This is a genomic window from Ensifer adhaerens (genome assembly GCF_001270265.1).
GTDB lineage: Bacteria > Pseudomonadota > Alphaproteobacteria > Rhizobiales > Rhizobiaceae > Ensifer > Ensifer adhaerens_B.
Genome location: NZ_LGAP01000045.1, coordinates 1 through 41,486 on the forward strand (window position 1 = coordinate 1; position 41,486 = coordinate 41,486).

The following is a 41,486-nucleotide window of genomic DNA, read 5'->3' on the forward strand; positions in this document are numbered from 1 at the left end:
ACGACCACAGAGGTTCGTCGGAAAAAAATAATGCGGAGCAAAGCCGTCAGTCGGCACCAAAAACACGCGGATTTTCTGTCTCCACACCGCGTTCCTTCGCATTTTGAGCACCTGACGATTATTGAAGTAATGGCCACCTCTCCATTACTTCAAAAAAGGCTTCACGTAATGCGGGGCGATCAACTTCACCTCATGGCCATACCTGCTCATCTCGCGGGCCCAGTAATGCGCGCTGCCACAGGCTTCCATCACGATCACCGCTGGAGGCTGCTCGGCCATGAATTTGGCAAAACTCCCCCGTGATAGTTTCTTCCGGAACTTCAGCTCCCCCGTCATCGACGCCCCATGGAGCTGAAAAACCGTCTTTGCCAAATCCACTCCAATCATTGTATCTTTCGTCACGGTTGCCGTCCTTTCCGCTCAGTGGCTGTAAACACCACTATCCTGGCACATTGCGATGCCGTCTGGGGAGGGCGGCAACCACTCCATCTTTCAAAGAAACGTCGAGCCCTATATATTGGTCCATGGTTGCCTCCATTTGATGTTTGGGCCCGGTGCCAATCGTGAGCCCGTATCTCCATCTTATCGGGGCAACCAACCTCACCAGCAATCAGCTTGTGAAATGGCCTGGGACGATCGCGCCCGCGATTACCCCATGTTTGCTGATGCGGCTCCGCCGAAGCCTCAGATCCAGCCGATGGAATTACCGGCAATCCTCAACAGACGATCCTGCGGGATGGCAGCGGAAGCCGCCTCATCTTCGTCCATCTCGCCAAAAAGCTTGAACAGCGCACGGATGACGCCGCCGTGGCTGACGCAGACCGTCGGCTTGTTCACGTCCTTGAGCCATGCGGCAACCCGCCAGGACAGGATCTCGTAGCTTTCGGCATCATCGCCGGGCGGGATGAAATCCCATTTCACCTTGCGTCGCTCGGCGATGCGCTCCGGTACGGATCGCTTCAGCTCCGGCAGCGTGAAGCCTTCCCAATCGCCGAAGGAGACTTCCTTCAGCCGGTCATCGGTGCGGTAGGCGGTGGGATCAAGATCCATGGCCCGGCGAAGGCGTTCCATGGTTTCACGGGTGCGACCGAGCGGGCTGGCGACAAAGTCGAACTGCGTGGCGTCGGCACCGAGGATGGCGCCAAGCGCAATCCCGTTTCCGGTCGCCTGCTGGCGACCGGTGTCGTTGAGGGGGATGTCCTTCTGCCCCTGGAGGCGGCTTTCCGCATTCCAGTCCGTTTGTCCGTGACGGATCAAATAGATCAGCACAACATTTCGCTCCGGGCAGGAAGCCGTTCGGGCCGGTCGGCGCCGCCGATCAATCCTTGATGACGGAGATATCCGGAGCGTCGACAGCCTTCATACCGACGACATGGTAGCCGCTGTCGGCGTGGTGGACTTCACCCGTGACCGAGCGCGACAGGTCGGACAGCATGTAGAGGCCGACATCGCCCACTTCCTCGATGGTGACGGTGCGACGCAGCGGTGCGTTGTACTCGTTCCACTTCAGGATGTAGCGGAAATCGCCGATACCGGAGGCAGCCAGCGTCTTGATCGGACCGGCAGAGATCGCGTTGACGCGAATGTTCTTCGGACCGAGATCGACCGCCAGATACTTGACGCTCGCTTCGAGCGCAGCCTTGGCGACACCCATGACGTTGTAGTTCGGCATAACCTTCTCGGCGCCGTAATAAGTCAGCGTCAGCATCGAGCCACCGTCCGTCATCAGCTTTTCAGCGCGACGGGCAACCGAAGTGAAGGAATAGACCGAGATCTGCATCGTCTTGGCGAAGTTTTCCGGCGACGTGTCGACGTAGCGTCCGGTCAATTCGTCCTTGTCGGAGAAGCCGATCGCGTGAACGACGAAGTCGATCTTGCCCCAGTGCTTTTCAAGCGTTGAGAAAACCTCATCGATGGTGGCTTCGTCGCTGACGTCGCAGTGGCCCGCCATGAAGCCGTCGATTTCCGCCAACAGGGGCTCGACGCGCTTCTTCAGTGCATCGCCCTGATAGGTAAGCGCAACTTCGCCGCCTTGGGCATGGATGGCCTTTGCTATCCCCCATGCGATCGAACGGTTATTCGCGACGCCCATGATGACGCCACGCTTGCCCTTCATCAAACCCGATGCCTGAGCCATGCATTGTCCCCAATACTGTCTGCCGGCATCGACGACGGCCGACGCCAGACTTCACAAAATTCAAAAACGCCAGACCAGCGCTGTCGGCGCACGTGCGGCAAATTGTCGAGAATTGCCTATGGCATAGCCGCTCCGGTGGTTCAAGCGCGGCCGAGATCAGGAACTGTTAGTCCCCGTAATATTGGTTCAGCGTGTCAGCAATCCGTCACAAATAAAGGCCGTCGCGCAGCGATTTCATCAGGTCGGTGACCTTGTCGTCCGGCGTGTCCTGCAAGACGAGCCGCAATTCGACCAGCAGATCGCCGCGCGCGCCATAGGCACCCGGCAGCCCGAAGCCTTCGATGCGGATGACCTTGTCGGAGCCGGACCAGGCCGGGACCACGACCGTCACCTCGCCGATCAGCGTGGCGATGACATGCTCGCAGCCGAGGACCGCGCTCTGCAGGTCAACGGACAATGTCGTCAACAGGTCCAGTCCGTCGGTGCGGAAAGCACCACTCTGGTCGACCCGCAGGGTGACGACGACATCGCCGCGCGTCATGCCGGTGACGCGATACCCCTGCTCTGCCAGGCGGACGGTCTGTCCGTCGACGGCACCCGGCGGTATCTGGACCTTGACGGTTTCACCGTCGGGCAGCTCCAGCGACAGGCGCTGGCGATCGATCAGATCCTGGATGGTAACAGTCAGATCGATCGCAAGATCTGGAACCTTGTCGGTGGTCTTGGCCGCCCGGCCACGAATACGCCTGACGATGGCGGCGACAAGTTCCGCGGCCGGTGCTGCGGCGCGCTGCATCAGCGGCGGCTCCGTCTTGGCGACGGCCTCCTGCTTCGGCTCGCTGGCGGGTTCGGGCTTCGGCTCGGGGGTCGCACCGGGTTTTTCCGGCGCCTTGGCAGCAGCCGGCTTCGGCGCGGGCCTGGCGGCGCTGGCACGGGTCTCCGTGCCGAAGATCCGCGAGACCGCCTCCTCGGCGGTTTCCGCGTCGACCGGCTGCTCCTCCGGCTCGGGGCCGCGCATCTTCGCCTTCATAGCCTCCATGCGGCGCAGCTCGGCTTCGCGCCGGGCATAGTCGTAGCGGCTTCTCAGCTTCGGGTCGCGCAGCAGTTCATAGGCCTTGCCGGCCTCGGCGAAGCGCTCGGCGGCCGTCGGGTCGTCCTGATTGTGGTCGGGATGGATCGCCTTGGCGACCGAGCGCCAGGCCGCCTTGATTTCGTCCTGACCGGCCGTGCGCCGGACGCCGAGGATTGCATAGGGATCACGCATGGTTTGCTACCATTTTCTCTGATCGGCGGCCTCTCCCGGATGCCCGCCTTATGCCTCAAAACCGGGGACCAATCGCAACGATGGCATGTCCCGTTCACGGGTGAGGATGGGCAGAACTTGCTAAATATCGGTTAGCCGGGAGGAACGGCGGACCTGTTCAAAACGCAGATCGAACCGTTCCTGCTGTGGTTTGCCGAAATGTGGTTAACACAGGATTTCAGGCACGCGGGCCGAAGCTGGTGAGATACCACGCTCCATCGCCGAGCTTGCAGGTGCTGCCGTCGAACTTGGCGATGCCCTCATAGGAATGGCGAGTCGTGGTGAAACGGCGGCAAAGCATGCCGCTGGCGTTGTCTTCCTGAATGCTGCTGATCACACCGGCGCTGCCGGAAGTCGAGTTCGCCCAGGGAATGGGGTTGAGCGACCCCTGCCCGAGTTCGGCTGAGGTGACGGCGTTGCGAACCAGGACCGCATCGGAAAGACCATCGGAGGTTTTGGCGACGGGAACGGTACCCGTCGAAACCGTGCGATCGACGCCGCCGCCGAACATGTCGAGGCCGGCCCCCATGCAACCAGACAGGATGAGCACTGGCAGGCAAATTGCCGCGCCACGCATCACTGAGAAGGAATACCCCTTCTTGCCATCGATCCACTTTGCTATGTCTTGCACGGCAATCCTGTCAGACTCGCAAGAGCCGCACGTTTCCCGAGGAAGTCAACAAGCAGGCTCTGACATTTTCGATGCGGAAACACCGATCGGGCTCATCCCGAAGCGTTTCCGCGCCAGACATCACGGCGTTAGAAGGCAATATGGCGGTGAATGAGTTAACAAGCGGTGACTTCACGGAAGCAAGTGAGCCCTTTTCCCTTTTCGGCACATGGCTGAAAGACGCGGAAGGCAGCGAGATCAACGACCCGAACGCCGTGGCTCTGGCGACCGTCGACCCCGATGGACTGCCGAATGTGCGCATGGTTCTGCTCAAGGATTTCGACGAACGTGGATTCGTCTTCTACACCAATTTCGAGAGCCAGAAGGGCCGCGAAATTCTCAGTGCCCGCAAGGCGGCCATGTGCTTCCACTGGAAATCGCTCCGGCGCCAGGTGCGGGTGCGCGGCCCCGTCGAAATCGTCTCGGAGGCGGAGGCGGACGAGTATTTCAAGTCGCGCCCACGCGGCAGCCGCATCGGCGCCTGGGCGTCGAAACAGTCCCGCCCGCTCGAAAGCCGCTTCGCCCTGGAAAAGGCGGTTGCCGAATATACCGCCCGCCATGCGCTCGGCGAAATCCCCCGCCCGGAATACTGGTCCGGCTTTCGCATCCGTCCGACCTCGATCGAATTCTGGCACGACCGGCCGTTCCGGCTGCACGACCGCCTGGAGTTTCGCCGCGATGTACCCGAAGGCGGCTGGGAAAAGGTGCGGATGTACCCCTGACGGGCGATACCCCGCTGGCTAAAGCGCGTCGCGATCTCCAGGATTCGCTTGTTGCGCTTTAAGCTCTTGTTCTTGCGCATGTCGTTATCGCAAAACCACAGCACACTTTTGCGCGACATGCTTTAACTGCGGGCGAGCCGAAACGGAATGCCCGAGGCGAGCGCCGAGACATAACGGGGGCGCTGGAAGTGGCCGTTGAGCGAAATGCGCGGCAAGGCGTGCAACGGCGTGGCCGCCGCTACCGTGCCCGGCATGGTGGTGACGGCGACCGTAAAACCCAGATCGGCGACAAGCCTGTGATCGCGCGGCGAGACCGCCGGGCGATCCCCATAGGGATAGGCAAAGCTGCGCGGTCTCTTGCCCGCAATCGCTTCGATGCGGGCGGCGGATGCCTCGATCTCTTGGGCTGCATGATCTTCGCTGAGCCGCGCGATCGCGCGATGACTGATCGTGTGCGCCCCGAGGCTGGCAAACGGGCTTTCAATAAGGCGACGGAGCCCAGCTCCATCAAGCGTCAGCGCTTTGGCTATCGCCGCAGCATCGATCCCGTGCTCCAGCGCCGTCGCGTCGAGCGCGGCGACGGCAGAGCTTTCATCGCGGCTGTGGATGTAGCCGGCCATACGGCCAAATACCGCCTGCTTGTCCGCGGCGCTTTTAGCCTCCAGTACCTCTACGCCGCTACCGAAATTGAACTGGAACCGGCTTGTTGCTGACAGCAGATCGGCCAGCGTTTCCCACCAGAGCGTATGTGTACGGTCGACGAACCCGCCGGTCACGAAAACGGTGAACGGGACGCCGTGCCGCTCGAAAACTGGCAAGGCGTGGTCGAGATTGTTGCGGTAACCGTCGTCGAGGGTGAAGCAGGCGAAGGGCGCACCGTCCTTGCCGGCAAGTGCTGCCGGCAGTTCGTCGAGCGCGATGAAGCGATAACCGTCCCGCTTCAATCGGGCGATGGCCGCATCGAGAAACTCCGGGGTGATTTCGAGATGGGCGTTCGGCTCGAAAGCCCGGGCAACCCGCGGCCGGACGTGATGCAGGGTGAAGAGGGCGCCGCGCCCGCCCCCCCCCCCCATCGGGCGGGCGCGGTTAGGCCCCTTGCCCACCCGCGCCCGCCGGCGACCGCCGCGCGTCGCGCCCTCGTGTTGGTGCCGGCGGTGATCCCGCCCGCCATATCAGTCCATTCAATCCAGGCCTATCGGCTGCTGCACAAGTCTCTTGATCAACATTGCTTCAAGGGAAAGGTGTTGCAGCGTCCTTTGCGCGTCAGATCTGGCGCACCACCATGGAGGTTAACGGCGCGAGCGTTAAACCTTGCTGAAGGACGGTGGCGTTAATTTTTGGTTTACCACCCCGACGAAAGTCGCAGGGAAAAATCGCATTCTGCCTCAAAGTTGCAGCAAAGACACGGCCTTGTCACAAAACGAAACAGCTGCGCGCCTGCCCGACGGCGCATTTCGATGGGGACCGACATGAAAACTATCCGCCGCCTCCTGCTGGCGATGTGCGCTCTCGCCTTGGGGTCTGCGACGGCGTTTGCCGGCAGCGCTTCGTTGGTGCTCGATGCACGCACGGGCAAGGTCCTGTCGTCGGAGAATGCGGATACGCTGAACCATCCGGCATCGCTTACCAAGATGATGACGCTTTATCTCACCTTCGAAGCGCTTCGGCGCGGCGACATCAGCTGGGACAGCAAGATCAAGGTGTCGAAGGCAGCGGCCGCCAAGCCGCCGATGAAGCTGGGGCTGAAACCGGGCAGCACGATCACCGTGCGCGAGGCGGTCTATGCCATGATCGTTCGTTCGGCCAACGACGCAGCCGCGGCGATGAGTGAAAAGCTCGGCGGTTCGGAATCAAATTTCGCCAGGAAGATGACCGCCAAGGCGCGCCAGCTGGGCATGCGCCGCACGGTGTTCATCAACGCATCCGGTCTGCCCGCAAGCAAGCAGGTGACGACCGCACGCGATATGTCGACGCTGGCCGTTGCGCTGATGCGCGACTACCCCAGGGAGTATCGGCTGTTTTCCACCCCGAGCTTCACGTTTCGCGGCCGCAAGATCCGCGGCCACAACAACCTGATGTACCGCTATGACGGCATGGACGGCATCAAGACCGGCTACACCAATGCCTCCGGGTTCAATCTCGTCAGTGCCGTCAGAGACGGCAACCGCCGCGTCATCGGCGTCGTCATGGGCGGACGCACGGCGCGCAGCCGCGACGACAAGATGGCGGCATTGCTCAACCGCCACGTCGGCAAGGCGTCCAATGGCCGCCAGCTCGTGGCCGCTGCCAAGACCCGCAGCACGACTGCAGTCGAGCTCGCGTCCACCGCTACGATGTCGGACGTGCCGCTGCCCTATACGGCTCCGCATCGCGCCAAAGGCGACAACGTTGCGGCATTGATTACAGCGTCATCCGCAGCGATCGTCCCGGCCGAACGGCCGACAGCCATGGTCGAAGTCGAAACCACCGCTGCCGTTCCAGCCGCCGGCCGCTGGCAAATCCAGATCTCGGCCGCACCTTCGGCCGAGGCCGCCCGTGCGCTGCTCGCGCAGGCGCAAATGGTCGGCGGCGACATGCTGGCGGAGGCGTCTCCCTATACGGAAGCGGTCGGCAAGGGCGCCGGTACCATCTATCGCGCCCGCTTCGTCGGCTTCAGCAGCCGCGACGCAGCTGCCTCCGCCTGCGACACGCTGAAGAAGCGCTCCTATGACTGCATGCTGCTGCCGTCGCGCGGTTAATGGAGCCCCGCGCAGAGAAAGTCACGTCGACTGTCGTCAAGCAAGGGCTGCGGGCAAACCGCCCTGACGGTCCTGGCCAACCCGTTCTTTTCCCAGAAGCGCCCCTCGGCGCGAAGTGGTAGCAAAGCGGCGGATACCGACCTGGCTCATCGATGTCCGCCTGCTTCGTCCGATCTACCGCGCATGTCTCTTGCGAAAGCGATTGACGATCCACCAATCGCACTGCTCCTCGCTGTAGCCGAGCAGCAGACCTTCTTCCCGCTCATCGGCCTCCGTCCACGGACGCCATTCATGAAATAGCTCAAGGCGCGCCTGCCTGAACCGGTCGAACCGCCACTCCTCGCCATTCAAGGCGTAGGCGACATAGATGGTTCGCAACTCCCTTTGCCCGCCGCTGGTCGTCGGGCACATTTGCGTCAATTCCAGGACGTCCCGCTGAATTCGGCCGGAGGCGACGTGCGGAGCGAACGTCCTTTGCAGGTCATCGAACCAAGCGTTCTCGCCGTCTCCACAGAAAAAGGCGAAGGGTTTTCGGCCTTCGAGCATCAGCGGCAATTCGTAGCCGGTGTGCACAAGATAGGGCACGCTTTCGATGCTGTGCGGCCGGCGCAGCTCCGCTTCATCGACGGTATCGGGAAGGGCGATAGCGCAGGCCGAAGCGAGCTGCAGCAGGTCGCTTCGGTCGAGACGGAAATACACGTGATCGAGATCGAAGCCACGTTCCATCCCCATCAGAAGCGCGACCTTCTCGGCTTCCGCCTCGAAGCGCATCTCGTGATAGGGGCAGTCGGTCTCCGGCGACAGGAACGACAGCACGAAGACCGCCATCGGTTCTAGGCCTGCGTGCCGCCGACGGTGATCTGGTCCATGCGCAGATGCGGCTGACCGACGCCGACCGGCACCCATTGCCCGGCCTTGCCGCAGTTGCCGATGCCGGTGTCGAGCTTGGTGTCGTTGCCGACCATCGTCACCCGCTTCATCGCGTCGGGGCCATTGCCGATCAGCATCGCGCCCTTGACCGGCGCGCCGATCTTGCCGTCTTCTATCATGTAGGCCTCGGTGCAGCCGAAGACGAACTTGCCGGAGGTGATGTCCACCTGGCCGCCGCCGAAGGAAACGGCGTAGATGCCCTTGTTCACTGAGGCGATGATCTCCTCGGGCGTCCTGTCGCCAGAGAGCATGTAGGTGTTGGTCATGCGTGGCATCGGCACATGGGCATAACCCTGGCGCCGGCCGTTGCCGGTCGGCTGCATGCCCATCAGCCGGGCGTTCTGGCGATCCTGCATGTAGCCGACGAGCTTACCGTCCTCGATCAGCACGTTGTAGCCCGATGGAGTGCCCTCGTCGTCGATCGAGATCGAGCCGCGACGCGCCTCGATCGTGCCGTCGTCGACGACGGTCACGCCCTTGGCGGCCACCTGCTCGCCGAGCAGGCCGGCAAAGGCCGAGGTCTTCTTGCGGTTGAAGTCACCTTCAAGGCCGTGGCCGACGGCTTCGTGCAGCATCACGCCCGGCCAGCCCGATGCCAGCACCACGTCCATGGTGCCGGCCGGCGCGTCGATCGCATCCAGATTGACGAGCGCCTGGCGCAGCGCCTCGTCGGCGCCCTTCTTCCAGTTTTCCTCAATGATGAAGTCGCCGAAGCCACGACGCCCGCCGATGCCGTAGGAGCCGCTTTCCTGGCGGTCGCCATCGCCGGCAACCACCGAGATGTTGATGCGCGTCATCGGCCTGATGTCCTGAACCCGGTGGCCATCGGCGCGCAGGATGTCGACGAGCTGCCAGCTCGCAGCGATCGAGGCCGTCACCTGCCGGACCTTGGGATCCTTGGCGCGCAGATAGGCGTCGATTTCCTGCAAGAGCGCGACCTTCGCCTCGAAGCTTGGCTCACCGATCGGGTTCTCGTCGCCATAGAGTTTCTTGTTGGTGCGCTGCGGAGCCGCCGCATAGGAGCCGGCATAACCGCGCGTCACCTGGCCGACGGCGTCCGCCGCGCGGCGAAGCGCGGCCAACGACAATTCGCCGGCGTGCGCATAGCCGACAGATTCACCGGCAACCGCGCGCAGGCCAAAACCCTGATCGGTGTTGAAGCTGCCGCCCTTCAGCCGGCCGTTGTCGAAGGAGAGCACTTCGGCCTGGGCATGTTCGAGAAACAGTTCGCCATCGTCGGCGCCGGCAAGCGTCTCCGACAGAACCTTGCGGATCGCCGCCTCGTCGGCATCGAAGAGGCTCATCAGATCGGTGTTCATGGTCGTGCGCTCCCGCGTCATAAAGTTCGATGGCCTCCATTTAGGAAGGCCAAGGGTTCAAGCCAAGGAAAATATCGATCAGGAGAGCGAAGCGTTCCAGCCATCGAGGCGTTCGATGCGCTCGACGCCGGTAAAGCGGGCGACGCGTTCGAGTTCCGCGTCGATGCGTTCCATGCGGCCGGAAGACGCCTTGACGCCACGCTCCAGCCAGAGCCGGCGCACGTCGAGGCTGCCGCGCTTGCGGTCGGCCTTCATGTCGATGCGGCCGATCAGGCGATCGCCTTCGATCAGCGGGAAGACATAATAGCCATATTCCCGCTTTGGCTCGGGCACGAAGATCTCGATGCGATAAAAGAAGCCGAACAGCCGTTCGGTGCGATTGCGGTCGCGCAGCAAAGGATCGAACGGGCTCAGGACACGCACGCGGCCCGGCGGATCGGGAATATCGCCAAGCTCGTCGGGAAAGCCGGCAAGCGCGTAGGACGACCGCGGTTTGCCGCCGTCGATCGGCTCGATCAACACCTCGACCAGCTCGTCGCGATGCTCGGCCACCCAGGTCTTCGCCTCGTCGGGCGAGACCAGATCCCAGAAGGCGGCGATTTCGCCGTGGGTGGCAAAACCCAGACGTTCCAGCGCGCTGCGGCAGGCCCAGTCGATAAACTCGTGATGCTCCACCTCTCCATCCTGATGATGCGGCGGGATCACGCGTTCTGTCAGGTCGTAGACCTTCTGGAAATTCTCGCGCCGGGTGATGGCCAGCTTGCCGGTGCGCCACAGCACTTCGAGCGCGGTCTTCGACGGATGCCAGTTCCACCAACCGCCCGACTCGTGCTCGGCTTCCTTGAGGTCGCGGGCCAGCACCGGGCCGCCCTTGGCGATGCGCTCATAGGTTTCGTCGCAGCCTTTCTCGAAGCCTTCGCCACGCCATTTGCTCCAGCGGTCGACGATGGTCTCGCCTTCCCATTTGAAGCGGTGCTTCCAGTAGCGAAAGAAGCTGCTGGGGATGATGGAGGCGTCGTGGGTCCAATGCTCGAACAGTTCCCTGTCGTCTTCGAGAAGCGCGGTCAGGTGTTCGCGGCGATAGGTCTGGTTGCGCGAGAACAGGATCTGGTGATGGGCGCGTTCCACCGTGGCGATGCTGTCGACCTGGACGAAGCCGATGTCGTGGATCAGCTTGAGCAGGCCATCCTTGCCAAGCGCGCGGTGCGGTGCGCCGGAAAGCCCCTGCTTTGCGAGGAAGATGCGCCGGGCATCGCTATTGGAGAGCCGAATCGTCATGATAGAAAGAATAGGCTTTTATTCCCATAATTCAAACGGGGAGCTTGATCCAAGGCGCATTGCCCTTGTCCGCCGACTTGGCCTATAGAGCAAACCGCAAACCGCGAGGGACGGGATGGACATCCGCTTTACCGACTGCTCGGTCCGCTTCGGCGAACGGGTGGCTCTGCAGCCGCTGTCGCTGACGATCACCGAAAGGCGTGTCGGCATTATCGGCCTCAACGGCTCCGGCAAGACGACCTTCGCGCGGCTGATCAACGGCCTCGTCAAACCTTCGGCCGGCAGCGTCACCGTCAATGGCCTCGATACGGTCAAGGACGACCGCGCCGTGCTCTCCGAGGCCGGCTTCATCTTCCAGAATCCGCAGCACCAGCTGATCATGCCCGTCGTTGCCGACGACATCGGCTTCGGCCTGAAGAACCGCGGCCTCAAAGGCGAGGAAATCGAGAAGCGGACGCAAGCCGTGCTGTCGCGCTTCGGCGTCGAGCACCTGGCGCGACGGCGGGTGCATGAACTCTCCGGCGGCGAGACCCAGCTTGTCGCCATGGCCAGCGTCGTTGTCACAGATCCCAAAATCCTGATCCTCGACGAGCCGACCAACCAGCTCGACCTGCGCAACCGGCGGCGCGTCGCCGACACGATCGCGACGCTGGACGAAGATACGCTGGTCATCACCCACGACCTGCCGCTGGTCGAAAATGTCGAACGCCTGCTGCTCTTCCACGAGGGGCGGCTTGCCGCGGATGGCGCGCCGCGAGAAACGATCCGCCGCTACCACGAGATCGCCGGATGCTGACGAGCCTGCACATCGAGGGCAACAGCTGGCTGCACCGCCTGCCGGTGCGCGCAAAGCTTTTGGCACTGGTGGCGCTCAGCATTCTGCTTTTCCTCAGCGGCTCGGTCCTTGTGCAACTGACCGCGTTTGTGATTTCGGGCGGGCTCTATATTTCCGTCGGCCTTTCCTGGCGCGAGGCGCTGAAACGCGTCGGCTTCGTCTTCTTCACGATCTTCTTTCTCGCGGCCGTGAACCTCTTCCTCCTCCCCTTGAGCGAAGTGGCCGTGCTGACCCTGCGGCTGATGGCACTGGTGCTTTTTGCAGCCGCGGTAACGGCGACGACGACGATCGGCGCCTTCATGGACGAGATCACGGTGCTGCTGACGCCTTTCGAACGCCTGGGATGGGTGCGTGCCGCCGATGTCAGCCTGGCGCTCGGGCTCGTCTTGCGTTTCGTGCCCGACATTTTGGCGCGCTATCAGGCCATTCGCGAAGCGCACCGGGCGCGCGGGCTGCCGGTGCGGCCGTTGACGATCATCGGGCCGCTGATCATCCTGACGCTCAAAGATGCGGATACGATCGCTGCAGCGATTGACGCCCGTGGTTTTCGCCGTCAATAAATTCGCACACCCTAATAAACAAGGAACAGGAACAGCATGAACACCAGAGACCTCGTCCTTATCGCTCTCTTTGCCGCGATCGTCGTCGTGCTCGGCCTCATTCCGCCGATCACGCTCGGCTTCATTCCCGTGCCGATCACCGCGCAGTCCATGGGCGTGATGCTCGCCGGCTGCATTCTCGGCGCCAAGCGCGGCGCTTTCGCCTTCCTCCTGTTCCTTCTGCTCGTCGCCATCGGCCTGCCGGTGCTATCAGGCGGTCGCGGCGGTCTCGCCGTGTTTGCCGGCCCGTCGGGTGGCTTCATCCTCGGCTGGGTCGTTGCCACTTTCGTCACCGGTCTGATCGCGCAGCGCTTCGTCCGTGAGGGCCAGCCGGAAGTCCGCCAGTTCGTCGGCTTCTTCCTTGCCTCGATCGTCGGCGGCATTGTCGTGCTCTATGCGATCGGCATGCCCTGGATATCGGCCGTCACCGGCACGCCGCTCCTGACCGTTGCGACCGGTTCGCTCGCCTTCCTTCCGGGCGACCTGCTGAAGGCGGCGATCGCGACGCTTGCCGCACGGGCCGTCTTTGCCGGCTATCCGCTGCTGCCGGTTCGCGCCTGAACCGATGCCGTTTGCCGCCGCCCTTGCGCGTCACGCGGACGATCATCCGCATGCCCCGGCCTTCCGCATGGAAGGCCGGGTTTTCACATTCGGGGAGCTTATGTCTTGCGCGGGCCAGCTCGTTTCCGCTTTCGGGAGATTGACGGCAAATACCCGGAATAAAAGTGTGCTACCCGACACCACGACGCTGGTCGCTCTGGAGATCGGCAACCATCCCCTTTTCGCCGCAGCATTCGTCGCTGCGACATCAGGCGGTCATTGCGTGGCATTGATCGATCCGCACCTGCCGGCCGCGACGCGCGCCGCGATGCGTGAGTTGCTGCGGCCCGACATTGTCGTTCGCGCCAACGGCGACGGGCTGCGGCTCGACGCCACCGCTGCCGGCCAAAGCATGCTTTTCACCGCTGGTTCGGACGAAGACATTTCGCCGATCGCCATCGGCGCCGATGACGAGCCGTTTCTCGTCGTCTTCACCTCCGGCACCACGGGCCTGCCGAAAGCGATCGTGCGCGATCGCGGTTCCTGGCGGCGCAGCCTGAAGACCGGGCAGGATTTTTTTGGCATCGACAGTGACACGTGCACCTTTGCCCCCGGCCCGCTGGCCCATGGGCTGACGCTCTATGCGCTTGCCGAAACGCTGGTTGCGGGCGCCGAGTTCGTCGGCATGGCGCATTTCGATGCAGCGTGCGCGTCCGAGACCATCACGTTACAGGACGTCAGACGACTCGTGCTCGTACCGACGATGCTGAGACGGCTCTGTGCATTACCTTCGCATAGCGCACCGACGTCGGTGCAGAAGATCACCGTTGCCGGCGCCAAGCTGACACCGGTCGATCGTGCAGCCGCAGCACAGACCTTCCCCCAGGCAAACATCATCGAATATTACGGTGCCTCTGAACTCGGCTTCATCAGCGTTGCCGGCCCTGGCGACACCCCATCGGCGACCGCCGTCGGACGCGCCTTTCCCGGCGTTGGCCTCACCGTGCTCGACGAGAGCGGAACGACGCTGCCATTAGGCGAAACCGGCACGATCTTCGTCGACAGCGACCTGATTTCGAGCGGCTATATCGGTGCCGGGGACGGTGCGGGGCTCCGGCGCGTCGGCCGGCTCGCAACCGTCGGTGACCTCGGGTTCCTCGATGCCGACGGCACCCTGCATCTGGTCGGGCGCTCCGGCGGCATGGTGCTTTCCGGCGGCAATAACATCTACCCGCAGGAGGTCGAAGCGACGCTCGCCGGGTATGCGGATGTGCATGCGGCCTTCGTGCTCGGCCTTGATCATCCCGATCTTGGCAGCGAACTCGCCGCCGTTATCGAGCCGAATGCAGCTACAATCGACCGCGCAGCCCTCGACTGTCATCTCGACAGCCATCTGCCGCGCTATAAACATCCACGTCGAATCTGGCTTTGCCGTGCCTTGCCGATGACACAATCTGGTAAGGTGGCGGCAGGCACTCTCAAGCAATGGATCGTGGACGGACATGACGCCCTTGAGCCCTTCGTCTGACCCATCGCGGATACCGGTGATCGTCGCGGCCCTGCGCACGCCGATCGGCCGCGTGCGCGGCGCGCTCGCGGAGGTTGAGCCGGCACGGCTCGCCGCACCCCTGATTACCCGCATACTCGCCGATGTCGGGCTCTCGGCGGATGCGATCGATGACGTCATCCTCGGCAATGCCGCCAATTGCGCCGGCAATCTCGGGCGGCTCGCGGCACTCGAAGCCGGGCTTCCGGTATCGACGCCAGGCCTTACCATCGACAGGCAATGCGGTGCCGGGCTCGAAGCCATCACACTTGCCGCCAGGCTCATTCAGGCGGGTGCGGGACGCTTCTACCTCGCCGGCGGCACCGAAAGCGCCAGTCGTGCTCATATCCGCCTGAGGCCGCCGACGATCCCTGGCGAAGAACCGCAGCCGATCAAGCGCTCGCGCATGGCACCGGACGAGATCGGCGATCCTGACATGGGCGTTGCCGCCGAAAACGTCGCCACCGCCTGCGGCATTTCGCGCGAGAGACAGGATGCGTTTGCGCTCGAAAGCCAGCAACGCGCCGTCGCCGCCCAGGGCGCAGGCCGGTTTTCGCGCGAAATCGTACCGATCGAAACCACGGCCGGAACCGTCGACACGGACGAATGCCCGCGCGCGAATGCCTCCCTCGAAACTTTGCAGCGGCTAAAACCCGTCTTCGTCAAGGACGGAACGGTAACAGCAGGCAATGCCTGCCCGATCAACGACGGCGCGGCGATGGTTCTGGTGACCAGCCTTGCCGAAGCGCGGCGCCTCGGGCTTTCCTTTGCGCTCGAATTCATCGATGCGACAACCGCCGGCGTGCATCCCGATCTTCTCGGGCTCGGTCCGGTGCCCGCGATGGCCAAGCTGAAAGCACGCAATCCGGCGCTTGACGTCGACGCGATCGATTTCATCGAATTCAACGAGGCCTTTGCCTCGCAGGTGCTCGGCAGTCTCGATCAGCTCGAGATATCACCTGAGCGGGTCAATCTCGATGGCGGCGCCATCGCGCTCGGCCACCCCTACGGCGCGTCCGGTGCCATCCTCGCGGTGCGGTTGTTCACGCAGATGCTGGCCGTCCCGCAGGAAACACAGGCGCTGGCGATGATGGGCATCGGCGGCGGCATGGGCGGCGTCGCGCTGTTTCGCAGCCTGCGGTCGGTCGAATAATCTCCTCAGAGAATGTAGCTACCGAGCCATTCGCGCGTTGCGGCCGGCACCGGCAGCGGCGTGTGCCGCTCGCGATCGACGGCGACCCAGACGATCTCGAGCTCGGCCGCAAGCTGGCCGGCCGCCTCGACGCGCACGGCAAAGCTTACTGAGCTGCCGCCGATCTTGGCGACGGTGACGATGAAGCGTGCCGGCTCGTCATAGCGCAGGCCGCGATGGAAGACGCAGGCCGAGCGGCGAACGAGATAGGCAGGCTCATGAACGACGGACGGCCGATGCCGCCAGAGTTGGGTAAGTGCCGCTTCGGCATGGGCATAATAGGCGGCATTGTGCATGTGGCCATGCATGTCTATATCGCGAAACGGAATGCGGATTTCCGTGACGTTGTCCCGCTCCCTGCCGTCCATGCGAGGTCCTCTTAGAATGCGCTCCACCCTCGTTAGCCAGTTCGGCGATCCGCGACAAGTGATTGCGCTCGTCGATGCCGAGCGCGTGCCGCCCGGTCCCGGCGAGGTCGAGATTGCGCTGTCCCTGTCGGCCATCAATCCCTCCGACCTCATTCCCGTCACCGGCGCCTACAGTGCCCGGACGACGCTACCCTTCGTGCCCGGCTTCGAAGGCGTCGGCACAATTGCCCGCGTCGGCACCGGCGTCGAGACCTTGAAGCCCGGCGATCGGGTGATCCCGATCGGCGCGAGCGGCCTTTGGCAGGAATATCTCGTGCGACCGGCCGAATGGTGCTTTTCCGTCCCTGATGATATCGGCGACCGCCAGGCGGCAACCAGTTACGTCAATCCGCTGACAGCACTTCGGCTTATCGAAACGCTCCGTGCCCATTTCGGATCGATGGCCGGGCGCAGGATCGGCGTAACCGCCGCGGGCTCGGCCATCGGCGGCATGCTGATGAAGCTTCTCGCAGGCGAAGGTGCGAAACCGGTCGGGATCGTGCGCAGCGAACGCAGCGCCGAGCGGCTGGCTTCCGACGCCGTGGGCGAAATCGTCGTCGCCGATGCGGGTCATATCCCTTCTGCGCTAACCTTCGACGCCATTCTCGACGCGGTCGGCGGCCCGCTTGCCGGCGACCTCATCGGCCAAACGCTCCTGCCCGGCGCTGCATTCATCCAGTACGGCGCCCTGAGCGGCGTGCCCGTGCCGATACCGGCGATCCAGGCGCGGCCGGATGTGCGCTTCTCCTTCCTGTGGCTGAGAACCTGGGTGCACGCCGCCGGACGGCAGGCCATCGAAGAGGCCTTCGCCCAGAGTTTTGCCGGTCTTCGCTCCGGTATTTTTTCGAGCCGCATTGCGCGAACCTACCCGCTCAGCCGTCTCGATGAGGCCCTGGCGCATCAGGAGGACCCGCATCGCGACGGCAAGCTGCTCATCGATGCGCGCTGTTGAAAATCAGTACTTTCCCTTGAGCGTGCCATGGACCTTGGCAGGTTGGAGCACTAGTTTCCGGGCATGACCACGCTGCTCTATGAAAATCCGGTCTTCCTGGAACACGAGGTTCCGGAAGGTCATCCCGAACGGCCGGACCGGCTGAAGGCGCTGAACCTTGCGCTCGAACACCCGAATTTCGCCGATCTAAAGCGGGTAAAGGCGACGAAGGCGAGCGAAGACCTGGTGCTGCTGGTGCATCCGGAGGAGCACCTGCGGACTGTCAAGCGCGCCATCCCCGAAGAAGGCATCAACGATCTCGAAGCCGACACCTACGCCAGTCCCTTGAGCCTCGAGGCGGCACTGACCGGCATCGGCGGCGCGGTCGAGGCAGTGGATGCGGTCTTCACGGGTAAGGCGGACAACGCCTTCGTCGCGGCGCGTCCGCCCGGCCACCACGCCGAGAAGAACAAGGCGATGGGCTTCTGTTTCTTCAACACCGTTGCGATCGCCGCCCGCCACGCGCAGGTGGCACACGGAGCGGAACGCGTCGCGATCGTCGATTGGGACGTGCACCATGGCAACGGCACGCAGGACATTTTCTGGGACGATCCGTCGGTGCTTTTCTGCTCGACCCACCAGATGCCGCTTTATCCCGGCACTGGCGCCAAGGACGAAACCGGCGTGAAGGGCAACGTCGTCAACGCGCCGCTCTCGCCCAACACCGGCAGCGAGCATTTCCGCGAGGCATTCCGTTCTCGCGTCCTGTCGGCGCTGACCAACTTCCGGCCGGACTTCATCCTGATCTCGGCCGGTTTTGATGCCCACTACCGCGATCCGCTGGCGCAGATCAACCTTGTCGCCGAGGATTTCGACTGGGCGACCGGCCGCCTGCACGAGATTGCCGACCGCAGCGCAGGCAACCGCATGGTCAGCCTGCTCGAGGGCGGCTATGACCTGCAGGGGCTCGCCGAGTCGGCCGGCATGCATATTCTAAGACTGATGAGAGGGTAACCATGACCACCACCACGCAACCGGACGTTTCGGCCCTCTCCTTCGAGCAAGCCGTCGAGGAACTGGAGCGTATCGTCTCGGCGCTGGAACGCGGCGACGTCGCGCTCGACAAGTCGATCGAGATCTATGAGCGCGGCGAAGCCCTGAAGAAGCACTGCGAGGCGCTCTTGAAGGCTGCCGAGGACCGGATCGAAAAGATCAGGCTCGACCGCGCCGGCAAGCCGCAGGGCGTGGAGCCGCTCGACGCGGAGTAATCGGCCCGGGATTGGTCAACGTCCGGAAACGCTGCGTCTTCGCCTCGCGCCTACCCGTAACCTGCGTCAGGCGCTAGGGTCGTTTAAGACCACATGAACAACGGGAGCGTGCCCCATGTCCTTCTTTCCAGGCCCCGACCCGCTCGCCGGCGACAAACCCGCCTGCGATGCCATCGAACATCTGATCATCCCCCGCACCAGCGACATCGGCGGCCTGCAGGTTCGCCGGGCGCTGCCGACCGCCAAGCGGCGGCTCGTCGGGCCGTTCATCTTCTTCGACCGCATGGGTCCGGCCCTTTTGCGCGCCGGCGAGGCAATCGACGTTCGGCCGCATCCGCATATCGGCCTTTCGACCGTGACTTATCTGTTCGACGGCGAGATCAAGCACCGCGACAGCCTTGGTACCGAAATGGTCATCCGCCCCGGCGACGTGAACCTGATGACCGCCGGCCGCGGCATCGTTCACTCCGAGCGTTCGCCGGAAAACCAGCGCGGGCATGAACGCTCGATTTCAGGGCTGCAGACCTGGCTGGCGCTTCCCGACCACAAGGAAGAGATCGACCCGATCTTCGACCACACGGAACGGCACATGCTGCCGCAGCTCAACGATGGCGGCATCGATGCCCGGGTCGTGATCGGCAGCTTCGAAGGACAAAAGTCGCCGGTCTCCGTCTTTACCGACACGATCTATGTCGACCTCAACATCGCGCCCGGCAAAAGCGCGCCGTTCGCCGCCAATTGGGAAGAGCGCGCGCTCTACATCCTGTCCGGCGAAGCGATCGTTGCCGGCGACCACTTCGCCGACAATCAGCTGCTGGTCTTCCGCCCGGGCGACGAAATCACCGTCACCGCCGGTCCGCTCGGCTGTCATGTCATGCTGTTCGGCGGCGCGGCACTCGGCTCGGCCCGTCACATCTGGTGGAATTTCGTGTCGTCGTCGAAGGATCGCATCGAGAAGGCGAAGGAAGAGTGGCGTACGGGCCGTTTCGACATCGTGCCCGGCGACGAGGAGGAATTCGTGCCCCTGCCCGCCGGTTGAGGGCGTGGGACAACAGCGAGAGGTTGCCGCTTCGAAGCGACAGATCGCCGCTTCGAGTTGCCGCATGTTTCCTTAAATCGATTTCGATTCAGGGATTCATGCGCTAGTCTCTTGGACGACGACGCAGGAAAGCCTAATTTTGCATTCAGCGACAATTGCGTCTAAAGAGCCGCTTTAACGGTACCACCAACTATCGCGCACCCGATCCGTGCGGTGCGCATGAGGCATGCAGCGTGACACAACTGCCAACCACCCCGATGCCGGCAACCCCCCTGCTCGACAAGGTGACCTTTCCCGACGATCTGAAGAAGATCGACGACAGGGATCTGCCGCAGCTTGCCGGCGAAGTTCGTGCAGAGATGATCGACGCGGTCTCGCGCACCGGCGGCCACCTCGGCGCGGGCTTGGGCGTCGTCGAGTTGACGATCGCTATCCACAAGATATTCAACACGCCGCATGACCGGCTGATCTTCGACGTCGGTCATCAGTGCTACCCCCACAAGATCCTGACCGGCCGTCGCGATCGCATCCGCACACTGCGCCAGGAAGGCGGCCTGTCCGGCTTCACCCGTCGCGCCGAAAGCGAATACGATCCCTTCGGTGCCGCGCATTCGTCAACGTCGATTTCCGCCGGCCTCGGCATGGCCGTCGCTGCCGACCTCGACGGCAAGAACCGCAATGTCATCGCCGTCATCGGCGACGGTGCGCTTTCCGCCGGCATGGCCTATGAAGCGCTCAACAATGCCGGCGCGCTCGATGCCCGCCTCATCGTCATCCTCAACGACAACGACATGTCGATCGCGCCGCCGACCGGCGCGATGAGCGCTTATCTGGCGCGCCTTGCTTCCGGCCGCACCTATATGGGCATCCGCGAAGTCGGCAAGAAGCTGACGGCCTACCTCGGCAAGACGGTCGACCGGGCGATCACCCGCGCCGTCGAACACGCGCGCGGCTATGTCACCGGCGGCACGTTGTTCGAGGAGATGGGCTTCTACCATATCGGCCCGATCGACGGTCATTCGTTCGAGCACCTGTTGCCCGTGCTGCGCAATGTGCGCGACAACGCCAAGGGGCCGGTGCTGATCCATGTGGTGACGCAGAAGGGCAAGGGCTATCCACCCGCCGAAGCCGCTGCCGACAAATACCATGGCGTCAACAAGTTCGACGTCATCACCGGCGCGCAGGCCAAGGCAAAGCCGAACGCCCCCGCCTACACTTCGGTTTTCGCCGAAGCCCTGACGCAGGAAGCCGGTTTCGACGACAAGATCGTTGCGGTCACAGCCGCCATGCCATCCGGCACCGGACTCGACAAGTTTGCGCTGGCCCATCCCTCACGCTGCTTTGACGTCGGGATCGCCGAACAGCATGCCGTGACCTTTGCCGCCGGTCTCGCATCCGAAGGCTACAAGCCCTTTGCAGCGCTTTACTCGACCTTCCTGCAGCGCGGCTACGACCAGGTCGTCCACGACGTGGCGATCCAGGGCCTGCCGGTGCGCTTCCCGATCGATCGTGCCGGCTTCGTCGGCGCCGATGGGCCGACCCATGCGGGCTCCTTCGACACGACCTATCTCGCCACCCTGCCCGGCTTCGTCGTCATGGCGGCCGCCGACGAGGCAGAGCTGAAACATATGGTGCGCACGGCTGCCGCCTATGATGCCGGCCCGATCTCGTTCCGCTATCCGCGCGGCGAAGGCGTGGGCGTCGAAATGCCCGAGCGCGGCCAGATCCTGGAAATCGGCAAGGGCCGCGTGGTCAAGCAGGGTTCCAAGGTCGCCCTGCTTTCCTTCGGCACGCGCCTCGCCGACTGTTTGATGGCCGCCGAGGATCTCGACGCGGCGGGCCTTTCGACGACGGTTGCCGACGCGCGCTTTGCCAAGCCGCTCGACCACGACCTCATCCGCCAACTCGCGCGTCATCACGAGGTGCTGATCACCATCGAGGAAGGCGCCGTTGGCGGCTTTGCCAGCCACGTGCTGCAGTTCCTCGCCGAAGATGGCCTGCTCGACGGCGGCCTGAAGGTTCGCCCGATGGTCATGCCCGATATCTGGATGGAGCAGGCGAAGCCTGAAGCGATGTACGCCGCCGCCGGCCTCGACCGTGCCGGCATCGTCTCGACGGTGTTCAAGGCGCTCGGCCAGAAGCAGGATATCGGCATCGGTGCGGCCGGCTAAAGCATTTCCAGGAAAAGTGCGAAGCGGTTTTCCGTCAGGAAATGCGTAAAAACAAATAGATAGAGTGTTTCTACGACTCCGTCAAAACGGAAACGCCCTAAGGCTACGCGTCCGAAGGAAGATCCGCGGAATCGGGTGTCAGCGACCTTTCTCGGTCGCGTCGTCACCTTATGACCAAGCGCCGCAGAGGTCCGTCGGCGCATCGCGGAGGCCGCGAAAGCGGGCAGTCCGAGACAGTAAAAAACCCCGGCGATCAACCGGGTTTTTTTGTTTCTTTCCAACGACGATCAGAATTCCTGCCAATCGTCCTGCACCAAAGCCGCATTGCCATGCGATACGGGACGGGTGGCACTTGCCGTGCGCAGCGGCGCCGACGGCGCCGCCATCGTGCGTGCAATGGCGCGCAAATCGCTCGCGGCGACCGCGCCATTCGGGCGGCCCGGCAATGTGAAGCGGGCGATCAGTTCACGCAGGCGGCCGGCCTCGCTGGCAAGCTGGGCACTGGCGGCATTGGCCTCTTCGACCATCGCCGCGTTCTTCTGCGTCACCTGGTCCATCTGGTTGACGGCGGTGTTGACTTCGCTCAAGCCCACCGACTGTTCGCGCGCCGAAATGGCGATCGCGTCCATGTGTTGGTTAATGGTGGCCACATGGCCACCGATCGCCTTCAGCGCCTCGCCGGTATCGCGCACCAGCTTGACGCCACCTTCGACCTCGACGCTGGAATTGCGGATAAGCTCCTTGATTTCCTTGGCAGCCTTTGCCGAGCGCTGGGCAAGCTCGCGCACCTCCTGGGCAACGACGGCAAAGCCCTTGCCGGCCTCACCGGCGCGGGCCGCTTCGACGCCGGCATTCAGCGCCAAAAGGTTGGTCTGGAAGGCGATCTCGTCGATGACGCCGATGATGTTGGCGATCTGGCCGGAAGAGCTTTCGATCCGGCGCATCGCCTCCACGGCACTTGCCACCACGACACCGGATTTGGCAGCACTTGAATTTGCCTCACCCGCCACGATGCGCGCCTCTTCAGCACGCCGGGTGGAGCTCGTGACGTTGGCGGTGATCTCGTCGAGGGCCGCCGCGGTCTGCTCAAGCGATGCAGCTTGCTGTTCCGTGCGCCGCGACAGGTCGTCGGCGCTTTCGCTGATTTCGCGCGAGCCGCCGTCGATCGAGCCGCTGGAGTCGGCCACCGCCGCCAGCGCATCGCCAAGCCGGGACACGGCCGAATTCAAGTCGTGACGCAGCTGCTCGAAATCCGGAGCAAAGGGTTCGGTCAATTGGAAGGCGAGGTCTCCGGCCGCCAGGCGCTGCAGGCCTCCGGCAAGACCGGAGGTCGCCTGACGAAGACGCGCCTGGGCGGCAGCTTCGGCTTCCTCCTGCAAACGCATCCGCTCGGCATCGGCACGCGCGCGGCTTTCCGCTGCTTCCGCCTCCAGCCTCTGGTTGGCGATCGCCGCCTGCCGGAAGATTTCGACTGCGCCGGCCATTTCGCCGATTTCGTCGTTCCGGCCAGCATAGGGAATGGCAGACGCGGTATCGCCTTCGGCAAGACGCGTCATCGAACGGGTGGTGGCGACGATCGGCCTGGAAATCGTTCGACCGACGAGAAAGACGGTTGCCGCGATGATGGCGATGGCGGCCAGGACCGCGCCAAGCGCGATTTTCTCAGCGAACTGCTGCATCGCTGCGCTTTCGGTCTCGGCCGCAGCCTTCTCGGCTTCGATCGCCGTCGCCATCTGCTCGAAGATCGGTTCGACAGTCGAAAAGGTCTCCGACATCCGCGTGCGCAACGCAGTCTCGCTTTCGGCCAGCGCGGCGTAGTCCGCAAAGGCGGCACCGTAATTCTTCAATGCCGCCAGGATCTTGGCCTGGCTTTCCTTGCCGCCGAACGTCTCGGCCGGGAAGCCCGCGAAGGCCTTCACCTCCTCGGTATGCTTCTCGACGTATTTGTGGTCGCGCCGCATAATGAAGTCTTTCTCGTGGCGCCGCATCGTCAGCATGCTGGCCTGCAGTCCCTTGTCCGAAACGGACTTCAGCGCCTCCTCGATCGAGTGAACGGCAGCACGCATCACGCCCTCCTTGCCGGCTGACGGCTCGAGGCCGAGCGTGCGATTGGCGTCGGCAACCGCCACGAACTGGCCGAGGTAGCGCTCGTAGCCCTCGGAGATCAGCTTGAGTTGCGACTGCGTCGACTGGCTGGACAGTAGCTTGCCGAGAGCGGCGATCGTCTCATTCGCCTTGGTGGCGATTTCCTGATGCGAGGCAGCATATTTCTCCTGCCGCCGTAGCAGGAAGTCCTTCTCCGCGCGACGGTTCTGCAGGAACTGGCTTTCAAGCACCAGAAGCGTGCGGTCCGCGTCCCTGTACGCCTGCACCTGCTGGCGGTAGCCCTCCTCTATGTTCCGCTGCACGAGGAAGATGGCGACGATGGCGAGAATGCCGGCGACAGCGATGGGCACGAGCAGGCCGATGCGGTGCGAAAGCCTGAGATGGAAGCGGGACATGCGGGAAACTCCTTGCGCCGGGAGGCGTCAGGTCGGGGGATGATCAGATGTGTCGGGAGGTCCGATTTGGAGCGGAGGGCCTGCATCATGCAGGCTACGACATTGGCCGAAAGTGCCACTCATCATTTAAGGAGGAGTGAATATTCCCCTATTCCATTAGGGTTTTGTTGCCGTGTCGTTACCGCCGCGCGACCCGCTCTGCAGCGAGGGGGCTTGCCATAAGGCCGGCAACCCTCCATGAGAAACACATGTCAGAAGAACGCCAGAATGAAGAACACAAGAATAGAGTCCGTCTCGACCAGCTGCTGCTCAACACAGGACTGGTCGCCAGCCGCGCCCGTGCCCGCGACGCGATCCAGCGCGGCACCGTCAAGGTCGATGGCCGTACGGTGACCAAGCCGTCGTTGGCCTTTGCCGAAAGCGTGACCATCACCATCGACGACCCGGCGCAGGACTATGTTTCCCGCGCAGCGCTGAAGCTTGCCGCAGCGCTCGATCATTTCGCGCTCGATCCCTCCGGCGAAAGCTGTGTCGATATCGGCGCCTCGACCGGCGGCTTCACCGAAGTGTTGTTGAAGCGCGGCGCCGAGCATGTGGTTGCCATCGATGTCGGCCATGGCCAGATCCATCCGCGCATCGCCGGCGATCCGCGCGTCACCAGTATCGAGGGCCTCAACGCCCGCGCGATGACCGAGGACGACATCGACAACCGTGACGTCACCTTCATCGTCTCCGACGTTTCCTTCATTTCGCTGAAACTCGCCTTGCCGCCCGCACTCGAGATGGCGCTTCCCGGCGCGCTTTGCATCCTGCTGGTCAAGCCGCAGTTCGAGGCCGGTCGCGATGCCATCAGCAAGGCCGGCCTGCTGAAGGATCCCGACAGCGCGCCGGCGGTTGCCGCCGAGCTCGAGCGCTGGCTGGTCGAAGACATGGGCTGGCAGAGCCTCGGCCTGATCCCCTCGCCGATATCAGGCGGCGACGGCAACGTCGAATTCCTGCTGGCCGGGAAAAAGCCATGAGCACCCAGACCCTGACCATCGCCCGCCTGGGCGCGCAGGGCGACGGCATCGCCGAGACCGAGGCTGGTCCCGTCTATGCGCCCTTCACGCTGCCGGGCGAGAGCGTGGCGCTTGCCGTCAACAAGTCTCAAGGCACATTGATCTCGCTGCGCGAAGCATCCCCGGATCGCGTCGAGCCCCGCTGTCGCCACTTCGGCCCGGAGGGTCAGAACGGAACCTGCGGCGGCTGCACGCTGCAGCATGCCGCCGATGGTCTTTACCAAACCTTCAAGCGCGATCTCGTAATCAGCGCCTTGAAATCGAAGGGGTTGAAGCCTGATGTCGCGCCGCTGATCGTTGCCCATTCGGGCGAACGCCGCCGCGCCGTCTTCACGGCCCGCAAGACCGAGAAGGATCTGCTTCTCGGCTTCAACCAGGCGGAAAGCCATCACATCGTCGCGATTTCGGAATGTCCCGTCACGAGCCCGGGCATCGTCTCGCGGCTCGCCACCATCGGCAAGATCGGCTCGGCCATGGCCGTCAATGCCGAACCGTTCCGCATCACCGTGCTCGAAACGCTTTCGGGACTCGACCTCTCCGTTGACGGCATCAAGGGATTTGGCGACCGCGAACGCCGGCGCACCGTCGAAACGGTTCTCGGCGAACGCGGCATCGCCCGCGTCAGCCTCAACGGCGAAATCATCGTCGAGCCGACGAAGCCGGTGATCGAATTCGGTGGTGTGTCCGTCTCGCCGCCGCCAGGCGGTTTCACCCAGGCAACGCTTGCCGCGGAAGAAGCGATGGCAGCGCTGGTGCTCGATCATCTCGGCAAGGCCAAGCGCGTTGCCGACCTTTTTGCCGGCAGCGGTACCTTTGCGCTGCGTATCGCCCGTAAGGCCCGCGTGCACGCGGTCGAGGGCGAGGACAAGGCGCTGAAGGCGCTCGACTTTTCCGCCCGCAATACGCAAGGGCTGAAGCCGGTGACGATCGAGAAGCGCGATCTCTTCCGCCGCCCTGTCATGGCGCAGGAACTCAAGGTTTACGATGCCATCGTCTTCGATCCGCCACGCGCGGGCGCGGAAGTGCAGTGCCAGGAGATCGCCCGCTCCGGCGTTAAGAAGGTCGTCGCCGTCTCCTGCAATCCGATAACGCTTGCCCGCGATCTCGCGATCCTCGTTGCCGCCGGCTACCGCATCACGTCGGTCACGCCAATCGACCAGTTCCTCTGGTCGGCCCATGTCGAGGCCGTTGCAACGCTCGAGAAATAGAAAAGGCCCGGATTTTTTGGGCGTGAGATTGTCGACGGGCGGTTGTTCCCTTCCCTCCGTCATGCTCGGGCTTGACCCGAGCAGCGGGCTTGACCCGTGCAGCGGGCTTGACCCGTGCAGCGGGCTTGACCCGTGCATCGGGTTTGACCCGAGCATCCAAACCCAGGACCTCGAACGTAAACCACCCTCTTCTGCGGGAAGTGGATCCTCGGGTCGAGCCCGAGGATGACGATCGGGTCGAGCCCGAGGATGACGATCGGGTCGAGCCCGAGGATGACGAGGAGAGAGGTCGGCGTCCAATATCGGCATTGCCGGCAGGAGAAAGGCCCGGGGTTCCCGGGCCTTTGTTTCAGTTCGACTTGAGGCCTTTGCCATCTCGATTCACGAGAACGCCCTATCCATTTGTTTTTTTCACAGGTCTAGAGACGCGACACGTCGTGGAGAAGTATTCTCCACTCAAGCCGCCCGGCGCCGGGACGTTGGCGCCGGCGCATAGGCGCTCTGGGTATTACCGAGGTTGAACTGGGCGAGAAGCGCGTTGAGCGAAGCGGCTTCGGAAGCCAGGCCATGGCTTGCCGCCGTCTGCTCTTCCACCATCGCCGCGTTCTGCTGCGTGCCCTGGTCCATGGTGTTGACCGCGGTGTTGATCTCCTGAAGACCCGTCGACTGTTCGCGCGTCGCCGTGACGATCGCGCTTACATGCTTGTTGATCTCCTGCACTTCGGCAACGATCGTCTCCAGCGCCTTGCCGGTATCGCCGACCAGCGTCACGCCGCTGCGCACCTGGTTGCCCGAGGTGGTGATCAGCGCCTTGATCTCCTTGGCAGCATTGGCCGAGCGCTGGGCAAGCTCACGCACTTCCTGGGCGACGACGGCAAAGCCCTTGCCGGCGTCACCGGCTCGTGCGGCTTCGACACCGGCGTTGAGCGCCAGCAGGTTGGTCTGGAAGGCGATGTCGTCGATGACGCCGATGATGTTGGAGATCTCGCCTGACGACTTTTCGATCGCATGCATTGCCTCGACGGCATTGGCAACGACCTCGCCGGACTTTTCCGCACCGGCGCGGGTGCGGGCGACCAGCGCACCGACTTCCTCGGCGCGGCGGGCAGAGTCCTTGACCGTCGTGGTGATCTCCTCAAGCGCAGCCGCCGTCTCCTCGACGGAGGCTGCCTGCTGCTCGGTGCGGCGAGCGAGATCGTCGGCCGCCGAGCGGATTTCCGTAGCACCGGCATCGATGCCGCGGGCGTTGGCCCCGACGGCGCAGAGCGTGTCGTGCAGCTTGGCGACCGAGTTGTTGAAGTCGGCGCGCAGGCGGTCGAGACGATCGGCGAACGGATTGTCGATGCGATAGGCGAGATCGCCCTCGGCCAGACGGCCAAGACCGGTTGCCAGACCATCGACGGCCTGCTGCACTTCGGCGGCGTCGCGCGCATCGCGGGCCTGGCGCTCCAGACGCTCGCGCTCCGACAGCGACCGGTTCGCATCCGCCTCGTCTTCGAGACGGGCGCGCTCGACCGCATTGCCGCGGAAGACGGCAACGGCGGCGGCCATCGAGCCGATCTGGTCGCGACGGTCTTCGCCGGGGATTTCGACGTTGAGATTGCCGGCCGCAAGCCTCTCCATCGCACCGGTCATGTCGGTGACCGGGCGGATGACAAGACGGTTCAGGAAGGTCGCCAGGAAAACGAGCATGACGCCGACGGCGAGAATGGTCGCAACCGTCGCGGCAATGCGGAACTGGTCGATGGCGGAATAGGCGACATCGGCATCGATGACGAAGCCGACATACCACTCGACCGAAGGCAGGCCCTGAACCGGCACGAAGCTGACGATCATCGGCTTGCCGTCGAGTTCGGTGTTCATGATGCCGGAGCTGATCGAGGGCGTGTCGATCGGGAAGGCGTCGGAAAGTGACTTGGTGACGAGTTTGGCGTCCGGGTGGACGAGGATCTGGCCGTCCTTGTTGGCGAGGAAGGCAAAGCCCTCACCACCGACATCGATGCCCTTGACCATCGATACCAGCGTTTCCAGCGAGAAGTCGCTGCCGGTGACGCCATAGAGCTTTCCGTCGCGCTTGACCGGAACGGCAGCGCTGATGATGAGGTCACCGGTCGAGGCGTCGACGTAGGGCTCGGTCAGCACGCGGGCGTCGGCCTTGACGGCCTGCTGATACCAGGGGCGCTGGCGCGGATCGTAGCCAGCCGGCATCGGATTGTCCGGCCAGGTGATGAACTTGCCGCTCTCGTTGCCGACATAGGTCGAGATGAACTCGTTCGTCAGCACGTCGTTCTTGAGGATCGGCTGGACGCCGTTGTCATCGGTCGTGCGACCGGCGGCGTCGGCCACCATCGCCGTCAGCGTGACGCGACCGTTGAGCCACTTGGCAACGCTCTGTGCCGCCTGGACGCCGGAGGACGAGATGTTCTCTTCGACCGCCTTGGTGGTGGTATCGTGCTGAAGCGTGTCGATATAGACGGAAAAGCCGGCAAACGCGGTGACAACGACACAGGACGCGGCGACAAGAATGCGCGTCATGAGGTTCGATCGCTTGGACAAGATGGGCTCCTAACAGGGGCCGGCGTGCTTCGCCGGACATGAGCTCTCGATGATTTTCACGCGCAGCATCGCTCAACCGCCGGAAGGTGGTTGGTCAAGCCTCGGGAAAACGTTGAACATGCCAAAAAGGCGGGGCCAGCCATGCCTCATGCGGCCGGGGCCACCCACGTGAGGGGTAGGCCTATCGCGCCGCACGCTAGCGATTGCTATTTAAGAAGCGATTAAAATTGACATATGCAAGTTCGGGATGCCGGCAGCAACGCGATCTTCACAATGGGAGGGTTAAAAGGCCAGCCCGGCTTTGCCTGACCCGACGCCGAAAAGCGGCGCCGGGAAACGTCCTAAAGCATGTCGCGCAAAAGTGCGCAGTGGTTTTGTGCTAACGGCATGCGCAAAAAAAACGTTAAAGCGCAGCAAGCGAATCCCAGAGATCGCGACGCGCTTTAACGACGCATGAAAGCCTCGAAAGCGGCCCTCGCCTCGGCGCTTTTCAGCTGCGCTGCAAAATGCTTCGCCTCTTCGTCGATGCGTGCGATCACGTCACTGCGGTCACCGCGGACGAGATCACGGGCGATGCGCAGGGCCTCCGGCGGCTTCTTGGCAAGGCGCATGGCGAGTGATAGCGTCTCTTCCTCGACAGCATCCTGGCCGACGATCTTCCAGATCAGCCCAGCCTCGAGTGCGTCGCGCGCCTCCAGCGGTTCGCCGGCTGCAAGCAAAGCGAAGGCCCGCTGATGCCCCATGATGCGCGGCGCAATCAGGCTCGATGCCGCCTCCGGCACCAGCGCCAGATCGACGAAGGGCGTCTTGAAGACCGAGCGTGCGGAAGAGATGGTCAGGTCGCAATGCAGATGGATCGTCGTGCCGATGCCGATCGCGAGCCCGTCGACACCGGAGACGACCGGCTTGGCCGCGCTCGCCAGCGCTTTCAGAAAATCGATGACCTCCGTGCCCATGCTGCCGCCCATGGCGAATGCCAGAAAGTCGGCCATGTCGTTGCCGGCGGAAAAGCAACCGTCGGTGCCGAGAAAAGCGGTGACGCGAACGGCAGGATCGGTGCCAGCGACCGTCAGCGCGTTGGTCATCTTCGCGTACATGTCACGCGTGATGGCGTTCTTCTTTTCCGGCCGGTTGAAGCGGATGACCTGAACACCCGGATAGGCCTCCGGGCGTTCGACAAGCACCTGGTCGGTCATGATTTTCCCCTCAACCCAATACGGCGCGCGCGGCAGCAAGGCTGTCGGCACCGGTAACGACACGATCCTTCAAGGCGGAGGTTTCCGCCAGCATGTTTTCCGCGGCAAACCGGCTGAGAGCAATACGCTGCTCGTCCTTGCCGTCGGACCCTTCGGCGAGACCGCCCTTGGCAAGATAGGCGCCGGTCAAGGCGAGGCCGAACAGGCGCTGATAGGCGGTCGCGCCCGCGAGCGCTTCGGAGAGCTTGCCGGCCGAGACAGCCGTAAGCAGCCATTCGGTCGCATCGGAGAGTTCGTCGAGTGCCGCTTCGACGCGCGCGGCCGTCTCGCCGAAACCTTCGCGGTTGGAGGCGCGAACCGCCGCACCGATCTGGCGCAATTCGGCGATGAAGCCGCGGACGTGCTCGCCACCCGAAAGCGGCAGTTTGCGGGTAACGAGATCGATCGCCTGAATACCGTTGGTGCCCTCGTAGATCGGGGCGATGCGGGCATCGCGCAGGTAACGGGCGGCACCGGTCTCCTCGATGAAGCCCATGCCGCCATGAACCTGAATGCCGAGCGAGGCGACGTCGACGCCGGCATCGGTGGCGAAAGACTTTGCGATCGGCGTCAGCAGGCTGGAGCGCTCCTGCCAGAACGTCGCCTTGTCGCCTTCTGCCGCATGCCCCATGTCCACCGCGTGGGCACAGGCATAGGCGATGGCGCGCGACCCTTGGGTCAGGGCCTTCATCGTCAGCAGCATGCGGGTAACGTCGGGGTGTTCGATGATCGGGCTCATGCCCTGGCCGGACCAACCGGGAGCCTTGCCCTGCGTGCGTTCCTTGGCAAAGGCGATCGCCTTCTGGGTGGCAGCATCGGCGATCGCAACACCCTGCATGCCGACGGCAAGCCGGGCGTTGTTCATCATCGTGAACATGCAGGCAAGGCCACGGTTTTCCTCGCCGATGAGGTAACCTATCGCCCCCTTCTCGGCGCCGAACTTGCCGTCGCCATAGATCATCGTGCAGGTCGGCGAACCGTGGATGCCGAGCTTGTGTTCGAGCGAATGGCAAAACAGATCGTTTCTCTCGCCGAGCGAACCGTCGGCGTTCACCAGGAACTTCGGCACGAGGAACAGCGAAATGCCCCTGGTGCCCGCTGGCGCATCCGGCAGCCGTGCCAGGACGAGATGGACGATGTTGTCGGTGAAATCGTGTTCGCCCCAGGTGATGAAGATCTTCTGGCCGAAAATGCGATAGCTGCCGTCGTCGCGGCGCTCGGCCCGGGTCTTGAGAACGCCGAGATCGGAGCCGGCGTGCGGCTCCGTCAGGTTCATGGTACCGGTCCATTCGCCGGACACCATCTTCGGCAGGTAAGTCGCCTTCAGCGCCTGGGAGCCGTGCTTCTCCAGCGCGTCGACGGCGCCCATGGTCAGCGTCGGCCCGAGCGCGAAAGCCATCGAGCCGGCGTTCCACATTTCCATGGCCGCGACATGCAGCATGTGCGGCAGGTTCTGCCCGCCAAATTCTTCCGGCGCCGTCAGCCCGTTCCAGCCGCCGCCGATCCAGTTGTGATAGAGATCGCGCCACCCCTCTGGTGTCTGGACCTTGCCATCGACGAGGCGCGAACCCTGCTTGTCGCCGACATCGCCGAGCGGTGCCACTTCTTCCGTCGCGAAACGGCCGGCCTCCGACAGGATTGCATCCACGAGATCCTCGCCGAGGTCGCCAAGGGCGCCGCTTTCCAGCGCGCCGGCCATACCGGCCACATGCTTCAGCGTGAATGCAATCTCGTCAACGGGTGCCTTGTACATGATGATCCTCCCAGATACCGGGCCGCTTTCGCAGCTGCCGGCGCATCTTCGTTTGGCCGAACACTATTGATTTTTACGTAAACGTCAACGTCAATTCAACCCACACGGTGACGGCTGCGGACGCGGACGGCACTGTAACAAAACTGTCATCAACGACGCATAGAAGCCAGTAACGATGGCTCTCGCCAAGGCGTTCAAATGAACCTGATTTCCCCTGAGATACCCGGCCTCGTCTGGGCTTACCGCTTTCTGCCGGGCGAAAGCCGATGCCAGCGCATCGCCAACGATGCGTCGATTGACGGCCTGCTCAAGAGCGACGGTTGGATCTGGCTGCATCTGGCACTTTCGGACGCGCGCACGCCGGCGCTCATCGAGCGGATCGGCAACCTGCCGCCAACGGCCGTGACGACGCTGACCAGCCACGACACCCAGGCCGCCATCACTGTGTCGGATGATATCGTGCACGGAACGCTGGTCGATTTCGAGCGCACCTTCGACGCAGTGACGAAAACGATTGGCTGGCTGCATTTTGCCGTCAGCGACAAGGTGATCATCACCACCAGGCTGCATCCGCTGCGTAGCATCGACCCGGTGAAGGCCGCGGTCGAAAAGAGCACCAAATGTGCGCGGCCGATCGACCTCTTCGAGATGCTGGTGGTGGAATTCCAGCGCACGCTGATCTCGCTGGTGCTCGAACTGACCGAGGAACTGAACGTCATCGAAGACCATGTCTATGGCGAAGCCGGTCACCGGCAGCAGCCGGGCCTGGCGCCGTTGCGCCGGACGGTGGTTCGCCTTCACCGGCATCTGCGCACGATCCTTGCCCTGCTTCGCCGCGCCGGCGCGTCGGAGGAGGATGAGGTGCCGCCCGGCTTCATCGACGTCACCGAGCGCCTCTCCGATCGGCTCGAGGCCGTCGACCGCGACGTCTTCGCGCTCCAGGAGCGCGCCAGGTTGCTGCACGAGGAAATCGACAGCAAGATTTCGTCCGAAACCAACCGGCACCTCTACATCCTGTCGCTGATGACGGCCTTCCTGCTGCCGCCGACGCTGGTCACCGGTTTCTTCGGCATGAATACGGGCGCCCTCCCCTTTGCCGATGGCAGCGGCACCCTTTATGCGGCGCTGTTCATCGCGCTTTCCATGGGCCTTGCCTGGTGGATCCTCAGGCGGATCGGCATTCTGTAGCCGCAACCCGATATGAAAAAGGCCGGGAGAATTTCCCGACCTCTTTTGTTTGCCCAGCTCTTGCCGCCTCAGCTGTAAGGCGAATAGCACTGCCGGCGCGGGGCGCCATAGGGCTGGTAGGTGTTGTCGTAAGCCCTGTAGGAGCGGTAGCGGTCGTAGCACCACTGCACATGGCGGCTGCCATACGCCGGAGCGGGACGCTCGTAGCGTGGCGGCTGGGCGATTGCTCCGCCGATGATCACGCCGGCACCAAAGGCGGCCATAGGGTACCACCAGCCATTGTAGTAGCGATAACCCGGACGGCGATAGTTATAACCGCGATAGCCATTGTAATAATAATATCCGCCGCGACGTTCGTAGCCGGGGCGGCGATACTGGATCTCGGTGGCGTCGCTCTGCCGTTCAACACGCGGTGGAGCCGGCATGAAAGCCTGGGATGGTACGGCTGAAGTCATCAGGACCGCGGCAGCAACCACCGCGGAGAACCACTTGCCTGTCATTATCCTCATATAACCCTCCATAAGAGCACCGTGCGCCGCTTCCGACGCCGGCGAGCCACCATCACAACCGCCAGTTTTGCGTGATTTCATCCCTGTGTCGATACCGATCCTGACTATGGCCCGATCGAAGGTGACGAAATCGTCGCCCAACGCCTAAGTGACGGGTTTTGTTCCATGTTCCGGCATACAAAGTTGAGCCTCACGCAATGCAAACGCAAATCGTGCAAGGCCGGCTTCATGGTTGTGATGGGTGCCCTGTGGCGCCGCTGATATCGGACCAGCCGGTAGCGGCGCTTACAGAAGGGCTCGCTGATATACAGCCATAAGTCTCTATACATTCGCCACCGTCTCAAGCACAGTCGGCTCGGGGACTGGGATTTACGATCAATTAACTTTAGTGTCGGCAATCTCATTGAATGGCTAAGCGGTATATCTCCACCTTAAGGATGATTCTGCGCCTCGCGACCCTTCTGGGTCTGGCATTCGCGGCGGCGAACGCACGCGCCGGCGAACTGGAGCCCTGGAAGTCGAAATCAAACGCCATCATCGTCGACGCATATGAAATGAACAGCATCGACTGGGAGGCAATGCTCGCCGACAAGCGCATTTCCGGCTTCATCGCCAAGGCCTCGGACGGTCTGCCGGAAAGCTTCTCCTGCACCGGCGACCACGGCGGCGATACGGTCGCCCACTGCAAGACGATGTGGCGCAAATACGCCGTCAGCCGCGAACTCTACCAGACACGGCGGATGCTCGCCCGCTCCCACGGTCTGCTGTGGGGCGCCTATCATCTCGCCCGCCCGGGCAATCCGGTCGATCAGGCCAATCACTTTCTCGACTATGCCGATCCGCGCGACGACGAGTTGATGGTGCTCGATCTCGAGGGTATCGACCCGGAAAAATACATGTCGCTCGAAGATGCAGCGATCTTTGCCGGACATATCAAGACCCGCACCGGCCGCTACCCGATGCTCTACACCAACCACGTCACGGCGAAGTACATCGCGGCAAACCGCCCCAAACATCGCCTGCTGTCGCGTCTTCCGCTCTGGTATGCGCGCTACAAGCCGGATATCCGTCAGGTTTTCCCGATGGGCAACTGGGACAGCTATGCGCTGTGGCAGTTCTCATCCGGCACCAACTGCGGCAAAAAGCGTTGCCCTTACCGAGTGCCCGGCACGCTCAACGACATTGACGTCAATGTCGCGGCGATGAACAGGACCGCGTTGCGATCGATCTGGGCTGGCGGGACGTTGCTGCCCGAAAAGCCAATGCCGTTGATTCTCGTAGCGAGGGCCGATGAAGGGGCCGGCACATCCAGCGCTGCCCGGGCAACGGCCACAATCGAAAGCCCGCCCTTGCTCATCAGCCGTGCCGAAGCTGCTAGTGCCGCTGGCGAAGGCGTCGACATGATGGCGACCGGAGCGATCGATTTCGGCCGGCACGACCGTGCGGTGCGGCTGGCGGCCAGCCGCTGACGGGCTCGGTCGCAGAAAGAACACTCCTTCCCGCGACCATCACCCACAGTCAGGCTTCGATCTGCACATCTCCGAGCGGCCGGGAGCAGCAGGCGAGGATGTAGCCCTCATCGATTTCGTCGTCGAGAATGCCGCCATTGTGGTTCATCTCGACCTCGCCGGCGACCTTCATCACCCGGCAGGTTCCGCAGATGCCGCCTTCGCAGGCGGCACCGATCCTGACGCCATTGGCCCGCGCCGCCTGCAGGATGGTCTGACCGGGCTTGGCCTCGATCTCCTTGCCGCTCATGGTGAACACCACCTTGGCGCCTTGCGCGTCGGCGTCGGCTGCCGCCCCTGCCCTGACGGCAATCTCCTCGGCTGCCGGTGCTGCGGCTGGCTGGAAGCTTTCCTCGTGGTAGCGGCTCATGTCGAAGCCGGCCGCCTTCAAGAGCTCGCGCATGCCGCGCATGAACGGTTCCGGACCGCAGCAGAAAACCGTACGCTCCATGAAGTCGGGCGCAAGCAGCGGCAGCTTGGCGCCGTCGATGCGCCCGCGCAGGCCGTGCCATCCATGCCTGGCCTCGTGCCCCTCGACCACAAATCCGAGGTTCAGGCCGGACATCTGGCGCGCCAGCACTTCGAGCTCCGAGCGAAACAGAAGATCGTCCGGCCGTCGGGCGCAGGAAATGAAGGTGACGTCGGTCTCGGGAATACAGTCCGCCATCCACCGCGTCATCGACATCATCGGCGTGACGCCGGAACCCGCCGATATGAAGAGATATTTTTCGCCGGGATGGCGCACGAAGCTGAAATCGCCGAGCGGGCCGAAGGCCTTCAGCCGCATGCCGGGCTTCAGATGATCGAACATCCAGCGCGTGCCGATGCTGTCTGCCTGCGCCTTGACGGTGACGGCGATCGACAATGGCCGGGAGGGCGTCGACGACAGGGTGTAGGTCCGCATCACCGGCTCGTCGCCAGCGACCGGCAGTTCGAGCGTGACGAACTGCCCGGGCAGATAGCGGAACCAGGCCGGCTTCTCGGCCCGGAAGGTAAAGGTCATCACATCGGCGGTCTCGACGACCGCCGATGTGCATTCAAGCATATGCTGCCTGTCGATCCAGACATGAAGCTCATCGAAGTGATGAAACGAGGATGCCATCTGCATGTCAGGCGACCCGGAAGAGCGGTGCAGCGGCGCCCTGCAGGCGCTGTTCCATGAACTTGCAGTACCACTCGACGAACTGCATCACGCCGCCTTCATGATCGGGCGAATAGGGGCCGGGCTGGTAGGCCGGAGAACGGATGCCGAAGGCGTTCTCCTCGACGATCTGCCGGTCCTGATCGTTGGTCTCGGTCCAGACATGCGTCAGTTCCTCGAGGTTGTAATCGACACCTTCGACGGCGTCCTTGTTGACCAGCCACTTCGTCGTCACTTGCGTCAGCTCCGGGCCGAGCGGCAGGACGCGGAAGGTGATGGCATGGTCGGCCAGCACATGGTTCCAGGTCGACGGATAATGGAAGAGCAGGAGCGTGCCGATATGCCCCTGGCTGACGTCTGCCGACAGCTGCCGCCGCACGGCGCGGGCGCCGGACATGGTGTAGCTCTCGGCATCATCGATCAAGGGCATGCGCGCCGAGCGGAACTGGCCGGTCTCGGACATGCGGAACTCGCTCGGCAGACCGGCGGCTTCGCATTTCGCCCAGTGCGCGGCAATGACCGGATCATCCTTGGCGCCCTGCACGCCGGTGGCCGTCGGGGCTTCCGGATAGGTGCGGCAGAGTTCGGGATGATTTGCGGCACAATGATAGCACTCGCGGTTGTTTTCCCAGACGAGCTTCCAGTTGCCCTTCTCGATGATCGTGCTTTCGAAGGCGACCTTGGTTTCGCCGAGACGATGCGGTGCGAGATAGGGCGCGACCATGTCGCGGAACGGGGCGAAATCCATCGGCTGTTCGGACAGGTTGATGAAGATGTAGCCGCCGACGGTTTCGCAGTGGATCGGCTTCAGGCCGTGGGCCGTCTTGTCGAAATCCTCGCCCATCTGGCGGGCAAAGAGCAGCGTGCCGTCAAGCTCGTAGGTCCACTGATGATAGGGACAGACGAGCTTGGCCGAGGAGCCCTTGTGCTGCGAGCAGACGCGCGAACCACGATGGCGGCAGGAGTTGTGCAGGGCGCGGATCGTGCCCTGCCGGTCGCGGACGATAACGACGGGATAGTCGCCGACCTGGACGGTGAAATAGTTGCCGGCGCGCGGTATCTCGCAGTTGTGGCCGATGAACAGCCAGTCCTTGTACCAGATGCTTTCGAGATCCTGCCTGTAGTAGTCGGGGTCTATGTAGAAGGCCCGGTCGAGGCTGTAGCCGTCGCGCCGACCCTTCAGCTTGCGGAGCATATCGCCCTTGATGTCCATGTCCTGTCCTCGTTCGCCTTGTTTCGGAGAGGCAGGACTGGAACCCGCGCAGGCGCATTGCCTGTGCGATGACGGCTCCGATCCGGCTGCCCGCCGCAACCCGTTACGGTCTATTCGTATCAAGGCTGGTTTCCGGGCTCAGGAGCCGTCCGCAAGGACCAGCCCGGCGCCTTCCCGGACGATACCGTCCAGTGGCCTTGTGCCGAGGCTTTCGCTCCACCACCGTTGCGGGGGCAGCGCCGGGATTTGACCGGCTTCCCAATTCTCCGCCCTCCCTAAAAGGCGGCACCTTGAGTAGGGATATCTAATCGCGGAAGCCATCGCAGTAGCTGCCGATTAACGACATCCGATTCCAGAAAGACGACACCGCATATCGAGTGTCCGAAATGCCTCATGCTTGGTCATTTTTCATTGTAAACAATGGGATAGATCAATGATTGGGCAATTGTCGGTTTTTCCGGCAGGGCTGGCGCGAAAACGCGGAGCCTTCGCCAGTTTGCGACATGCCTTCCCGTTTCGCTGAGGCGGGTCCCCGCACGTGCGTGAAATCTTCCATTAACCATAATGCATTAGCGTCGCCTGACGGAGAAACCGGCCGAACCGGCAAACAGCGCATTGAAGTTCATGCCAAAGCTCAAATACTACGACGCCGCAGCCGAGAAGCTGCCCACGATCGCTCCGAAAGTGGCGGCCCATACGGAATTCCTGCGCACCGGCCGGATCGATCGACGCCAATGGTCGCAGCGCGAACGGCGTTATCTGAGCTATGACGAGGTTGCCGAGCGCACCGGCCACAAGCTGACGACCGCTGGCGAAACGACGCACAAGCGGATCAACGGCTTCCATACCTCGATCCAGTTTCCGAAGATGATCTTCCACCGCACGCTCGCCGGCCGGCCGCATCTGGGCTATTGTCATGTGACGGCGGCCAGGACGCATCTCGCCCAATCCAAGGATGTCACCTGGTCGTTCTATTTTGCCAACTTCTTCTGCGACCTCGGCGACGAAAAACACTTCTTCGAACGCATCCAGACCGGCTATTCGCGGATGTATTTCGCCGTCGCCATCGAACCCGATGCGCAGGAGGGTCAGATGACCATCAATCGCAGCGTCCGCGACAACGGGTTGATCTTTCGCACCGACGACCCGAAGGTTGCGCTCAAGAACGTTCTGATGCTCGGCGCACGCGACGAGGCACTGAGGCGCATCATCCGCAGCCTCTAAACAGCCGACCCGCATCCCTTGAAGAAAATCGTTCTGTTTTCGACGTGGCTCCGTTAAGGAAGCCTCGGAAAGGGAAACGGAAGCGACATGGCCGAAATCATCGATACACGGACCGAGCCGGAACGGGCGATCGAGCGTGCCTGCGCCGTGCTTGCCGAAGGCGAGCCCGTCGCCATCCCCACCGAGACGGTCTACGGCCTGGCAGCGGATGCTACCAATCCGGATGCGATCAGCCGCATCTATGAAATGAAAGGGCGTCCGCGCTTCAACCCGCTGATATCGCACGTGTCCGATATTGCGATGGCCGAAGCCCATGTGACATTCGACCCATTGTCCCGGCGCCTGGCCGAAGCCTTCTGGCCCGGCCCGCTGACATTGATCCTGCCCCAGCGCGCTGCAAGCTCCGTGCACGCGCTCGCCTCGGCCGGCCTCGACACGCTCGGCATCCGCATGCCGGACGGTTTCTCCCGTCGGGTGATCGCCCGCTTCGGCCGCCCGCTCGCGGCCCCGAGCGCCAATACCTCGGGCAAGATCAGCCCGACCAGTGCTGCCCATGTTGACGCCGATCTCGGCCCACGTCTCAAGCTCATTCTCGACGCCGGCTCGGCGGAGATCGGCCTTGAATCGACGATCATCAAGGTTGAGGACGGGGCGCTGCATCTGCTGCGTCCGGGCGGTCTCGACGTCTGCGACATCGAAAAATTGACGGGCCTTGCGGTATCGAGACCTGAGAGCGCCGGAGCGACGATCGAGGCGCCTGGCATGCTCGCCTCGCATTACGCGCCGGGTGCGGCGGTACGGCTTGAGGCCGGCGACGTGCGCCCGGGAGAAGCCCTGATCCGCTTCGGCAATGCAGCGCTGCCCGGCGAAGAACACGCCGCGATCGTGCTGGACCTCAGCCCGACAGGCAGCCTGCGCGAGGCGGCTGCCAATCTTTTCGACTATATGAAGAAGGCGGACGCCAGCGGCGCCGCAACCATCGCCTTCGGCCCGATCCCCTCCGAAGGGTTAGGCGAGGCGATCCTCGACCGGCTGCAGCGCGCGGCCGCCCCCAGAGACTGATCGACAGACACTGAAGCGCCGGCGGGCGCATTTGCGAAGGCAGGGCCATGACGACGACGCTCCCCTCTCCCGAACTGATCGCCTCCTTCATTGACATCGTCGGTAGTGCCAATGCGCTGACGAACCCGGCCGACCTTGTGCCCTATCTCATCGAATCCCGCGGGCTCTATAAGGGCACCACCCCCATGGTGCTTCGCCCCGGTTCCGTCGAGGAAGTGTCGCGCATCATGAAGCTTGCAACCGCGACCCGAGCGGCAATCGTTCCGCAGGGCGGCAACACCGGCCATGTGGCGGGTCAGATCCCGCGCGAAGGCAAGGCCGATATCGTCCTGTCGCTGCAAAGGCTGAACCGGATTCGCGACATCGACCCCGTCGGCAATGTCATCGTTGCCGACGCCGGCTGCATCCTTGCCGACATTCAGAAGGCGGCCGACGACAACGACCGGCTGTTTCCGCTTTCGCTGGGGTCGGAAGGCTCGGCCCGCATCGGCGGCAACCTCTCGACCAATGCCGGCGGCACGGCGGTGCTTGCCTATGGCAATATGCGTCAGCTTTGCCTAGGCCTTGAGGTGGTGCTGCCGACCGGCGAAATATGGGACGGGCTGCGGCGGCTGAAGAAAGACAATACGGGCTACGACCTGCGCGATCTGTTCATCGGCGCGGAAGGCACGCTCGGGGTGATCACCGGTGCCGTGCTCAAGATGTTTCCGAAGCCGCTTGGCCATCAGGTGGCCTTTGCGGGCGTCGGCAGCGTCGAGCATGCGCTGACTCTCTTCGACAAGGCGTCAAGCCTCTGCGGGACCGCGCTCACCGGTTTCGAACTGATGCCGCGGCTTGGTGTCCAGTTCACGACGAAGCATATTCCCGGGGTCCGCGATCCGATGGAAACCGTGCACTCCTGGTACGCGCTCATCGACATTTCCACCTCCGATTCCGCCGAAAGCGCTGAGCGCATGATGCATGAACTGCTGGAGCAGGGCATCGTCGCCGGCCTTGTCGAAAACGCGGTGATTGCGACCAGCGAAGAACAGCGCAAGGCCCTGTGGCACATGCGCGAAAGCATGTCGCCGGCGCAGAAGCCGGAAGGCGGCTCGATCAAGCATGACGTTTCCGTTCCGGTTTCGAGCATCCCGGCCTTCATGAAAGAGGCCGATGCTGCCGTCATGCGGGCGATGCCGGGCGCGCGCATCTGCTCGTTCGGCCATATGGGCGACGGCAACATTCACTACAACATCTCGCAGCCCGCCGGCGCCGACAAGCAGGCCTTTCTCGACCGCTGGCGGGAAATGAACGCCATCGTTCACGGCATCGTGCTGAAATACAACGGCTCGATCTCGGCCGAACACGGGATCGGACAGCTGAAGCGCGACGAGCTCGCCGCGGTCCGCCCCGAGATCGAAATCGAGTTGATGCGCCGCATCAAGCACGCCTTCGACCCGGCGGGCATCATGAACCCCGACAAGGTGTTGCGGGCGGGCTAGAGCTTTTCCAGGAAAAGTGCGAAGCGGTTTTCCGTCAGGAAATGCGTAAAAGTAAGAGATAGAGCGCTTCCGTGACTCCATCTAAAGCGGAGACGCTCTAGGTCGTGTGGACTCTTGGGATTTCCAAGGGTGAGCAAATCAGATTCAAGACTGTCTTTTGGAGGCAGTCATGGGTGTTTTGGATCGTCTGATCCTTCGGGACGAGCAGTGGGAGCGGATATCGC

The 41,486-nt window shown here is 63.1% G+C and carries 34 protein-coding genes, 2 pseudogenes and 1 riboswitch; of the genes and pseudogenes, 19 read left to right on the plus strand and 17 right to left on the minus strand.

Annotation, left to right across the window (positions count from 1 at the left end; genetic code table 11):
• Nucleotides 1–147: 147 nt before the first annotated feature.
• The 5 genes and pseudogenes from AC244_RS32595 to AC244_RS32615 form a co-directional block, all read right to left on the minus strand.
• Nucleotides 148–387 (minus strand): annotated as a pseudogene (locus AC244_RS32595) (IS110 family transposase); the annotation flags it as partial.
• A 297-nt stretch (nt 388–684) separates the two neighbouring features.
• Nucleotides 685–1,269 (minus strand): histidine phosphatase family protein, encoded by a 585-nt coding sequence (locus AC244_RS32600; protein WP_053252972.1) that lies wholly within the window; start codon nt 1,267–1,269, stop codon nt 685–687.
• A 49-nt stretch (nt 1,270–1,318) separates the two neighbouring features.
• Nucleotides 1,319–2,137 (minus strand): enoyl-ACP reductase FabI, encoded by an 819-nt coding sequence (gene fabI / locus AC244_RS32605; RefSeq protein WP_053252973.1) that lies wholly within the window; start codon nt 2,135–2,137, stop codon nt 1,319–1,321.
• Nucleotides 2,138–2,342: 205 nt separating this feature from the next.
• Nucleotides 2,343–3,401: a DnaJ C-terminal domain-containing protein gene (locus AC244_RS32610; protein WP_053252974.1), complete on the minus strand. Its 1,059-nt coding sequence runs from the start codon at nt 3,399–3,401 to the stop codon at nt 2,343–2,345.
• A gap of 217 nt (nt 3,402–3,618) precedes the next feature.
• On the minus strand, nt 3,619–4,071 hold the full coding sequence (locus AC244_RS32615; protein WP_053252975.1) for an RT0821/Lpp0805 family surface protein: 453 nt from the start codon (nt 4,069–4,071) through the stop codon (nt 3,619–3,621).
• A gap of 140 nt (nt 4,072–4,211) precedes the next feature.
• Here AC244_RS32615 and pdxH point away from each other — a divergent pair, with 140 nt between their 5' ends.
• Complete coding sequence (pdxH, locus tag AC244_RS32620) at nt 4,212–4,832, plus strand: pyridoxamine 5'-phosphate oxidase (RefSeq protein ID WP_053252976.1); 621 nt, start codon at nt 4,212–4,214, stop codon at nt 4,830–4,832.
• A 122-nt stretch (nt 4,833–4,954) separates the two neighbouring features.
• Here pdxH and AC244_RS32625 read toward each other — a convergent pair.
• Nucleotides 4,955–6,003: pseudogene (locus tag AC244_RS32625) on the minus strand (polysaccharide deacetylase family protein).
• 307 nt (nt 6,004–6,310) lie between these two features.
• Here AC244_RS32625 and AC244_RS32630 point away from each other — a divergent pair.
• Nucleotides 6,311–7,570 carry a D-alanyl-D-alanine carboxypeptidase family protein gene (locus AC244_RS32630; protein WP_202596149.1) on the plus strand — a complete coding sequence of 420 codons (1,260 nt, stop codon included), beginning with the start codon at nt 6,311–6,313 and terminating at the stop codon, nt 7,568–7,570.
• A 174-nt stretch (nt 7,571–7,744) separates the two neighbouring features.
• Here the strand turns inward: AC244_RS32630 and AC244_RS32635 are convergent, their stop codons facing one another.
• From AC244_RS32635 to AC244_RS32645, 3 genes are all read right to left on the minus strand, one after another.
• Nucleotides 7,745–8,398, minus strand: a complete 654-nt coding sequence (locus AC244_RS32635; RefSeq protein WP_053252977.1) for a hypothetical protein — start codon at nt 8,396–8,398, stop codon at nt 7,745–7,747.
• Nucleotides 8,399–8,403: 5 nt separating this feature from the next.
• Complete coding sequence (tldD, locus tag AC244_RS32640) at nt 8,404–9,819, minus strand: metalloprotease TldD (RefSeq protein ID WP_053252999.1); 1,416 nt, start codon at nt 9,817–9,819, stop codon at nt 8,404–8,406.
• 78 nt (nt 9,820–9,897) lie between these two features.
• On the minus strand, nt 9,898–11,097 hold the full coding sequence (locus AC244_RS32645; RefSeq protein ID WP_053252978.1) for a winged helix-turn-helix domain-containing protein: 1,200 nt from the start codon (nt 11,095–11,097) through the stop codon (nt 9,898–9,900).
• 115 nt (nt 11,098–11,212) lie between these two features.
• Between AC244_RS32645 and AC244_RS32650 the strand changes: the two genes are divergently transcribed.
• The 5 genes from AC244_RS32650 to AC244_RS32670 are packed head-to-tail and all read left to right on the plus strand — an operon-like array spanning nt 11,213 to nt 15,770.
• Nucleotides 11,213–11,893: an energy-coupling factor ABC transporter ATP-binding protein gene (locus AC244_RS32650; protein ID WP_053252979.1), complete on the plus strand. Its 681-nt coding sequence runs from the start codon at nt 11,213–11,215 to the stop codon at nt 11,891–11,893.
• Complete coding sequence (locus tag AC244_RS32655) at nt 11,887–12,492, plus strand: energy-coupling factor transporter transmembrane component T family protein (RefSeq protein ID WP_082367313.1); 606 nt, start codon at nt 11,887–11,889, stop codon at nt 12,490–12,492. The genes AC244_RS32650 and AC244_RS32655 overlap by 7 nt, the downstream gene beginning before the upstream one ends.
• Nucleotides 12,493–12,528: 36 nt before the next feature.
• The gene (locus AC244_RS32660; protein WP_053252980.1) at nt 12,529–13,092 is read left to right on the plus strand and encodes a biotin transporter BioY; all 564 of its coding nucleotides are present in this window, start codon (nt 12,529–12,531) and stop codon (nt 13,090–13,092) included.
• 4 nt (nt 13,093–13,096) lie between these two features.
• Nucleotides 13,097–14,599 carry a class I adenylate-forming enzyme family protein gene (locus AC244_RS32665; protein WP_053252981.1) on the plus strand — a complete coding sequence of 501 codons (1,503 nt, stop codon included), beginning with the start codon at nt 13,097–13,099 and terminating at the stop codon, nt 14,597–14,599.
• Nucleotides 14,583–15,770 (plus strand): thiolase family protein, encoded by a 1,188-nt coding sequence (locus tag AC244_RS32670; RefSeq protein WP_053253001.1) that lies wholly within the window; start codon nt 14,583–14,585, stop codon nt 15,768–15,770. The genes AC244_RS32665 and AC244_RS32670 overlap by 17 nt, the downstream gene beginning before the upstream one ends.
• 5 nt (nt 15,771–15,775) lie before the next feature.
• Here the strand turns inward: AC244_RS32670 and AC244_RS32675 are convergent, their stop codons facing one another.
• Complete coding sequence (locus AC244_RS32675) at nt 15,776–16,177, minus strand: acyl-CoA thioesterase (RefSeq protein ID WP_053252982.1); 402 nt, start codon at nt 16,175–16,177, stop codon at nt 15,776–15,778.
• Between the two features lie 16 nt (nt 16,178–16,193).
• On the opposite strand from AC244_RS32675, the gene AC244_RS32680 reads away from it, so the two are divergent.
• The 5 genes from AC244_RS32680 to dxs all read left to right on the plus strand — a co-directional run bounded on the left by AC244_RS32680 (nt 16,194) and on the right by dxs (nt 21,625).
• Complete coding sequence (locus AC244_RS32680) at nt 16,194–17,168, plus strand: zinc-dependent alcohol dehydrogenase family protein (protein WP_053252983.1); 975 nt, start codon at nt 16,194–16,196, stop codon at nt 17,166–17,168.
• 63 nt (nt 17,169–17,231) lie between these two features.
• Nucleotides 17,232–18,161 (plus strand): histone deacetylase family protein, encoded by a 930-nt coding sequence (locus AC244_RS32685; protein ID WP_053252984.1) that lies wholly within the window; start codon nt 17,232–17,234, stop codon nt 18,159–18,161.
• A 2-nt stretch (nt 18,162–18,163) separates the two neighbouring features.
• Nucleotides 18,164–18,415, plus strand: coding sequence for an exodeoxyribonuclease VII small subunit (locus AC244_RS32690; RefSeq protein WP_025426149.1), 252 nt, complete (start codon nt 18,164–18,166; stop codon nt 18,413–18,415).
• Between the two features lie 115 nt (nt 18,416–18,530).
• A complete protein-coding gene (locus AC244_RS32695) occupies nt 18,531–19,454 on the plus strand; it encodes a pirin family protein (RefSeq protein ID WP_053252985.1) in 924 nt (307 codons plus the stop codon).
• Between the two features lie 233 nt (nt 19,455–19,687).
• Nucleotides 19,688–21,625 (plus strand): 1-deoxy-D-xylulose-5-phosphate synthase, encoded by a 1,938-nt coding sequence (gene dxs, locus AC244_RS32700; protein WP_152976215.1) that lies wholly within the window; start codon nt 19,688–19,690, stop codon nt 21,623–21,625.
• 287 nt (nt 21,626–21,912) lie between these two features.
• Here dxs and AC244_RS32705 read toward each other — a convergent pair whose 3' ends face one another.
• Nucleotides 21,913–24,126: a methyl-accepting chemotaxis protein gene (locus AC244_RS32705; protein WP_234717103.1), complete on the minus strand. Its 2,214-nt coding sequence runs from the start codon at nt 24,124–24,126 to the stop codon at nt 21,913–21,915.
• A 248-nt stretch (nt 24,127–24,374) separates the two neighbouring features.
• Here AC244_RS32705 and AC244_RS32710 point away from each other — a divergent pair, with 248 nt between their 5' ends.
• Complete coding sequence (locus AC244_RS32710; RefSeq protein ID WP_053252987.1) at nt 24,375–25,145, plus strand: TlyA family RNA methyltransferase; 771 nt, start codon at nt 24,375–24,377, stop codon at nt 25,143–25,145.
• A complete protein-coding gene (locus AC244_RS32715; RefSeq protein WP_053252988.1) occupies nt 25,142–26,392 on the plus strand; it encodes a class I SAM-dependent RNA methyltransferase in 1,251 nt (416 codons plus the stop codon). Before AC244_RS32710 ends, AC244_RS32715 begins: the two co-directional genes overlap by 4 nt.
• Nucleotides 26,393–26,848: 456 nt before the next feature.
• Here the strand turns inward: AC244_RS32715 and mcpU are convergent, their stop codons facing one another.
• The 3 genes from mcpU to AC244_RS32730 form a co-directional block, all read right to left on the minus strand.
• Nucleotides 26,849–28,927, minus strand: a complete 2,079-nt coding sequence (gene mcpU, locus AC244_RS32720) for a methyl-accepting chemotaxis protein McpU (protein ID WP_234717104.1) — start codon at nt 28,925–28,927, stop codon at nt 26,849–26,851.
• A gap of 464 nt (nt 28,928–29,391) precedes the next feature.
• Nucleotides 29,392–30,144 (minus strand): crotonase/enoyl-CoA hydratase family protein, encoded by a 753-nt coding sequence (locus tag AC244_RS32725; RefSeq protein ID WP_053252990.1) that lies wholly within the window; start codon nt 30,142–30,144, stop codon nt 29,392–29,394.
• A 10-nt stretch (nt 30,145–30,154) separates the two neighbouring features.
• On the minus strand, nt 30,155–31,936 hold the full coding sequence (locus AC244_RS32730; RefSeq protein ID WP_053252991.1) for an acyl-CoA dehydrogenase: 1,782 nt from the start codon (nt 31,934–31,936) through the stop codon (nt 30,155–30,157).
• A 198-nt stretch (nt 31,937–32,134) separates the two neighbouring features.
• Between AC244_RS32730 and AC244_RS32735 the strand changes: the two genes are divergently transcribed.
• The gene (locus tag AC244_RS32735; protein ID WP_053252992.1) at nt 32,135–33,124 is read left to right on the plus strand and encodes a transporter; all 990 of its coding nucleotides are present in this window, start codon (nt 32,135–32,137) and stop codon (nt 33,122–33,124) included.
• A 68-nt stretch (nt 33,125–33,192) separates the two neighbouring features.
• Here AC244_RS32735 and AC244_RS32740 read toward each other — a convergent pair whose 3' ends face one another.
• A complete protein-coding gene (locus AC244_RS32740; RefSeq protein ID WP_202596150.1) occupies nt 33,193–33,624 on the minus strand; it encodes a BA14K family protein in 432 nt (143 codons plus the stop codon).
• Between the two features lie 416 nt (nt 33,625–34,040).
• Between AC244_RS32740 and AC244_RS32745 the strand changes: the two genes are divergently transcribed.
• Complete coding sequence (locus AC244_RS32745) at nt 34,041–35,102, plus strand: glycoside hydrolase family 25 protein (RefSeq protein WP_053252993.1); 1,062 nt, start codon at nt 34,041–34,043, stop codon at nt 35,100–35,102.
• Between the two features lie 49 nt (nt 35,103–35,151).
• Here AC244_RS32745 and AC244_RS32750 read toward each other — a convergent pair whose 3' ends face one another.
• Both AC244_RS32750 and AC244_RS32755 read right to left on the minus strand, forming a co-directional pair.
• A complete protein-coding gene (locus tag AC244_RS32750; protein ID WP_053252994.1) occupies nt 35,152–36,249 on the minus strand; it encodes a hybrid-cluster NAD(P)-dependent oxidoreductase in 1,098 nt (365 codons plus the stop codon).
• Nucleotide 36,250: 1 nt separating this feature from the next.
• Nucleotides 36,251–37,495 carry an aromatic ring-hydroxylating oxygenase subunit alpha gene (locus tag AC244_RS32755; protein WP_053252995.1) on the minus strand — a complete coding sequence of 415 codons (1,245 nt, stop codon included), beginning with the start codon at nt 37,493–37,495 and terminating at the stop codon, nt 36,251–36,253.
• Nucleotides 37,496–37,600: 105 nt separating this feature from the next.
• Nucleotides 37,601–37,803, minus strand: a riboswitch (cobalamin riboswitch).
• 316 nt (nt 37,804–38,119) lie between these two features.
• Here AC244_RS32755 and AC244_RS32760 point away from each other — a divergent pair.
• The 3 genes from AC244_RS32760 to AC244_RS32770 all read left to right on the plus strand — a co-directional run bounded on the left by AC244_RS32760 (nt 38,120) and on the right by AC244_RS32770 (nt 41,262).
• Complete coding sequence (locus tag AC244_RS32760; RefSeq protein ID WP_053253003.1) at nt 38,120–38,719, plus strand: DUF6656 family protein; 600 nt, start codon at nt 38,120–38,122, stop codon at nt 38,717–38,719.
• Between the two features lie 87 nt (nt 38,720–38,806).
• Nucleotides 38,807–39,781, plus strand: a complete 975-nt coding sequence (locus AC244_RS32765) for an L-threonylcarbamoyladenylate synthase (RefSeq protein WP_053252996.1) — start codon at nt 38,807–38,809, stop codon at nt 39,779–39,781.
• Between the two features lie 47 nt (nt 39,782–39,828).
• Nucleotides 39,829–41,262: an FAD-binding oxidoreductase gene (locus tag AC244_RS32770; protein WP_053252997.1), complete on the plus strand. Its 1,434-nt coding sequence runs from the start codon at nt 39,829–39,831 to the stop codon at nt 41,260–41,262.
• Nucleotides 41,263–41,486 lie beyond the last annotated feature (224 nt).

What these genes read in the sequence shown, in the direction of transcription:
- mcpU (WP_234717104.1), bottom strand. Translation starts at nt 28,927, where the DNA reads ATGACGCGCATTCTTGTCGCCGCGTCCTGTGTCGTTGTCACCGCGTTT.
- AC244_RS32635 (WP_053252977.1), bottom strand. Translation starts at nt 8,398, where the DNA reads ATGGCGGTCTTCGTGCTGTCGTTCCTGTCGCCGGAGACCGACTGCCCC.
- fabI (WP_053252973.1), bottom strand. Translation starts at nt 2,137, where the DNA reads ATGGCTCAGGCATCGGGTTTGATGAAGGGCAAGCGTGGCGTCATCATG.
- AC244_RS32750 (WP_053252994.1), bottom strand. Translation starts at nt 36,249, where the DNA reads ATGCAGATGGCATCCTCGTTTCATCACTTCGATGAGCTTCATGTCTGG.
- AC244_RS32685 (WP_053252984.1), top strand. Translation starts at nt 17,232, where the DNA reads ATGACCACGCTGCTCTATGAAAATCCGGTCTTCCTGGAACACGAGGTT.
- AC244_RS32660 (WP_053252980.1), top strand. Translation starts at nt 12,529, where the DNA reads ATGAACACCAGAGACCTCGTCCTTATCGCTCTCTTTGCCGCGATCGTC.
- AC244_RS32745 (WP_053252993.1), top strand. Translation starts at nt 34,041, where the DNA reads ATGGCTAAGCGGTATATCTCCACCTTAAGGATGATTCTGCGCCTCGCG.
- AC244_RS32680 (WP_053252983.1), top strand. Translation starts at nt 16,194, where the DNA reads ATGCGCTCCACCCTCGTTAGCCAGTTCGGCGATCCGCGACAAGTGATT.
- pdxH (WP_053252976.1), top strand. Translation starts at nt 4,212, where the DNA reads ATGGCGGTGAATGAGTTAACAAGCGGTGACTTCACGGAAGCAAGTGAG.
- AC244_RS32760 (WP_053253003.1), top strand. Translation starts at nt 38,120, where the DNA reads ATGCCAAAGCTCAAATACTACGACGCCGCAGCCGAGAAGCTGCCCACG.
- AC244_RS32765 (WP_053252996.1), top strand. Translation starts at nt 38,807, where the DNA reads ATGGCCGAAATCATCGATACACGGACCGAGCCGGAACGGGCGATCGAG.
- AC244_RS32665 (WP_053252981.1), top strand. Translation starts at nt 13,097, where the DNA reads ATGCCGTTTGCCGCCGCCCTTGCGCGTCACGCGGACGATCATCCGCAT.
- AC244_RS32730 (WP_053252991.1), bottom strand. Translation starts at nt 31,936, where the DNA reads ATGTACAAGGCACCCGTTGACGAGATTGCATTCACGCTGAAGCATGTG.
- AC244_RS32690 (WP_025426149.1), top strand. Translation starts at nt 18,164, where the DNA reads ATGACCACCACCACGCAACCGGACGTTTCGGCCCTCTCCTTCGAGCAA.
- AC244_RS32755 (WP_053252995.1), bottom strand. Translation starts at nt 37,495, where the DNA reads ATGGACATCAAGGGCGATATGCTCCGCAAGCTGAAGGGTCGGCGCGAC.
- AC244_RS32725 (WP_053252990.1), bottom strand. Translation starts at nt 30,144, where the DNA reads ATGACCGACCAGGTGCTTGTCGAACGCCCGGAGGCCTATCCGGGTGTT.
- AC244_RS32645 (WP_053252978.1), bottom strand. Translation starts at nt 11,097, where the DNA reads ATGACGATTCGGCTCTCCAATAGCGATGCCCGGCGCATCTTCCTCGCA.
- tldD (WP_053252999.1), bottom strand. Translation starts at nt 9,819, where the DNA reads ATGAACACCGATCTGATGAGCCTCTTCGATGCCGACGAGGCGGCGATC.
- AC244_RS32770 (WP_053252997.1), top strand. Translation starts at nt 39,829, where the DNA reads ATGACGACGACGCTCCCCTCTCCCGAACTGATCGCCTCCTTCATTGAC.
- AC244_RS32705 (WP_234717103.1), bottom strand. Translation starts at nt 24,126, where the DNA reads ATGTCCCGCTTCCATCTCAGGCTTTCGCACCGCATCGGCCTGCTCGTG.
- AC244_RS32695 (WP_053252985.1), top strand. Translation starts at nt 18,531, where the DNA reads ATGTCCTTCTTTCCAGGCCCCGACCCGCTCGCCGGCGACAAACCCGCC.
- AC244_RS32735 (WP_053252992.1), top strand. Translation starts at nt 32,135, where the DNA reads ATGAACCTGATTTCCCCTGAGATACCCGGCCTCGTCTGGGCTTACCGC.
- AC244_RS32675 (WP_053252982.1), bottom strand. Translation starts at nt 16,177, where the DNA reads ATGGACGGCAGGGAGCGGGACAACGTCACGGAAATCCGCATTCCGTTT.
- AC244_RS32710 (WP_053252987.1), top strand. Translation starts at nt 24,375, where the DNA reads ATGTCAGAAGAACGCCAGAATGAAGAACACAAGAATAGAGTCCGTCTC.
- AC244_RS32650 (WP_053252979.1), top strand. Translation starts at nt 11,213, where the DNA reads ATGGACATCCGCTTTACCGACTGCTCGGTCCGCTTCGGCGAACGGGTG.
- AC244_RS32740 (WP_202596150.1), bottom strand. Translation starts at nt 33,624, where the DNA reads ATGACAGGCAAGTGGTTCTCCGCGGTGGTTGCTGCCGCGGTCCTGATG.
- AC244_RS32655 (WP_082367313.1), top strand. Translation starts at nt 11,887, where the DNA reads ATGCTGACGAGCCTGCACATCGAGGGCAACAGCTGGCTGCACCGCCTG.
- AC244_RS32610 (WP_053252974.1), bottom strand. Translation starts at nt 3,401, where the DNA reads ATGCGTGATCCCTATGCAATCCTCGGCGTCCGGCGCACGGCCGGTCAG.
- AC244_RS32715 (WP_053252988.1), top strand. Translation starts at nt 25,142, where the DNA reads ATGAGCACCCAGACCCTGACCATCGCCCGCCTGGGCGCGCAGGGCGAC.